Origin of the sequence: Leucobacter chironomi DSM 19883 (assembly GCF_000421845.1) — a bacterium.
Classification (GTDB): Bacteria; Actinomycetota; Actinomycetes; order Actinomycetales; family Microbacteriaceae; genus Leucobacter; species Leucobacter chironomi.
Genome location: NZ_ATXU01000002.1, coordinates 1 through 57,671 on the forward strand (window position 1 = coordinate 1; position 57,671 = coordinate 57,671).

At 69.3% G+C, this 57,671-nt stretch carries 46 protein-coding genes and 3 rRNA genes (1 of these 49 running past the window's edge); 43 read left to right on the forward strand and 6 right to left on the reverse strand.

The window, feature by feature from the left end:
- The 9 genes from H629_RS0101870 to mnhG all read left to right on the forward strand — a co-directional run.
- Positions 1–65: ribosomal RNA gene (locus tag H629_RS0101870) — 16S ribosomal RNA — on the forward strand; the annotation flags it as partial.
- Positions 66–545: 480 nt separating this feature from the next.
- A 23S ribosomal RNA gene (locus H629_RS0101875) occupies positions 546–3,648 on the forward strand.
- A 144-nt stretch (positions 3,649–3,792) separates the two neighbouring features.
- Positions 3,793–3,909: ribosomal RNA gene (gene rrf, locus H629_RS0101880) — 5S ribosomal RNA — on the forward strand.
- Positions 3,910–4,108: 199 nt separating this feature from the next.
- Positions 4,109–7,003 carry a Na+/H+ antiporter subunit A gene (locus tag H629_RS0101885; RefSeq protein WP_029746459.1) on the forward strand — a complete coding sequence of 965 codons (2,895 nt, stop codon included), beginning with the start codon at positions 4,109–4,111 and terminating at the stop codon, positions 7,001–7,003.
- Positions 7,000–7,584 (forward strand): Na(+)/H(+) antiporter subunit C, encoded by a 585-nt coding sequence (locus tag H629_RS0101890; RefSeq protein ID WP_024355665.1) that lies wholly within the window; start codon positions 7,000–7,002, stop codon positions 7,582–7,584. Before H629_RS0101885 ends, H629_RS0101890 begins: the two co-directional genes overlap by 4 nt.
- Positions 7,581–9,239: a Na+/H+ antiporter subunit D gene (locus H629_RS0101895; protein WP_024355666.1), complete on the forward strand. Its 1,659-nt coding sequence runs from the start codon at positions 7,581–7,583 to the stop codon at positions 9,237–9,239. Before H629_RS0101890 ends, H629_RS0101895 begins: the two co-directional genes overlap by 4 nt.
- The gene (locus H629_RS0101900) at positions 9,236–9,802 is read left to right on the forward strand and encodes a Na+/H+ antiporter subunit E (protein WP_024355667.1); all 567 of its coding nucleotides are present in this window, start codon (positions 9,236–9,238) and stop codon (positions 9,800–9,802) included. Before H629_RS0101895 ends, H629_RS0101900 begins: the two co-directional genes overlap by 4 nt.
- Positions 9,799–10,113: an MrpF/PhaF family protein gene (locus H629_RS0101905; RefSeq protein WP_024355668.1), complete on the forward strand. Its 315-nt coding sequence runs from the start codon at positions 9,799–9,801 to the stop codon at positions 10,111–10,113. The genes H629_RS0101900 and H629_RS0101905 overlap by 4 nt, the downstream gene beginning before the upstream one ends.
- Entirely contained in the window at positions 10,106–10,492 is a 387-nt protein-coding gene (gene mnhG, locus H629_RS0101910; protein WP_024355669.1) for a monovalent cation/H(+) antiporter subunit G, read from the forward strand. The genes H629_RS0101905 and mnhG overlap by 8 nt, the downstream gene beginning before the upstream one ends.
- Before the next feature lie 155 nt (positions 10,493–10,647).
- On the opposite strand, the gene aceB is transcribed toward mnhG, so the two are convergent.
- Positions 10,648–12,297, reverse strand: a complete 1,650-nt coding sequence (gene aceB, locus H629_RS0101915) for a malate synthase A (protein ID WP_024355670.1) — start codon at positions 12,295–12,297, stop codon at positions 10,648–10,650.
- A 148-nt stretch (positions 12,298–12,445) separates the two neighbouring features.
- Between aceB and H629_RS0101920 the strand changes: the two genes are divergently transcribed.
- The 4 genes from H629_RS0101920 (at position 12,446) to H629_RS0101935 (ending at position 16,014) form a co-directional block, all read left to right on the forward strand.
- A complete protein-coding gene (locus tag H629_RS0101920) occupies positions 12,446–13,981 on the forward strand; it encodes a helix-turn-helix domain-containing protein (RefSeq protein ID WP_024355671.1) in 1,536 nt (511 codons plus the stop codon).
- Positions 13,982–14,078: 97 nt separating this feature from the next.
- Positions 14,079–14,543: an FHA domain-containing protein gene (locus H629_RS0101925; protein WP_024355672.1), complete on the forward strand. Its 465-nt coding sequence runs from the start codon at positions 14,079–14,081 to the stop codon at positions 14,541–14,543.
- 1 nt (position 14,544) lies between these two features.
- Complete coding sequence (ftsR, locus tag H629_RS0101930; RefSeq protein ID WP_024355673.1) at positions 14,545–15,225, forward strand: transcriptional regulator FtsR; 681 nt, start codon at positions 14,545–14,547, stop codon at positions 15,223–15,225.
- Positions 15,226–15,381: 156 nt separating this feature from the next.
- On the forward strand, positions 15,382–16,014 hold the full coding sequence (locus tag H629_RS0101935; RefSeq protein WP_024355674.1) for a MerR family transcriptional regulator: 633 nt from the start codon (positions 15,382–15,384) through the stop codon (positions 16,012–16,014).
- A gap of 82 nt (positions 16,015–16,096) precedes the next feature.
- Here H629_RS0101935 and H629_RS0101940 read toward each other — a convergent pair whose 3' ends face one another.
- On the reverse strand, positions 16,097–16,942 hold the full coding sequence (locus tag H629_RS0101940; RefSeq protein WP_024355675.1) for a ParA family protein: 846 nt from the start codon (positions 16,940–16,942) through the stop codon (positions 16,097–16,099).
- Between the two features lie 186 nt (positions 16,943–17,128).
- On the opposite strand from H629_RS0101940, the gene H629_RS0101945 reads away from it, so the two are divergent.
- Together H629_RS0101945 and def are read left to right on the forward strand one after the other, a co-directional pair.
- On the forward strand, positions 17,129–20,527 hold the full coding sequence (locus H629_RS0101945) for a pyruvate carboxylase (protein WP_024355676.1): 3,399 nt from the start codon (positions 17,129–17,131) through the stop codon (positions 20,525–20,527).
- Positions 20,528–20,619: 92 nt separating this feature from the next.
- Complete coding sequence (gene def, locus H629_RS0101950) at positions 20,620–21,111, forward strand: peptide deformylase (protein ID WP_024355677.1); 492 nt, start codon at positions 20,620–20,622, stop codon at positions 21,109–21,111.
- Between the two features lie 114 nt (positions 21,112–21,225).
- Here the strand turns inward: def and H629_RS0101955 are convergent, their stop codons facing one another.
- A complete protein-coding gene (locus H629_RS0101955; RefSeq protein WP_051137776.1) occupies positions 21,226–23,076 on the reverse strand; it encodes an AMP-dependent synthetase/ligase in 1,851 nt (616 codons plus the stop codon).
- A gap of 116 nt (positions 23,077–23,192) precedes the next feature.
- Here H629_RS0101955 and H629_RS0101960 point away from each other — a divergent pair, with 116 nt between their 5' ends.
- A complete protein-coding gene (locus tag H629_RS0101960) occupies positions 23,193–23,864 on the forward strand; it encodes a lysophospholipid acyltransferase family protein (protein WP_024355679.1) in 672 nt (223 codons plus the stop codon).
- A gap of 95 nt (positions 23,865–23,959) precedes the next feature.
- A complete protein-coding gene (locus H629_RS0101965; RefSeq protein ID WP_024355680.1) occupies positions 23,960–25,321 on the forward strand; it encodes a class II 3-deoxy-7-phosphoheptulonate synthase in 1,362 nt (453 codons plus the stop codon).
- A gap of 164 nt (positions 25,322–25,485) precedes the next feature.
- On the opposite strand, the gene pknB is transcribed toward H629_RS0101965, so the two are convergent.
- Entirely contained in the window at positions 25,486–27,435 is a 1,950-nt protein-coding gene (gene pknB / locus H629_RS0101970) for a Stk1 family PASTA domain-containing Ser/Thr kinase (protein WP_024355681.1), read from the reverse strand.
- Positions 27,436–27,529: 94 nt separating this feature from the next.
- On the opposite strand from pknB, the gene H629_RS0101975 reads away from it, so the two are divergent.
- A complete protein-coding gene (locus tag H629_RS0101975) occupies positions 27,530–27,877 on the forward strand; it encodes an Rv2175c family DNA-binding protein (protein WP_024355682.1) in 348 nt (115 codons plus the stop codon).
- 60 nt (positions 27,878–27,937) lie between these two features.
- On the opposite strand, the gene H629_RS0101980 is transcribed toward H629_RS0101975, so the two are convergent.
- A complete protein-coding gene (locus tag H629_RS0101980; protein WP_024355683.1) occupies positions 27,938–29,038 on the reverse strand; it encodes a polyprenyl synthetase family protein in 1,101 nt (366 codons plus the stop codon).
- A 73-nt stretch (positions 29,039–29,111) separates the two neighbouring features.
- Here H629_RS0101980 and H629_RS0101985 point away from each other — a divergent pair, with 73 nt between their 5' ends.
- From H629_RS0101985 to H629_RS0102095, 23 genes are all read left to right on the forward strand, one after another.
- On the forward strand, positions 29,112–29,501 hold the full coding sequence (locus H629_RS0101985) for a DUF3040 domain-containing protein (RefSeq protein ID WP_024355684.1): 390 nt from the start codon (positions 29,112–29,114) through the stop codon (positions 29,499–29,501).
- 578 nt (positions 29,502–30,079) lie between these two features.
- On the forward strand, positions 30,080–30,511 hold the full coding sequence (gene mraZ, locus H629_RS0101990) for a division/cell wall cluster transcriptional repressor MraZ (protein WP_024355685.1): 432 nt from the start codon (positions 30,080–30,082) through the stop codon (positions 30,509–30,511).
- A 12-nt stretch (positions 30,512–30,523) separates the two neighbouring features.
- Positions 30,524–31,510: a 16S rRNA (cytosine(1402)-N(4))-methyltransferase RsmH gene (gene rsmH, locus H629_RS0101995; protein ID WP_024355686.1), complete on the forward strand. Its 987-nt coding sequence runs from the start codon at positions 30,524–30,526 to the stop codon at positions 31,508–31,510.
- Complete coding sequence (ftsL, locus tag H629_RS0102000; RefSeq protein WP_024355687.1) at positions 31,507–32,097, forward strand: cell division protein FtsL; 591 nt, start codon at positions 31,507–31,509, stop codon at positions 32,095–32,097. Before rsmH ends, ftsL begins: the two co-directional genes overlap by 4 nt.
- Before the next feature lie 40 nt (positions 32,098–32,137).
- On the forward strand, positions 32,138–33,940 hold the full coding sequence (locus H629_RS0102005) for a peptidoglycan D,D-transpeptidase FtsI family protein (RefSeq protein WP_024355688.1): 1,803 nt from the start codon (positions 32,138–32,140) through the stop codon (positions 33,938–33,940).
- Positions 33,941–33,966: 26 nt separating this feature from the next.
- Positions 33,967–35,523 (forward strand): Mur ligase family protein, encoded by a 1,557-nt coding sequence (locus H629_RS0102010; RefSeq protein ID WP_024355689.1) that lies wholly within the window; start codon positions 33,967–33,969, stop codon positions 35,521–35,523.
- A complete protein-coding gene (locus H629_RS0102015) occupies positions 35,520–36,935 on the forward strand; it encodes a UDP-N-acetylmuramoyl-tripeptide--D-alanyl-D-alanine ligase (RefSeq protein WP_024355690.1) in 1,416 nt (471 codons plus the stop codon). Before H629_RS0102010 ends, H629_RS0102015 begins: the two co-directional genes overlap by 4 nt.
- Complete coding sequence (gene mraY / locus H629_RS0102020; protein WP_024355691.1) at positions 36,932–38,017, forward strand: phospho-N-acetylmuramoyl-pentapeptide-transferase; 1,086 nt, start codon at positions 36,932–36,934, stop codon at positions 38,015–38,017. The genes H629_RS0102015 and mraY overlap by 4 nt, the downstream gene beginning before the upstream one ends.
- Positions 38,018–38,028: 11 nt before the next feature.
- Positions 38,029–39,561 carry a UDP-N-acetylmuramoyl-L-alanine--D-glutamate ligase gene (murD, locus tag H629_RS0102025; RefSeq protein ID WP_024355692.1) on the forward strand — a complete coding sequence of 511 codons (1,533 nt, stop codon included), beginning with the start codon at positions 38,029–38,031 and terminating at the stop codon, positions 39,559–39,561.
- 71 nt (positions 39,562–39,632) lie between these two features.
- Positions 39,633–40,793, forward strand: coding sequence for a putative lipid II flippase FtsW (gene ftsW / locus H629_RS0102030; protein ID WP_240470995.1), 1,161 nt, complete (start codon positions 39,633–39,635; stop codon positions 40,791–40,793).
- Positions 40,790–41,866: a UDP-N-acetylglucosamine--N-acetylmuramyl-(pentapeptide) pyrophosphoryl-undecaprenol N-acetylglucosamine transferase gene (locus H629_RS0102035; protein WP_024355694.1), complete on the forward strand. Its 1,077-nt coding sequence runs from the start codon at positions 40,790–40,792 to the stop codon at positions 41,864–41,866. Before ftsW ends, H629_RS0102035 begins: the two co-directional genes overlap by 4 nt.
- Before the next feature lie 18 nt (positions 41,867–41,884).
- Complete coding sequence (locus H629_RS0102040) at positions 41,885–43,087, forward strand: MFS transporter (protein ID WP_024355695.1); 1,203 nt, start codon at positions 41,885–41,887, stop codon at positions 43,085–43,087.
- 216 nt (positions 43,088–43,303) lie between these two features.
- The gene (locus H629_RS15525) at positions 43,304–44,260 is read left to right on the forward strand and encodes an LPXTG cell wall anchor domain-containing protein (protein WP_024355696.1); all 957 of its coding nucleotides are present in this window, start codon (positions 43,304–43,306) and stop codon (positions 44,258–44,260) included.
- Between the two features lie 93 nt (positions 44,261–44,353).
- Positions 44,354–45,229: an LCP family protein gene (locus H629_RS0102050; protein ID WP_084705322.1), complete on the forward strand. Its 876-nt coding sequence runs from the start codon at positions 44,354–44,356 to the stop codon at positions 45,227–45,229.
- A gap of 54 nt (positions 45,230–45,283) precedes the next feature.
- Positions 45,284–46,723, forward strand: coding sequence for a UDP-N-acetylmuramate--L-alanine ligase (murC, locus tag H629_RS0102055; protein WP_024355698.1), 1,440 nt, complete (start codon positions 45,284–45,286; stop codon positions 46,721–46,723).
- Positions 46,724–46,753: 30 nt separating this feature from the next.
- Positions 46,754–47,995 (forward strand): cell division protein FtsQ/DivIB, encoded by a 1,242-nt coding sequence (locus H629_RS14380; RefSeq protein ID WP_024355699.1) that lies wholly within the window; start codon positions 46,754–46,756, stop codon positions 47,993–47,995.
- Between the two features lie 139 nt (positions 47,996–48,134).
- Complete coding sequence (ftsZ, locus tag H629_RS0102065; RefSeq protein ID WP_024355700.1) at positions 48,135–49,379, forward strand: cell division protein FtsZ; 1,245 nt, start codon at positions 48,135–48,137, stop codon at positions 49,377–49,379.
- A gap of 5 nt (positions 49,380–49,384) precedes the next feature.
- Entirely contained in the window at positions 49,385–50,092 is a 708-nt protein-coding gene (locus H629_RS0102070; RefSeq protein ID WP_024355701.1) for a YggS family pyridoxal phosphate-dependent enzyme, read from the forward strand.
- A gap of 32 nt (positions 50,093–50,124) precedes the next feature.
- A complete protein-coding gene (locus H629_RS0102075) occupies positions 50,125–50,628 on the forward strand; it encodes a cell division protein SepF (protein WP_024355702.1) in 504 nt (167 codons plus the stop codon).
- A gap of 3 nt (positions 50,629–50,631) precedes the next feature.
- The gene (locus tag H629_RS0102080; protein ID WP_024355703.1) at positions 50,632–50,925 is read left to right on the forward strand and encodes a YggT family protein; all 294 of its coding nucleotides are present in this window, start codon (positions 50,632–50,634) and stop codon (positions 50,923–50,925) included.
- A gap of 85 nt (positions 50,926–51,010) precedes the next feature.
- Positions 51,011–51,685, forward strand: a complete 675-nt coding sequence (locus H629_RS0102085) for a DivIVA domain-containing protein (RefSeq protein ID WP_024355704.1) — start codon at positions 51,011–51,013, stop codon at positions 51,683–51,685.
- A 71-nt stretch (positions 51,686–51,756) separates the two neighbouring features.
- Positions 51,757–52,392, forward strand: a complete 636-nt coding sequence (gene lspA / locus H629_RS13855) for a signal peptidase II (RefSeq protein WP_024355705.1) — start codon at positions 51,757–51,759, stop codon at positions 52,390–52,392.
- Positions 52,379–53,296 (forward strand): RluA family pseudouridine synthase, encoded by a 918-nt coding sequence (locus tag H629_RS0102095; RefSeq protein ID WP_024355706.1) that lies wholly within the window; start codon positions 52,379–52,381, stop codon positions 53,294–53,296. Before lspA ends, H629_RS0102095 begins: the two co-directional genes overlap by 14 nt.
- Before the next feature lie 28 nt (positions 53,297–53,324).
- Here H629_RS0102095 and H629_RS14385 read toward each other — a convergent pair whose 3' ends face one another.
- Positions 53,325–54,845, reverse strand: coding sequence for a glycosyltransferase family 2 protein (locus H629_RS14385; protein WP_024355707.1), 1,521 nt, complete (start codon positions 54,843–54,845; stop codon positions 53,325–53,327).
- Between the two features lie 160 nt (positions 54,846–55,005).
- Between H629_RS14385 and H629_RS0102105 the strand changes: the two genes are divergently transcribed.
- Positions 55,006–56,055: an acyltransferase gene (locus H629_RS0102105; RefSeq protein ID WP_024355708.1), complete on the forward strand. Its 1,050-nt coding sequence runs from the start codon at positions 55,006–55,008 to the stop codon at positions 56,053–56,055.
- Between the two features lie 112 nt (positions 56,056–56,167).
- A protein-coding gene (gene dnaE, locus H629_RS0102110) for a DNA polymerase III subunit alpha (protein WP_051137788.1) crosses the window boundary here: on the forward strand, positions 56,168–57,671 show its 5' end (the start). The gene runs 2,006 nt beyond the window's last position; only the first 1,504 of its 3,510 coding nucleotides appear in the window; it begins with the start codon at positions 56,168–56,170; its stop codon lies beyond the right edge, outside the window.

Here is a 57,671-nt window from a genome sequence, read left to right on the forward strand (position 1 = left end):
TGGTGATTAGGACTAAGTCGTAACAAGGTAGCCGTACCGGAAGGTGCGGCTGGATCACCTCCTTTCTAAGGAGCACTCGACAGCACTGCTGTCGCAGAATGACTCGACCAACGACAAACGTTCGTTGCGAGTCGCTCATGGGTGGAACATATAACAAGCAAGCTTGTTTGCTCGCCTGCGCTAGTACGCATGGTCTTCTTCGTGGAGATGATGTTGGAACGTGGGGGTGTGTGAGCGGGGTTGCGGCAGGTGCATACTATTGGGTCCTGGAAGACCAGCCGATTCGCCTCCTTTTGGGGGTGGGTGGACTGGGTTTCTTCTGGCCCGCGGTCATGGAACGTGTTGTCCATGATGGTGGGATCGGCCGTACGTTGAGAACTACACAGTGGACGCGAGCATCTAGCCAACGTCAAATCATGATTCTGTTTCCTTTGTGGGGCGGGTTGTGGGTTGGGGTTGGTTGATACTTTAATTTCATTGGTCGCACACCGGCCATGGGCTTTCGGGTTTGTGGTGGGTGTGTGTTTCGATAAATGCTTATGTGATTTCAAGTTTCTAAGAGCAAACGGTGGATGCCTTGGCATCTGGAGCCGAAGAAGGACGTAGTAATCTGCGATAAGCCTCGGGGAGCCGATAAACGGGCTGTGATTCGAGGATTTCCGAATGGGGAAACCCCGCCAGGGCGCGTGCGTACCTGGTGACTCCCGCCTGAATATATAGGGCGGGTAGAGGGAACGTGGGGAAGTGAAACATCTCAGTACCCACAGGAAGAGAAAACAACATGTGATTCCGGTAGTAGTGGCGAGCGAACCCGGATGAGGCTAAACCGGTCGTGTGTGATACCTGGCAGGGGTTGCACGATCGGGGTTGCGGGACATACCTCGAGACGCTGCTGAGTCTCGGACGTGAATGTGTAGCTATAGGAGAACCGCTTGGAACGGCGGGCCGGAGTGGGTGAGAGCCCCGTATCCGAAATGGTGGCACTGCGTGGTGTGTATCCCAAGTAGCACGGGGCCCGAGAAATCCCGTGTGAATCTGTCAGGACCACCTGATAAGCCTAAATACTCCCAGATGACCGATAGCGGACTAGTACCGTGAGGGAAAGGTGAAAAGTACCCCGGGAGGGGAGTGAAAAAGTACCTGAAACCGTTTGCTTACAATCCGTCGGAGCACCCTTGTAGGTGTGACGGCGTGCCTTTTGAAGAATGAGCCTGCGAGTTAGCGATATGTGGCGAGGTTAACCCGTGTGGGGTAGCCGTAGCGAAAGCGAGTCTGAATAGGGCGATTCAGTCGCGTGTCCTAGACCCGAAGCGAAGTGATCTATCCATGGCCAGGCTGAAGCGCGTGTAAGAGCGCGTGGAGGGCCGAACCCACTTAGGTTGAAAACTGAGGGGATGAGCTGTGGATAGGGGTGAAAGGCCAATCAAACTTCGTGATAGCTGGTTCTCTCCGAAATGCATTTAGGTGCAGCGTTGCGTGTTTCTTGCCGGAGGTAGAGCTACTGGATGGCCGATGGGCCCTACAAGGTTACTGACGTCAGCTAAACTCCGAATGCCGGTAAGTGAGAGCGCAGCAGTGAGACTGTGGGGGATAAGCTTCATAGTCGAGAGGGAAACAACCCAGATCGCCAACTAAGGTCCCAAAGCGTGTGCTAAGTGGAAAAGGATGTGGAGTTGCTGTGACAACCAGGAGGTTGGCTTAGAAGCAGCCACCCTTGAAAGAGTGCGTAATAGCTCACTGGTCAAGTGATTCCGCGCCGACAATGTAACGGGGCTCAAGCACACCACCGAAGTTGCGGCATTCAGCGTATAGACAAGCCTTCGTGGTTCAGTTCGTTGGATGGGTAGGAGAGCGTCGTGTGGCGAGTGAAGCGGCGGAGTGATCCAGTCGTGGATGCCACACGAGTGAGAATGCAGGCATGAGTAGCGAAAGACGGGTGAGAAACCCGTCCTCCGGAAGACCAAGGGTTCCAGGGTCAAGCTAATCTTCCCTGGGTAAGTCGGGACCTAAGGCGAGGCCGACAGGCGTAGTCGATGGACAACGGGTTGATATTCCCGTACCGGCGGTAAACCGTCAAAGACCTAACCAGTAGTGCTAAACAAACCAAAGCCTTGATGGATCCTTCGGGTGATGTCGGGGTGGCGGCTGTGAACCCGAACTGGGGTGGTGAGCGTGAGGTGTGACGCAGGAAGGTAGCCAGTGCCGGGCGATGGTTGTCCCGGTGTAAGCGTGTAGCCCGAATCGGTTTAAGAGATCGGTTCTTTGGGTGAGACGTGATGCGGACCCGTATGGGGAAGCTGGTGATCCTATGCTGCCAAGAAAAGCATCGACGCGAGGTTTGCTGTTGCCCGTACCCCAAACCGACTCAGGTGGTCAGGTAGAGAATACTCAGGAGATCGAGATAATCATGGTGAAGGAACTCGGCAAAATGCCCCCGTAACTTCGGGAGAAGGGGGGCCATCCACTTATACCAACTTGCTTGGGAAAGGGTGTGGTGGCCGCAGAGACCAGTGGGAAGCGACTGTTTACTAAAAACACAGGTCCGTGCCAACACGCAAGTGGACGTATACGGACTGACGCCTGCCCGGTGCTGGAAGGTTAAGAGGAGAGGTTAGGGTTCGCCCGAAGCTTTGAATTTAAGCCCCAGTAAACGGCGGTGGTAACTATAACCATCCTAAGGTAGCGAAATTCCTTGTCGGGTAAGTTCCGACCTGCACGAATGGCGTAACGACTTCCCAGCTGTCTCCACCGTGAACTCGGCGAAATTGCAGTACGAGTAAAGATGCTCGTTACGCGCAGAAGGACGGAAAGACCCCGTGACCTTTACTACAGCTTGGTATTGGTGTTCGGTGTGGCTTGTGTAGGATAGGTGGGAGACTGTGAAGCGGTGACGCTAGTTATCGTGGAGTCGTTGTTGAAATACCACTCTGGTCATATTGGATATCTAACTACGGACCCTGATCGGGTTCTGGGACAGTGCCTGGTGGGTAGTTTAACTGGGGCGGTTGCCTCCCAAAAAGTAACGGAGGCGCCCAAAGGTTCCCTCAACCTGGTTGGCAATCAGGTGGCGAGTGTAAGTGCACAAGGGAGCTTGACTGTGAGACTGACAGGTCGAGCAGGGACGAAAGTCGGGACTAGTGATCCGGCAGTGGCTTGTGGAAGCGCTGTCGCTCAACGGATAAAAGGTACCTCGGGGATAACAGGCTGATCTTGCCCAAGAGTCCATATCGACGGCATGGTTTGGCACCTCGATGTCGGCTCGTCGCATCCTGGGGCTGGAGTTGGTCCCAAGGGTTGGGCTGTTCGCCCATTAAAGCGGTACGCGAGCTGGGTTTAGAACGTCGTGAGACAGTTCGGTCCCTATCCTCTGCGCGCGTTGGAGATTTGAGAGGATCTGACCCTAGTACGAGAGGACCGGGTTGGACGGACCTCTGGTGTGCCAGTTGTTCTGCCAAGGGCATGGCTGGTTGGCTACGTTCGGGATGGATAACCGCTGAAAGCATCTAAGCGGGAAGCCGGCCTCAAGATGAGATCTCCATGAACTTCGGTTCGAGAGGCTCCCAGTAGATGACTGGGTTGATAGGCCAGATGTGGAAGCACGGCAACGTGTGGAGCTGACTGGTACTAATAAGCCGACGACTTGATAACACCCCACAACACCACCCCCTGGGTTGGTGTGGGTGGAAGTAAGCAATTAACGTAACGATGTATCGCGTCCACTTTGTGGTTCCCAACAGACGGCCCACAACCCACCCCCTTGCGGGATGGTTTGTGTCGACATGTTGATAGAGTTACGGCGGCCATAGCGTCAGGGAAACGCCCGGTCACATTCCGAACCCGGAAGCTAAGACTGACAGCGCCGATGGTACTGCGAGGGGGACCTCGTGGGAGAGTAGGACACCGCCGGACACCCTTTACAGGAGAGCCCTGATGAACTCGCCAGAGACGGCGAGATCATCAGGGCTTTTCTCATTTGTGCACCCGTACGGGCACTGCGGCAGAGGCATCGATCCGCCCCGCCCGGGATCCCTTCCTTCCAGGAGCGCACACCGCGCTTCCGATAGAATGGTGGAACGAGACGACCGAAAACGATGGAAGCGGGCCGCCTATGGGAGCGATGACGAGCACACTGCTCCTCCTCGCTCTCAGCGCCCTCATCGCACACCCGCTCGTCCGCCGCTTCGGGCGCCGCACCTTCATCGTCCTCTCCCTGCTGGTCGCCGGTGTCTTCGTCGCGCTGCTGTGGCTCGCCCAGCCCGTGTTCTCGGGCGGGGCCATCGTCGAGACGATCCAGTGGGTGCCGCAGCTCGACCTGAGCGTGACGCTGCGGCTCGACGCGGTCTCCGCGCTCTTCGCGCTGCTCGTCACCGGCGCGGGTGCGCTCGTACTGCTCTACTGCGCGAGCTACTTCGAGGACGGTGAACAGGGCCTCGCCCGCTTCGCCGCCGTGTTCATGGGCTTCGCGACCTCGATGCTCGGTCTCGTGCTGGCCGACGACATCTACCTCCTCTTCATCTTCTGGGAGGGCACCACGGTGTTCTCCTTCCTGCTCATCGGTCACGCGACCCGTCTCCGCACCGCGAATTCTGCGTCGTTGCAAGCGCTCATGGTCACTACGCTGGGCGGGCTCGCGATGCTCGTCGGCTTCGTGCTGCTCGCCCAGCAGGCGGGCACCTCCCTGCTCTCCGAGATCGTCGCCGATCCGCCCCAGGGGCCGGTTGCCACGACCGCTGTGTACCTGCTGCTCGCCGGAGCACTGTCGAAGTCGGCGATCTTCCCGTTCCACTTCTGGTTGCCCGGCGCCATGGCCGCGCCCACCCCGGTCAGCGCCTACCTGCACGCCGCGGCGATGGTGAAGGCCGGCATCTACCTCATCGCCCGGATCGGACCGGGCTTCAGTGATGTGCCCGGCTACCGGGAGACCCTCGTGATCCTCGGTGCGATCACCATGATCAACGGAGGCATCCGCGCGCTCAAGCAGTTCGACATCAAGCTGATCGTCGCGCACGGCACGGTCAGCCAGCTCGGCCTGCTGGTGATGGTGTTCGGCGTCGGCGATCCGCGCGCCTCCTACGCGGGCTTCGCCTTGCTGTTCGCCCACGCCGTCGCCAAGGCGCCCCTGTTCCTCGCGGTGGGCATCATCGACCACTCCACCGGCACCCGCGACCTGCGCAAGCTCTGCGGGCTGGGCCGCCGCATGCCCATCCTCACGGTGATCACCGTCGTCGCAGCGGCCTCGATGGCGGGCGCGCCGCCCTTCATCGGATTCGTCGCCAAAGAGTCCGCGTTCACCGAGCTGCTCAGCATCGGCGAGACGGAGCCGCTCGCGCTGTTCGCCTTCGGCGTCGCCGTCGTGGGCAGCGTGCTCACCGTCGCCTACATGGGTCGTTTCCTGTGGGGAGCCTTCGCCGACAAAGCGGGCACCAGCGAGTGCTCGATCGTGCACCGACCCGCCGGCGTGCTCTTCGTCGCCCCCGCGACGTTCGCGCTGCTGGCGCTCGCCGGTGGTCTGCTCGCGTCGCCCATCGATCCGCTGCTGCAGGCGATGGTGCCGCACACGGGTGAGGCGCCCGAGCACCTCGCCCTCTGGCACGGTTTCACCCTGCCGCTCGCGGTCTCCGCCGCGGTGCTGCTGCTCGGCGCCGGCCTCGCGGCGCTGCTCTCCCGCACCACGCCGGTCATCCCTGCGCTGCCCGAGCGCTTCTCCGCGTCGCACGCGTACTGGGTCGTGACGCACTGGCTCGACACGCTCGCCGTGCGGCTCACCGCCCTCACCCAGCGCGGCTCGCTGCCGTTCTACCTCGCAGTGATCCTCATCGTGCTCGTCGGAGCCCTCGGCGGCACGTTGCTCGTCACGGGGGAGTGGCCCGCCGAGTTCGAGCTGATGAGCTCGCCCGTGCAGCTGCCGATCGCCATCATCATGAGCGTCGCCGCGATCTTCTCGCTGCGAGCCCGCACCCGCTTCCAGTCGGTCGTGCTCGTCGGCGTCACTGGCTACGGCATGGCCGCGATCTTCGCCATGCACGGCGCCCCCGATCTCGCGCTCACGCAGGCGCTCGTCGAGACCGTCACCCTCATCGCCTTCGTGCTCGTGATCCGTCGCCTGCCGCAGCGCATGGGGTCGGCTGCGAGCCGACGGGTGCGCTGGGCGCGCGTCGCGATCGGTGTCTCCGTGGGCCTCGTGCTCGGCGCGGTCGCGGTCGTGGCGCTCGGATCGCGCATCGACGATCCGATCTCGCTGCAGATCCCCGAGCTCGCGGCCGCCGGTGGTCACGGCTACAACGCGGTGAACGTGATGCTCGTCGACATCCGCGGCTGGGACACGATGGGAGAGCTTTCCGTGATCCTCGCCGCCGCGACCGGCGTCGCCTCGCTCGTCTTCCTGCGCACCCGAGCCGACCTCCGTCCCAAGCTGACGCGCCGGGCGGCTCGCTCGGAGGCGCGCGCCCACCTCATGCACGTCGCGGATCCGGATCACCCGGCGCGGCGGGTCGCCTGGCTGCTCGCGGGTCGGCATCTCGACCCCGCGCACCGCTCGATCCTGCTCGAGGTGGTGGTGCGGCTCCTGTTCCACGGGCTCATCATCCTGTCGATCTACCTGCTGCTCACGGGGCACAACACCCCCGGCGGCGGCTTCGCAGGCGGGCTGGTGGCGGGCCTCGCGCTCGTCGCCCGCTACCTCGCCGGCGGCCGCTACGAGCTCGGCGCCACCGTGCCGCTCGACGCGGGCCGCATCCTCGGCACCGGCCTCGCACTCGCCGTGTCGATGGCGCTGCTGCCGATGTTCTTCGGCCAGTCCGCGCTAGCATCGGCGTGGATCGACGTCGACCTCGGCCCCTTCGGGGTGCTGCCGCTCGTGACGTCGACGCTCTTCGACATCGGGGTCTACCTGGTGGTATTCGGCCTGATCCTCGATGTGCTGCGCAGCCTGGGCGCTGAGATCGACGAGCACGAGGAAGCCGAGACCGCAGCATTCGAGGAAGAGGAGGTGAGCCACCGATGACCATGCCGCTCGTACTCGTCGCCGCGATGGTCGTGCTCTACGCCTGCGGCGTGTACCTCATGCTCGACCGCACCCTCACCCGGCTGCTGCTCGGCTTCCTGCTCGTCGGCAACGCGACGAACCTGCTCATCTTCCTGATGTCGGGCTCCTTCGGCGCCGCTCCCATCGGCGGCGGCCCGGCGGAGGAGATGAGCGATCCGCTGCCGCAGGCCTTCATCCTCACGGCGATCGTGATCACCTTCGGGGTGAGCGCCTTCCTGCTCGCCCTCATCTACCGCTCCTGGCGCCTCGCCCAGGACATGGACGACCGGGTGCAGGACGACGAGGCCGACCTCGAGCTCGCGACCACCGAAGCGCTCACGACGGACGAGGTCACCGACGAAGATCTCGCGGAGACCCCCGAGTTCTCGGATGATGATGACGACGACTCGCCGGATGAGGGTCCGGATCCCGATCCGGTTCTTGATCCGAGGGATCAGGCCCCCGGCGCCCGCGACGAACCGGGCGAACGGCACGCACACGACGCAACGGGGCCGCGCGGCCCCCGCGCCGCCGCACGAGACGGGGAGGAGCAGCGATGACAGTCCTCGTTCCCCTCGTCGTGCTCGTGCCCCTCGCCAGCGCGGCCTTCGCGCTCGCCGTGCCCGGTCATCGCAAGCTGCAGCAGGGCATCACCCTGCTCTCGCTGACGGCCGTGCTCGCGCTGAGCGGCACGCTGATGTGGCTCGTCGATGCGCACGGGACCCTCGTGATGGAGGTGGGCGGCTGGGCCGCGCCATTCGGCATCGCGCTCGTGGTCGACCGCGTCTCGGCACTCATGCTCGTCGTGTCGTCAGTGGTGCTGCTCGGTGTGTTCGTGTTCTCGATCGGCCAGGGCCTCGCCGACGGCGACGAGGAGACGCCGGTCTCGATCTACTACCCCACCTACCTCGTGCTGGGGGCGGGCGTGTTCAACGCGTTCATCGCCGGCGACCTCTTCAACCTCTACGTCGGCTTCGAGATCCTGCTCGTCTCGAGCTACGTGCTCATCACCCTCGGCGGCACGGCGCAGCGCATCCGAGCGGGCGTCACCTATGTGATCGTGTCGCTCGTGTCGTCGGTGCTGTTCCTCGCCACGATCGGACTGATCTACGGCGCGACGGGCACGGTCAACATGGCGCAGCTGACCGTGCGCATCGCCGAACTGCCGAGCGAGATGCAACTGCTGCTCAACCTCGCGCTGCTCATCGCATTCGGGATCAAGGCCGCCGTGTTCCCGCTCTCGTTCTGGCTGCCCGACTCCTACCCGACGGCCCCGGCGCCGGTGACCGCGGTGTTCGCCGGCCTGCTCACGAAGGTCGGCGTCTACGCGATCATCCGCAGCCAGACCCTGCTCTTCCCCCAATCGAGCGTCGACACGCTGCTCATGGTCGTGGCGGGACTCACCCTGATCGTCGGAATCCTCGGCGCCGTATCGCAGCTCGACATCAAGCGACTGCTGTCGTTCACGCTCATCAGCCACATCGGCTACATGATCTTCGGCATCGGCATGGCGAACGCCGCGGGCTTCGCGGCGACGATCTACTACATCGCCCACCACATCATCGTGCAGACCACGCTGTTCCTCGCCGTGGGGCTGATCGAGCGCCAGGGCGGCACGACCTCGCTCGCCGGGCTCGGCGGCCTGCTGCGCGCGGCCCCCGTGATCGCCGTGCTGTTCTTCATCCCGATGCTCAACCTCGGCGGTATCCCGCCCTTCTCCGGATTCATCGGCAAGCTCGGCCTCTTCACGGTCGCCGCCGAGCTCGCGACGCCCGAAGCGTACTGGCTGATGGGCATCGGCGCGCTCGTGTCGCTGCTCACCCTCTACGCGCTGGCCAGGGCCTGGGTGCTCGCCTTCTGGCGGCCGAAGAAGCGGGCCGAAGCGGAGGCCCGCAGCCTGAAGTCGCCGACCACCGAAGCGCTCGTGCTGCGCGAGCGCGAGGAGGCGCTGCTGGAGCGGCTGCAGGACGCGCCGGACGCGACCCCGAACCAGGAGCAGAAGGAGATCCCGCGCCTCATGTTCGCGGCGACCGCCGGCATGGTGGCCGTGAGCATCGCCCTCACCATCTTCGCGGGTCCGCTCTACGCCTACGCCGACCGGGCGGGACGCGACATGGCGGCGCCCAGCGAGATGGTGGAGCTCGTGCTCGGCGGCAACCCGGGCGGCCTCGGCGGCGGCAGCGGCGACACCAGGCCGGGGGAGGACGGGCGATGAGCGACACCGGGTTCTCGACTCCGCGCGCGGCACGGCGCGCGGAGTGGGGCGTGCGCCTGCACGAACTGCCCCTGCTGGTGGGGCTCGTGCTGTTGTGGACGATGCTGTGGCACGAGATCTCGCTGCTGTCGGTGGTGAGCGGCATCGTCGTCGCCGTCGTGGTGATGCGCGTCTTCTACCTGCCGCCCGTCGAGCTCGCGGGGCGTTTCAACCCCTGGTACGCGCTGCTCTACCTCGGCTACTTCCTCTGGCACCTCGCGCTCGCATCGTGGCAGGTGGCGTGGCTCGCGGTGCGGCCGGGGCCGCCGCCTCCGTGCTCGGTCATCGCGGTGCGCCTGCGCACCCGATCCGACTTCATCCTCACGATGGTGGGGCTCACGACCTCGCTGATCCCCGGCTCGCTCGTGGCTGAGGTGGATCGCTTCCGCTCGATCCTCTACCTGCACGTGCTGAACACGCCCACGCAGAAGGAGATCACCGCGATGCGCCGCGAAGCCCGACGCATCGAACGGCTGCTCGTGATGACCGTCGGATCGCGGGAAGAGATGAGGGAGCTGCGATGAGCGCCGCCATGCAGATGCTCACCCTCCTCGCGGGGGCCGGGCTCACATTCACCGCACTCGCCGCGATCGTGCGCATCGTGCGCGGTCCCACGATCCTCGACCGCATGGTTGCCTCCGACGTCCTGCTCACCACCCTGATGCTGGCAGTCGGCACCGATATGGTGGTGCGCGGGCACACCGACACGATCCCGCTGATGACCGTCATCGCCGCGACCGCGACATTTGCGACCATCGTGGTGGCGCGCTATGTGAAGCGCCGCGCCGAGTCGCCGCGGCCGCCCGAGTCGCGGAAGGGAGCCGGCCATGTTTGACCTCGAACTCGTCGAGCAGCTCATGGATCTCGCGGCGGTGGTGTGCGTGCTGCTCGCGGCGGTGCTCTCGGTCGCCGCCGGCATCGGCCTGCTGCGCTTCCCCGATGCGCTCAGTCGGCTGCACGCGGCGACGAAGCCGCAGATCTTCGGCCTGCTGCTCGTCATCGCGGCGATCGCACTCGACCAGCGCTCCTTCGCGACGCTGCTGGCGCTGATCCCGGTCTTCGTGTTCCAGTCGCTCACGGCGCCCGTCGCCGCCCACATGGTGGGTCGCGCCGCCTACCGCACGGGCCAGCTCGACGACGCCACCCTGGTGATCGACGAGCTCGGCCCCGCGATCGAGCAGGCCGCGCAGCGGGAGGAAGGCTCGGGCCGCTAGACGCACCGAGCGGGCCGTCCGGCGCACTGCTCGAGCGGCTTCGCCGATCGGCACTGCCCGAGAGTGTTCCGAGGAGCGGGCTTCCGCGCGGCGATGCCCGGATACACGAGGAGACCCGGGCCGTCTGGCCCGGGTCTCCTGCACCGCTATCCGAGTTACGCGTCCACGAGGTAGCGGCTGTAGGCCGGCACCGTCAGGAAGGTGGGGAAGTCGTCGCCGAGCGCCACGTCGGCGAACAGCTCGGCCGCGTCGTCGTAGCGGTCGCCCTCGAATCGGGTGAAACCGGCGACGGCCTCGCGCACGAGCTCGGCGACCCAGTCGCGGGTGATGCGGGTGCCCTCGGCGGTCGACTGATCCTGGTGGATCCACTGCCAGATCTGCGAGCGGCTGATCTCGGCGGTGGCGGCGTCCTCCATGAGGTTGTCGATGGCGACGGCCCCGAGCCCGCGCAGCCAGGCCTCGATGTAGCGGATGCCGATCGAGACGTTCTCGCGCACTCCCGCCTCGGTGATGTCGCGGCCGATGTGCACGTCGAGCAGCTGCGCGGCGGTCACCTCGACGTCGTCGCGCTGGCGGTCGACCTGGTTGGGCCGGTCGCCGAGCACCGCGTCGAACTCGGCCCGGGCGACGGGGATGAGGTCGGGGTGCGCGACCCAGGTGCCGTCGAAGCCGTCGGTGGCCTCGCGCTGCTTGTCGGCGCGCACCTTCTCCTCGGCGCGGCGGGTGACCTCGGGGTCGCGGCGGTTCGGGATGAACGCGCTCATGCCGCCGATGGCGTGAGCGCCGCGCTTGTGGCAGGTCTTCACGAGCAGTTCGGTGTAGGCCCGCATGAAGGGCACGGTCATGGTGACCTCGCTGCGGTCCGGGAGCACGAACCGGGCGCCGCGGCCGCGGTAGTTCTTGATGATCGAGAAGATGTAGTCCCAGCGGCCGGCGTTGAGGCCCGCGATGTGGTCCCGCATCACGTAGAGGATCTCCTCCATCTCGAAGGCGGCGGGCAGGGTCTCGATGAGCACGGTCGCGCGGATCGTGCCGTGGTCGAGGCCGAGCACCTGCTCGGTGTAGGCGAAGATGTCGTCCCAGAGCTTCGCCTCCTCGCTCGACTCGAGCTTGGCGATGTAGAAGTAGGGGCCGCGGCCGCGTGCGACGAGCTCGCGAGCGTTGTGGAAGGCGTAGAGGCCGAAGTCGACGAGGCTGCCGGAGGCGGCGCCCGACTGGCCTTGCGCGTCGACGAAGCGCATGTGCTTCTCGACGAGGTGCCAGCCGCGGGGGCGCATCACGATGGTGGGAGTGCGCTCGGCGGTGACGCGGTACTCCTTGCCCTCGGGGCTCGTGTACTCGAGCTGCTCGCGGATCGCGTCGAAGAGCGACAGCTGGCCGCCGATGACGTTCTTCCAGGTGGGGCTGGTGGCGTCCTCCTGGTCGGCGAGCCAGACGCGGGCGCCCGAGTTCATCGCATTGATGGTCATCTTCGGGTCGGTGGGGCCGGTGATCTCGACGCGGCGGTCCTCCAGGCCGGGGCCGGGGCCGGCGACGCGCCAGCTCGTGTCCTCGCGGATCGAGCGGGTGTCGTCGCGGAACTTCGGGTCGCGGCCGTTGCCGATCTCGTAGCGGCGGCGCTGCCGGTCTGCGAGGCGCTCGTGACGGGTGCTTGCGAAGCGGTGGTGCAGCTCGGTGAGGAACTGCAGGGCCTCGGCGGTGAGGATCTCGTCGCTGCGGTCGAACGGGCGGCCGGTGACCTCGATGCGCGGGCCGGCGGTGGAGGTGGCGGTCTGCTGCTGCGGGGCCGCCTGCGTGGTGATCATGATCGTGTCCTTAGGTGTGGTCCGTGAAACGGATTGCGGTGTAGTTCCATCCTGAGGGGCGGATCGCGGGCCGATCCGCCCCTCAGGGGGGTGAATATTCGCGATTCTTCTGCTTGTTGAAAAAATGCTGGTCTGGCACCATGGGGACATGACGCTTCTCGACCGTGCTGATTCACAGCGTGCTGATTCGCACCGCAGCTCCCGCCTGCTCCGCAGTCCCGAGGACACCCGCGGCTCCGCCGCCCCGGCGGAGGCCGAGGAGGGCGGCGACGCCCTCACCCTCGGGCGCCGCATCCGCGAGCGCCGCACGCGCCTGGGGCTCACCCTCGAACAGCTCGCGGCTGCCGTCGACCGTGCGCCGTCGCAGCTCTCCGCGATCGAGAACGGCAAGCGCGAGCCGCGCCTGCCGCTGCTGCGCGCGATCGCCGCCGAGCTCGGGTCGACGGTCGATGAGCTGCTGGTCGACGAGGCCCCGAGCGAGCGGGCCGCCCTCGAGATCTCGGTGGAGCGCGCGCAACGGGGCTCGGTCTTCCAGTCGCTCGGGCTGCAGCCGATCCGCGTCTCGAAGGCGACGAGCGATGAGACGCTGCGCGCGATCCTCGGCCTGCACCAGGAGGTCGAACGGCTCAACCGCGAGCGCGCCGCGACGCCCGAGGAGGCGCGCCGCGCGAACACCGAGCTGCGCGCCGAGATGCGCGTGGCCGGCAACTACTTCCCGGATCTCGAACGGGCCGCCTCGCAGCTGCTCGACAGCGTCGGCTACGGGGGAGGCCCCGTCTCGCAGCAGGCCATCTCGACGGTGGCGGAGCGGCTGGGGTTCAGCCTGCACTACGTCTCGGACATGCCGCACTCGACGCGCTCGGTGATCGATCGCCGCAACGGGCGCATCTACCTGAGCAGCAACCTGCCCTCGCGCGACGCCCGCGCCCCCATCCTGCGCGCGCTCGCGAGCCTGGTGTGCGGCCACGAGGAGCCGCGCAGCTACGGCGACTTCCTGCGCCAGCGGGTCGAGGCGAACTATCTCGCGGGCGCGGTGCTGCTGCCCGAGGAGTCCGCGGTCGAGCTGCTCGCGGAGGCGAAGCGGCAACGGCAGATCTCGATGGAGGATCTGCGCGACGCCTTCGGCGTCTCCTACGAGATGGCGGCGCACCGCTTCACGAACCTCGCGACCGAGCGGCTCGGGCTGCAGGTGCACTTCATGAAGGCGCACGAGTCCGGCACGCTCATCAAGGCCTACGAGAACGACGGGGTGAGATTCCCCTCCGACGCGCTCGGCAACCTGGAGGGGGCGACGGTGTGCCGCAACTGGACGGCGCGCACCATCTTCGGGCAGCCCGACCGCTTCAACCCCTGGTACCAGTACACCGACATGGCGGCGGGCGGCACCTACTGGTGCACCTCGCGGGTGGAGAAGGCGAAAGAAGGTCTCTACTCGGTGAGCGTGGGCGTGCGCTTCGAGGATGTGAAGTGGTTCCGGGGGCGCGAGACACCGCACCGTTCGCAGTCCTTCTGCCCGGACGACCGCTGCTGCCGCCGGGCGTCGAGCGAGCTGACCCGCAAGTGGGAGGCCGCCGCCTGGCCGGAGGCCGCGACCCCGACGAGCCTGCTCGCCGCGCTCCCGGTCGGCACCTTCCCGGGCGTCGACACCAATGAGGTCTACGAGTTTCTCGACTCGCACGAGTGAATGGCGCCGGCGGGATGCGCGGGTGCCCGGGGCTGCGATAGCGTAGAGGGATAGAGCTGAACGACCGCTTGCGGCAACGAGATGAAATGGGTGAGACATGACCACTGAGAATCATGCCCGTCGCGCCGACCACACCGAGGCGCGCTCCACCCAGCAGTTCCGCGAAGACCTGGGGGCGATGATCCACGCCCGCGCGACCGATCTCACGATCGACGAGCGCGAGGCCGTGGAGGCGCTGCCCTCGGGGGCGGCGCTGCTCGTCGTCCGCCGGGGCCCGGATCTCGGCGCGCGCTTCCTGCTCGATCAGGACGTCACCGTCGCGGGCCGTCACCCCGCCGTCGACATCTTCCTCGACGATGTGACCGTTTCGCGCCGGCACGCGGAGTTCCGCCGACAGGGCACGAGCTTCTCGGTGGTCGACCTCGGTTCGCTCAACGGCACCTTCTGCGACGGCTCCCGCATCGACGGCGAGGTGCCGCTCGAAGACGGCGCCGAGGTGCAGGTGGGCAAGTTCCGCTTCACCTTCTTCGCCTCGCGCTTCGACCTCGGCGAGGTCGCCTGACATGGCGGCCGCTGCGTCCGCCCCATCGCAGGCAGCAAGCCTTCTCAGCATCGGGCAGGTGCTCGCGCGCCTGCAGGACGACTTCTCCGATCTCACTCCGTCGAAGCTGCGCTTCCTGGAGGAGCAGGGGCTCATCACCCCCGAGCGCACGAAGTCGGGGTACCGCAAGTTCTCGCAGCGCCACATCGAGCGGCTGCGGCTGATCCTCACGCTGCAGCGCGATCACTACCTTCCGCTGAAGGTGATCGCCGAGGTGCTCGATGAGATCGATGCAGGCCGTGACCCGATCATCCCCGGGGCCTCGCAGCGCAGCGCCTCGATGATCCTCGCGCCGCAGCGGGTGCTCAGCAGCGAGGAGCTGCGCCGCGCCACGGGTGCGAGCGCCCGCTTCCTCGGCGAGGCGATCGCGGCTGGCCTGCTGCCAGCGGCCGAGGTGTTCCCGCACGATGCCGTGGCGCAGCTGGCGGCGCTGCTGAAGCTGGCGGAGCGCGGCATCACGCCGCGGCATCTGCGTTCGCTGCGGGTCTCGGCGGAGCGCGAAGCGGAGCTCATCGCGCGCGCGGTCTCGACGCGGGGGGTGAAGAGCGGCACTCCGCTCGGTACCGAGGATTCGCTCGAACTGGCCGGCCACCTCGACACGGTGCGCTCCGGCGTGTTGCGTCGGCGTTTCGGCGGCGTCTGATCCACCGCAGATCGGCGTGATTTCAACCTTCAACTTCTACTCGAGGTCGACACTCCGAAATTGACCATCGACGGTCGTTGCACGGTGCCGGGCATCTGGGTACCGTTAGGGGAGTTCGGCGCCCCGCGCCGTGCGATCCGTGAAGAAAGGAAGACGATGGAGAACACTCAGCAGCCGTCTGGCGAGACGGCTTCTCCGTCGCCGGCCGACGCCCCCGAGAGTGCCGAGAACGCGCCCATCAGCGGAGCAGAGCCCCTCACGATCGACCCCGAGCTGCTCTTCGACGACGGGCTGCCGAAGCCCAACCAGGAGGGCGGGTTCAAGGGCGCCACCGCCGCACGCGCCGCGGGCATCACCTACCGTCAGCTCGACTACTGGGCGCGCACCGGCCTCGTCGAGCCCACCGTCCGCAGCGCGCAGGGCTCCGGCTCGCAGCGCCTCTACGGATTCCGCGACATCCTCGTGCTCAAGCTCGTGAAGCGCTTGCTCGACACCGGCATCTCGCTGCAGCAGATCCGCACCGCCGTCGCCCAGCTCCACGAGGCCGGCGTGCACGACCTCTCCCGCACCACGCTCATGAGCGACGGCGCCAGCGTCTATCTCTGCACCTCGAACGACGAGGTCATCGACCTCGTCAGCCGCGGCCAGGGCGTCTTCGGTATCGCCGTCGGCAAGGTGCTGCGCGAAGTCGAGACCTCGCTCGTCGACATGGACGAGCACCGCGAACAGGCCGAGGCCGCCGTCGACGAGCTCGCCGCGCGCCGCCAGGAGCGCAAGAAGATCTCCTGAACCGCGCGGGGCGGCCCCCGGATACGGAAGAAGCCCGGCTCCTGCGAGCCGGGCTTCTTCCGTGTGTGATCAGGAGCGGGGTTCAGTCCTCCACGACGGTGGCGGTGCGACTCGGCCGCGACTTCGCCTCGCGCGTCGCATCCATCCCCGCCGAGCGGAGCACCCGGTCGAGCACCAGATCGAAGTTGCCGGCCATCTCCTGCGACGCCTCGCCCGGCCACATGTGCACCGGCTTCGCCGCGCCCTGCGCCTGCTGCAGCGAGGGGCGCTCCGGCAGCTGGGGGTTGAGCACGAGCGGGCCGAACATCTCGCGCAGCTCGCGGATGCGGAACTGATGCTCCATCGACTGCGGCTGCGTGCGGTTGATGAGGATGCCGAGCGGCTGCAGACGCGGGCTCACGCCGCGGCGGATCTCCTCGATCGCGCGGAGCGCGCGATCGGTCGCGGCGACGGCGAAGAGGCTCGGCTCGGCCACCACAAGCACCCGATCGCTCGCCGCCCACGCGGTGCGCGTGAGCGCGTTGAGCGACGGAGCGCAGTCGATGAGCACGAGATCGTACTCAGACTCGACGACGGCCAGCGCCTCCTCGAGCTTCCAGATGTCGCGGGTGGATGGGTGCGGGCCGTCGAAGTTGATCGCCGAAGGGCTGCCCACGAGCAGGTCGATCGAACCCCCCTCGTGATACTCGTTCCAACCGCTGCTGGCGATGGCCGAGCGCACGGTCTTCTCTTTGGGGCTCTCGAGGATGTCGGCGACCGTCGCATAACCGTCGGGGTTGACCGCGAGGCCCGTCGAGACATCGGACTGCGGATCGAAGTCGACGACGAGCGTGCGCAGGCCCCGCGAGAAGGCGGCCGAGGCCAGGCCGAGCGTCACGGTCGTCTTGCCGACGCCGCCCTTGAGGGAACTCACACTCAAAACATGCACGTGGCAAGTTTAGTCGATACCGCACTGTGATCCTCCAGAGTATGCGGGAGGCGAACGCGCAAGACTTGGTTTTCACCCCCGAATGCACCCTCGGCCGGGCCTCGCGGAGCGGAGCGTGTATCTTGATATCGAACGACTTTTCGGCCTGGGCAGCCGGCGACGCTTGATACAGAGGAGTACTTCCGCATGTTCACAAAAGTTCTGGTTGCCAACCGAGGCGAGATCGCGATCCGCGCCTTCCGCGCCGCGCACGAGCTCGGCGCCTCCACCGTCGCCGTCTTCCCCTACGAGGACCGCAACTCGCTGCACCGGCTCAAAGCCGACGAGGCGTACCTGATCGGCGAGGTCGGGCACCCGGTGCGCGCGTACCTCGACGTCGCCGAGATCGTGCGCGTCGCGGTGGAATCCGGCGCCGACGCGATCTACCCCGGCTACGGCTTCCTCTCCGAGAACCCTGAGCTCGCCGCGGCGGCCGAGGCCGCCGGGATCCGCTTCATCGGCCCGGGGCGCCAGGCGCTGGAGATGGCGGGCAACAAAGTCGCCGCGAAGGAGCACGCGATCGCGGCCGGCGTGCCCGTGCTCGAGTCGACCCCGCCCTCGACCGACGTCGACGCCCTGATCGCCGGAGCGCGCGAGATCGGCTTCCCGGTCTTCGCGAAGGCCGTCGCCGGCGGCGGGGGCCGGGGCATGCGCCGGGTCGAGCGCGAGGAAGACCTGCGCGACGCCCTCGAAGCCGCCATGCGCGAAGCCGAGTCGGCCTTCGGCGATCCGACCATGTTCATCGAGCAGGCCGTGCTGCGCCCCCGCCACATCGAAGTGCAGGTGCTGGCCGACAAGACCGGTGCGACCGTGCACCTCTTCGAGCGCGACTGCTCCGTGCAGCGCCGCCACCAGAAGGTCGTCGAGATCGCCCCCGCGCCGAACCTCGATCCCGCCATCCGCGACCAGCTGACGCGCGACGCGATCGCCTTCGCGAAGTCGATCGGCTACGAGAACGCCGGCACTGTCGAGTTCCTGCTCGACACCGAGGGGGAGCGCGCGGGCAAACACGTGTTCATCGAGATGAACCCCCGCATCCAGGTCGAGCACACCGTGACCGAGGAGGTCACCGATGTCGATCTCGTGCGCGCGCAGATGCGCATCGCCGCGGGGGAGACGCTCGAACAGCTCGAACTGCGCCAGGAGGACATCCAGCTGCGCGGTGCCGCGCTGCAGTGCCGCATCACCACCGAGGATCCCGCCAACGGCTTCCGCCCCGACCTCGGCCGCATCACCGCCTACCGCTCGCCGGGCGGCGGCGGCGTGCGCCTCGACGGCGGCACGATCAACGCGGGCGCGCAGATCAGCCCCCACTTCGACTCCATGCTCGCGAAGCTCACCTGCCGCGGCCGCACCTTCGACGACGCCGTGGTGCGCGCCCGCCGCGCACTCGCCGAGTTCCGCATCCGCGGCGTCGCGACCAACATCCCCTTCCTCCAGGCCGTGCTGGCGGACCCCGCCTTCCAGGCCGGCGACATCGCGACCTCCTTCATCGAGGAGCGGCCCGAGCTGCTCGAGATGAACAAGCCGAAGGATCGTGCCACGCGTCTGCTGCAGCACGTCGCCAACGTCACGGTCAACCAGCCCCACGGGCCGCGCCCCGGGGCTTTCGACCCGGCCGCGAAGCTGCCCGCCGCAGACCTGGGACAGCCGGCGCCGGCGGGATACCGGCAGCGCCTCCTCGAACTCGGTCCCGAGGGCTACGCGAAGAGCCTGCGCGAGCAGACCGCGCTCGCGGTGACCGAGACCACCTTCCGCGACGCACATCAGTCGCTGCTCGCCACGCGCGTGCGCACGCGCGATCTCGTGCGGATCGCCCCCTACGTCGCGCGGCTCACGCCGGAGCTGTGGTCGGTCGAGGCGTGGGGCGGCGCCACCTACGACGTGGCGCTGCGCTTCCTGGGCGAGGACCCCTGGGAGCGGCTCGCGGCGCTGCGCGAGACGCTGCCGAACGTGCCCATCCAGATGCTGCTGCGCGGCCAGAACACCGTGGGCTACACGCCCTATCCGAAGCAGGTCGCCCAGGCGTTCGTGCGCGAGGCCGCCGCCACCGGCGTCGACGTGTTCCGCATCTTCGACGCCCTCAACGACGTGAACCAGATGCGGGTCGCGATCGACGCGGTGCGCGAGACCGGCACCGCCGTCGCCGAGGTCGCCATGGCCTACACCGGCAACCTGCTCGACCCCGCCGAGGACAAGTACACCCTCGACTACTACCTCCGCCTCGCCGACGAGATCGTCGGGGCGGGCGCGCACGTGCTCGCGATCAAGGACATGGCCGGCCTGCTGCGGCCCGCCGCCGCGGCGAAGCTCGTGCGGGCGCTGCGCGAGCGCTTCGAGCTGCCCGTGCACCTGCACACGCACGACACCCCCGGCGGGCAGCTCGCCACGCTGCTGGCGGCCTCCGACGCGGGCGTCGACGCGGTCGACGCGGCGTCGGCGCCGATGTCGGGCACCACCAGCCAGCCATCGCTCTCCGCGCTCGTCGCAGCGCTCGCGAACACCGAGCGCGACACCGGGCTCGACGCAGACGCCGTCTACGGGCTCGAACCCTACTGGGATGCGGTGCGCAGCCTCTACAAGCCCTTCGAATCGGGCCTGCCCTCGCCCACGGGACGCGTCTACACCCACGAGATCCCCGGCGGGCAGCTCTCCAACCTGCGGCAGCAGGCCATCGCCCTCGGCCTCGCCGAGAACTTCGAGAAGATCGAAGACATGTATGCGGCGGCCGATCGCATCCTCGGTCGCATCCCCAAGGTGACCCCCTCGTCGAAGGTCGTCGGCGACCTCGCCCTGCATCTCGCGGCGGTCGACGCCGATCCCGCCGACTTCGAGCAGAACCCCGCGAGCTACGATGTGCCCGATTCGGTGGTGGGCTTCCTCGCCGGCGAGCTGGGGGAGATCCCCGGCGGCTGGCCCGAACCCTTCCGATCGAAGGTGCTCGCGGGGCGCCGCATCGACATCGGGGTCGCTCCTATCAGCGGCGAGGACGAAGCCCTGCTCGCCGGCACCAGCACCGAGCGCCGGGCCGCCCTCAACCGGCTGCTCTTCCCCGCCCCGACGAGCCAGTACGAGGCCGCGCGCGAGCAGTTCGGCGACCTCTCGGTGCTCGACACCCCCGACTACCTCTACGGGCTCGAAGCCGGCGAGGAGCGCGCGATCGACCTCGCCAGGGGCGTGCGCCTCTACGTGGGGCTCGAAGCCATCGGCGAGGCCGACGACCGGGGCGTGCGCACGGTCATGGTGCGCGTCAACGGTCAGCTGCGGCAGGTCTTCGTCAAGGACGAGAGCGTCGCGGTCGACGCGCCGGTGGCGGAGAAGGCCGACCGCACCGCGCCCGGCCACGTCGCGGCGCCCTTCTCCGGCACCGTCACCGTCAAGGTCACACCGGGCGAGAGCGTCGAGGCCGGTCAGCCGGTGGCCACCATCGAAGCGATGAAGATGGAGGCGGCGATCACCGCCCCCGTCGCGGGCACGGTCGAGCGGGTCGTCTTCACGGGCACCCGCGCGCTCGAAGCCGGCGATCTCATCGCCGTCATCGGCTGAGCCGGACAGGCTTCGGCGCGGCTCGGCGCGGTTCGACCCCTGCTGGCCGCCGCTGGCCGCCGGGGCGGCGGCCTCGGCTAAGCTGGATCACTATGGCGATTCGAGAGATCCGACTGTTTGGCGACCCTGTGCTGCGCACCGTCTGCGATCCGATCACTGAGATCGACGACGGGGTGCGGCAGCTCGTCGCCGACCTCTGCGAGACCGTCGAGATGGACGGCCGGGCCGGCCTCGCGGCCACCCAGATCGGCCACACGCAGCGCGCCTTCAGTCTGCACATCGACGGCGAGGTCAGCTACGTGCTCAACCCCGAGATCGTGGCGCTCGAGGGTGAGCCGGTGCCCACGGGCGAGGGCTGCCTCTCGGTGCCCGATCTCTGGTTCGAGGTGATGCGCTACCCGCGCGCCACGGTGCGGGGGATCGACCTCGACGGTGCGGAGGTCGTGATCTCGGGCGAGGGTCTGCTCGCGCAGGCGCTGCAGCACGAGTGCGATCACCTCGACGGCAAGCTCTACATCAACAGGCTCGACCGCGAGGCGCGCGGCGAGGCGATGCGGCAGATCCGCACCTCGGCCTGGTTCTGAGGCGCCGCGCGCCGTCCCCGCAGCGGGAACGGCGCGGATCCGCCTGAAACGCGTTCGCCCCGCCCCCGCCCGTGAACTCGGGTGCGGGGGCGGGGCGAACGCGTTGCCGCCCGGTCAGCGCTGCGTGGTGAGCGCCTCGGTCTGCGGGTTGTCGCCGTAGAGCTTCGCGATCTCGCCGGCGAAGTCGCGCAGGATGTTGTCGCGCTTGATGCTCATCTTCGGGGTGAGATGCCCATTGGCCTCGATGAACTCGGTGGGCAGGATCACGAACTTGCGGATCGACTCGGCCCGCGAGACGTGCTGGTTGCCGCGGTCGATGGCGCTCTGCACCTCGGCGAGCACCTTCGGGTGCCGGGCCGCCTCTTCCAGCGTCATGTTCGGATCCTCGCCGTTGTTGTTCAGCCAGGCCGGCAGCATCTCGGGGTCGAGCGTGATGAGCGCCGAGATGAACGGCTTCTGATCGCCGACCACGACGACCTGGCCGATGATGGTGTTCGAGCGGATCGGATCCTCGAGCACGGCCGGGGCGACGTTCTTGCCGCCGGCCGTCACGATGATCTCCTTCTTGCGGCCCGTGATCGACAGGTAGCCGTCGCTGTCGAGCGAGCCGAGATCGCCGGTGCGGAAGAATCCGTCGGCGGTGAAGACCTCGCGAGTCGCCTCGGGGTTGTTCCAGTACTCCTTGAACACGTCGATGCCCTTGACCTCGACCTCGCCGTCCTCGGCGATGCGTACGGTGTGGCCGGGGAGCGCCGGGCCGACGGTGCCGATCTTGAACTTGTCGGGAAGGTTCACGGTGACGGGCGCGGTCGTCTCGGTGAGGCCGTAGCCCTCGAGGATCTTCACGCCGAGGCTGCGGTAGAAGTGGCCGAGGTAGTGGCTGAGCGGCGCCGAGCCCGAGATGGCGTACTTGACGCGGCCGCCGAGGCGCTCGCGCAGCTTCCCGTAGACGAGCTTGTCGAACAGCTTGAACTTGAGCCCGAGCATGAAGGGCACCTTGCCGGCGTCGAGCGCCTCCGAGTGCTCGACGGCCACCTTCGCGGCCGCGCGGAAGATCTTGCCCTTGCCCTCGGCCTCGGTCTTCTGCTCTGCGGAGTTGTAGACCTTCTCGAAGACGCGGGGCACTGCGAGCAGGAAGGTGGGCTGGAACGAGCCGAGCGCCGGAAGCAGCTGCGTGGTGTCGGCCTGGTGGCCGACGCGGACGCCGGCGTGCACCGCGAGCACCGAGATGAAGCGGGCGAAGACGTGCGCGAGGGTCACGAAGAGCAGCGTCGACGCGCCCGGCTGCTGCACGACCTCGGAGAGGGCCGCCGCGGAGTTGCGCGAGAGGTCGACGAAGTTCGCGTGCGTGAGCACGCAGCCCTTCGGCCGTCCCGTCGAACCGGAGGTGTAGATGAGGGTGGCCATGTCGGAGCCCACCGCGAGGTTGCGGCGGCGCTCGATCTCGGCGTCTTCCACGGAGGCGCCGCTGCGCGGCAGCGTCTCGAGCGCGCCCTCGTCGAAGCGCCAGTGCAGGTCGACGCCCGGTGCCTCGGAGCTGATCTCCTCGAAGCGCTCGGCGAGTTCGGTCGTCGCGGTGATCATCGCGCGCGCGCCCGAATCCTCGAGGATCCAGTGGATCTGCAGCGGCGAGGAGGTCTCGTAGATCGGCACCATGACGGCACCGGCGTAGTGGATCGCGAAGTCGACGAGCGACCACTCGTAGCTCGTCTTGCACATGAACGCGATGCGGTCGCCGGGCTCGATGCCGGCCGCGACGAACCCCTTCGCGAGGGCGATCACCTCGGCGCGGAACTCGGCGGCGGTGATGTCGCGCCAGCCCTCCCCCTGGGGGACGGCGAAGATGGGCCGGTCGGGCGTGGCCTGCACCCGCTGCTCTAGCAGGTCGGTGATGTTGTCATCCTGAACGGGCGGGATGAGGATGGGGGTCTCGGACAGATTCACGGCAGCTCCCTTGATACTCATGCATCGGTCTCTGCGATGCGGGCGTTCCGCATCTGCTCGTGTTTCACCCTATATGCATACCCCCGCGCGGCTCCGGCTCGGCTATTGTGTTCAACGTCGAGAGAAAGCTGCGGGTTGTGCTGTATTGGATCTTTAAAAACCTGATCATCGGGCCGTTCCTGAAAACGGTGTACCGCCCGTGGGTAGAGGGAGCCGAGAATATTCCGGCTTCGGGGCCGGTAATTATTGTGGGAAACCACCTCTCGGTCATCGACTCGTTCTTCATGCCGCTCATGATCGAGCGGCGGGTCTACTTCCTCGCCAAGAGCGACTACTTCACGGGCAAGGGCCTGAAGGGCTGGCTGGTGAAGAACTTCATGCTCGGCGTGGGGCAGCTCCCCATCGACCGCTCGGGCGGGAAGGCCTCGGAGGCGTCGCTCAACACGGGTCTCGCGGTGCTGGATCGCGGTGACGTGCTCGGCATCTACCCCGAGGGCACGCGCAGCCCCGACGCCCGCCTGTACCGCGGCCGCACCGGCGTGGCGCGCCTCGTGCTCGAATCGGGCGCCCTCGTCGTGCCAGCCGTGATGATCGACACCGAGAAGGCCATGCCGATCGGCGCGAAGTTCCCGAAGATCCGCCGCATCGGCACCGTGATCGGCAAGCCTCTCGACTTCAGCCGCTTCTCCGGGATGAGCGCCGACCGCTTCGTGCTGCGCAGCGTCACCGACGAGATCATGCTCGAGATCCAGCGTCTCAGCGGTCAGCAGTACGTCGACGTCTACGCCTCCAGCGTACGCAAGCCCTGAACGGCCCGATCCGGCCGCCAGCGCTAGTAGGCTGAGAGGGTTGCAGCCTCCGGCTGCGGCGTCAGCATACCCGTTTGCCGACCGAGGGATCGAAGATGACGAGCCACACCACCGATACTGCTGCCCGCGCGTTCGCGGAGCTCGACGCGTATCGCGCGCTGGAGGCGAAGCAGCAGCCGAGCTGGCCGGATCCTGCAGCCGTGCAGGCGGCCTCCGACGAGCTCGCCGCCCAGCCGCCGCTCGTCTTCGCGGGCGAGGCCGACCAGCTGCGCGCCCGCCTCGCGGCCGCCGCACGGGGCGAGGCGTTCCTGCTGCAGGGGGGCGACTGCGCCGAGACCTTCGCTGCGGCCACGGCCGATAAGATCCGCGACCGCGTCAAGACGCTGCTGCAGATGGCCGTCGTGCTCACCTACGGCGCCTCGATGCCCGTCATCAAGGTGGGGCGTATGGCGGGCCAGTTCGCGAAGCCCCGATCGAGCGACTCCGAGACCCGCGGCGACGTGACGCTGCCGGCCTTCCGCGGCGACCTCGTCAACGGCTACGACTTCACCCCCGAGTCGCGCACCGCAGACCCGTCGCGGCTCGTACAGGGCTACCACGTGTCGGCGTCGACGCTGAACCTGATCCGCGCCTTCACGCAGGGCGGCTTCGCCGACCTGCGCCAGGTGCACGCCTGGAACCAGGGCTTCGTGTCGAACCCCGCCAACCAGCGCTACGAATCGCTGGCCGCCGAGATCGACCGCGCCGTGCGTTTCATGGACGCCTGCGGCGTCGACCACAGCGAGCTCAAGCAGACCGAGTTCTACGTCAGCCACGAGGCGCTGCTGCTCGACTACGAGCGCCCCCTCACCCGCGTCGACTCGCGCACCGGCGAACTCTACGACACCTCCGGGCACATGCTCTGGGTCGGAGAGCGCACCCGCGACCTCGACGGCGCCCACGTCGAGTTCCTGTCGCACGTGCGCAACCCGATCGGTGTGAAGCTCGGCCCGACGGCCACCGTCGACGACGCGCTGCGCCTCATCGACAAGCTCGACCCCGAGCGCGAGCCCGGCCGCCTCACCTTCATCACCCGCATGGGCGCGGGCAAGATCCGCGACGTGCTGCCGGGCCTGCTCGCGGGCGTGCGCGACGCGGGCGCGACGCCGCTGTGGATCACCGACCCGATGCACGGCAACGGCATCACCTCGTCGACCGGCTACAAGACCCGTCGCTTCGACGACGTCATGGACGAGCTGCGCGGCTTCTTCGAAGCGCACCGCGAGGTCGGCACCTTCCCCGGCGGCATCCACGTCGAGCTCACCGGCGACGACGTGACCGAGTGCCTGGGCGGATCCGAGAACATCGACGAGGAGGCGCTGGCCACCCGCTACGAGTCGGTCTGCGACCCGCGCCTCAACCACCGTCAGTCGCTCGAACTCGCCTTCCAGGTCGCCGAGGAGCTGAAGCAGCCGTAGGGCGGCGCAGCCGCTTCGCCGAGCGCGTCGAGAACCCGGGGGCCGTGCGGCTCCCGGGTTCTTCGCGTTCGGGGTGCGTGATCCTCGGCACGGCGCCGTCTCGGGACCGCAGGACCGCGGAGTCTCAGAACCTCAGAACCCGAGAACCCTGCCGACCCCGAGGCTCAGAGCGAGATCGTGCTCTTGACCCGGATCTCCGTGCCGGCCGGCACTCGCTCGCCCGCCGCCGGATCAGTGCCGGTGGCCTTCGCGAAGCCGCGCAGGGCGTCCGGCACGAGCGTGGTGGGGGAGAACCCGGCCCCCGCGAGCGCGTCCATCGCCTCCTGCAAGCCCATGCCGGACACGTCCGGGATCTCGAACAGTTCCGGGCCGAGCGAGATGGTCAACCCCACCGAGTCACCGGGACGCACCGGATCGGTGGTGGGGATCATCGCGATGACGCGGCCCTTCTCGATCTCGGCGTGGTGCTCCTCGGCGGCCAGCGACGCGTCGACCGTGAGGCCGCTCGCCTGCAGCGCCCGCGTGGCCTGCTCGACGGAGAGGCCCGCGACCTCGGGAATGGCGCCGGCCGAGACGACGAGGTCGACCCTGCCGCGCTCGGGGTAGGTCTCCGCGAGGGGTTCACCGTCCTCGCCGAGCGCCGCGAGCACGGTGTCCGCGGTCGAGGCGTCGAAGCGCTCCTCGAGCACCTCGCCGAAGGTGAAGCCCGCCTCTCGGATGGTTCGCTGGGCCTGTTCGAGGGGGAGGCCGGAGATCGTCGGCACCGGCAGCTGCTTCGGCCCGCTCGACTGGCACAGGCGCACCGTGCTGCCCCGGTCGAGGCGCGACCCCGACTCTGGATCGGTGCTGGCGGCCAACCCCGCGGGCACGTCGAGGCTCGAGCACTCGACGACCTCCACCAGCAGCGAGCGATCCTCGAGCGCCCCCTGGGCCTCGGCCATCTGCTGTCCGGCGACGTCGGGCACGGTCACCCGCGATCCGGGACCCTGGCCGAACCACCAGCCCGCGCCGCCCGCGAGCGCGATGAGCAGCACGAGCAGGGCCGCTGTGAGCCGGCCCTTGCGGGTGCGTCGCGCCGCCGAGGCGGCCGCTCGGTCGATCGGCGAGGGCGGCGCCGATGCCGGCTGCGGCGCGGTGCCGCCCGTCTCGGCGGGATCGTCGCCCAGGCCGGCCGCGAGCGCCTGCCGCTGCGCCCCGTCGAGCGCCGTGGTCGAGGGGGTCGGCGTGCCGCCGGCCAGATCGTATGGCAGGACCCGGGTGGCCCCGGCCGGAGCGTGCCCCGAAGAAAGCCCCGACATGAATGCGAGCGCCTCTGCGGCGTCGCGCGGTCGATCCTCCGGGTCGCGCTGCGTGGTCCACCGCACCAGCTCGTCGATCTCGGGCGTCGCCTCGCTCGCCTTCGCAGAGGGGAGCGGTACCTCCGAGTGCGCGTGCTGGTACGCGATCTGCATCGGCTGCTCGCCGGTGAACGGCTGCGATCCGGTGAGCATCTCGTAGAGCATGATGCCGAAGGCGTAGAGATCACTGCGGGCGTCCGCGATGCCGCGGGTGACGAGCTCGGGCGAGAGATACGCGATCGTGCCGAGCAGCGCCTGGCCCGTCGTCGTGTTCGCGCTGACGGCCCGGGCAAGGCCGAAATCGCCGAGCTTGATGCGGCCGTCGTCGGCGAGCAGCACGTTCTCGGGCTTGAGATCTCGGTGCACGATGCCGGCCTGGTGCGCCGCGGCGAGACCCGAGAGCACGGCCCCGCCGATCTCGAGCGCCTGCTCCGCTGTGAGCCGCTTCTGCTGCTTCAGCAGCTCGCGCAGCGTGATGCTCGGCAGGTACTCCATCACGAGGTAGGTGCGGCCGAGATCGTGCCCCTGGTCGAAGACGTTCACCAGATTGGGGTGGGAGAGACCGGCGGCGCTGCGCGCCTCCTGCTCGAAGCGCCGCGTGAAGTTCTCGTCCTCGGCAAGGTGCTCGTGCATGACCTTCACCGCCACCCGGCGCTCCAGGCGCAGGTCGTTCGCGAGGTACACCATCGCCATTCCGCCGCGGGCGATGCGCGAACGGATCACGTATCGTCCGTCGAGCGTTTGCCCGATCAGCGGGTCGGCAGGCACAGAGGTCACGTCGAGATTCTACGGAAGAACCATGCCCGCTCGCGGGATGCGCGCCGCGCGGCCGCGGATTGCGATCCGCGGAGGACGCTGGCAGAGTTGAAGCGTGCCCCAGAACATTGCACCCGATACGCCGTTCCTCACGATGCCCGATCTCGTCGAGATCTTCGACCTTGCGCCCGGCAAGATCCATCGTCTCATCGAAGACCACCACCTCGCCGCCGTGCGCATCGACGGCGTGCTGAGCGTGCCCGCCGAGTTCGTGCAGGACGGGCACCCGCTGCCCCCGCTGCGCGGCACGATCCTGGTGCTGCGCGACGCCGGGTTCTCGAACGAGGAGACCGTGGCGTGGCTGCTCTCGCCCAACGAGGAGTTGGGGGAGCGGCCGATCGACTCGCTGCTCGCGGGCCGCAAGAGCGCGGTGCGCCGGGCGACCCAGGCCCTCGCCTTCTGACCCCATACCGGGGCTGCCGGGCGCGCTGAGACCGGCGTCCTGGAGTGCGCGAGACGCGCCCTAGAAGGCGCGACGGGCCGCGCGCTCCGACAGGCCGAGGAGCAGCTGCGCCGCATCCGGCCGGATCTGCGCGCGCTGCAGCGACGAGGTGGCGCGGTCGAGGTTGCGCGTGATCATCTCCTCGACGCGCTCGACAGCCCCGCTCTCGCGGATCGTGCGCTGCAGCATGGCGACCTGCTCGCGGTCGAGCTCGCTGCCGAGCATGTCGTCGAAGATGCGCCGCTGCGTCGTCGGCAGGTTCTCGCGGGCGAGCGTGACGAGCACGGTGCGCTTGCCTTCGCTGAGGTCGTCGCCGATGGGCTTGCCCGTCAGCTCCTCGTCGCCGAACACGCCGAGCAGGTCGTCGCGCAGCTGGAACGCCACGCCGACCGGCAGCCCGAAGTCTGCGAGCGCCCGCTCGTGCTGCTCGCCGGCGCCGGCGAGGGCGGCCCCGATCAGCAGCGGGGCCTCGACGCTGTACTTCGCCGACTTGTAGACGAGCACCCGGGTGGAGCGTTCGAGCTGCTCCTCGTGCGCGGCGAATTGAGCGTGCTGCTCTTCGAGCACGTCGAGGTACTGCCCTGTGGCGACCTCGCTGCGCATGCGGTTGAAGTGCCGGCGGGCCTGCTGCGCGGCGGCACGGTCGGGCAGGGCGTCTCCCGCGGCCTGCATGAGCTCGTCGGCCCACGACTGCAGCAGGTCGCCGAGCAGGATCGCGCCGGCGAGGCCGAAGTGGTCGGCCGAGCCGCGCCACCCGTGCTGCTGGTGCATCGCCGCGAACAGGCGGTGGGTGGCCGGACGGCCGCGGCGGGTGTCCGAGCGGTCGATGACGTCGTCGTGGATCAGCGCCGCCGCGTGGAAGAGCTCGAGCGCGCACGCCGCGTCGAGCACCGCGCCGAACTCGGCGTCGACGTCGGAGGCGAGGTCGAGGGGGCGGATCGCGCGGTAGCCGAGCACCGCGAACTGGGCGCGGAATCGCTTGCCGCCCGAGAGGAAGCCGAAGGCCTCGTCGAGCAGGGGTTCGGCGTCGGCCCCGAGGGGTTCGAGAGCGGCGCGATGTCGGGCCAGCGTGTCGTTGATCCGCTCCTGAATAAGCCCTGCGAGTCGTGTCGTTTCTTGCACGCGACTAGCCTAGCCGCGCGCCGGAGACAGTAGACTGTGGGGAACGGATCATTCAAGTGCGGGAGGGATCGTCATGGCGCTGTCAGAACATGAACAGCGGCTGCTCGACGAGATGGAGCGCAGCTTCTATCAGAGCGAAGCCGACGTGCTGCAGACCGCCCCCGGCGCGCGTCGCCGGATGAACTACCGGTCCCTCGTGCTCGGCATCGTCGTGGTGCTCGTCGGCCTGGGCGTGCTGATCGGCGGCGTCGCCTCGCAGCAGCTCTGGCTCGGTCTCATCGGCTTCGCCGCGATGCTCGGCGGCGTCATGCTGATGTTCGCCCGCGGTTCCTCCGCCGAGACGAGCGGCGAGGCGTCCCTCGGCAAGCCCGCTGACGATGCGGGCGCGCGGGCGTCATCGCGCGAGTCGTTCAGCGAGCGCATGGAGCGCCGCTGGGACGAGCGCATGGAGGGCGAGCGCTAACCGGCGCACATCGCAGAGATCTCAGAGGCCGCGGTTACGACCGCGGCCTTTTTCGTGCCCGCATTCGGCATGCCGTGCTGAGCCGTCGCGCAGTTGCGCCCCGAGCCGTCGCGTAGTTGCGCCCCGAGCCGTCGCGCAGTGCGCCCCGAGCTCGCTGCCTCTCACCGTTCCTCTCCGCGCCTCGGCGGTCTGCAAATCGGGGTCACTTCTAGCCGTGTCGAAGTGCGACACGCGGCCACAAGTGACCCCGAATGAGGTGGGGCTCTGCTGGTGCGGCGGATCGCGCGCTGGCGGAGGCAGGCCGTGCCGTGCGCGCTCGGCTCCACTTTCCTCCACTTCCGGCTGACGCGACCCCGCATACCGGCCTCTGGGGCACCGTTCTGCCGGATTCGGGCGGTCGCGAGGTGCACGCGCGCCTGTCTCCGATCGCTCGGGAGTGTCGCTGAGATTCGCGAAATCTCAACGGAGTCGCGGGATGGCGTGGGCGAGCCGCGACTGGGTGGAGAGAAAAACCCGTGAAGTGGAGGAAAGTGGAGTAGTGTGGGATTCCACAGTCGAGTCGGTGAAAGGGGGCGTCCGTGTTCCTCGGTACCTTCACGCCCCGCCTCGACGAGAAGGGCCGACTGATCCTCCCGGCCAAGTTCCGCGACGAGCTCGCCGAAGGCCTCGTCATCACCCGCGGGCAGGAGCGCTGCCTCTACGTCTTCAGCGAGAGCGAGTTCGCCGAGATGCACGACCGCATCCGGCAAGCCCCCGTCACCTCCAAGCAGGCGCGCGACTACCTGCGCGTGTTCCTCTCCGGAGCGCACCCGGAGACCCCCGACAAGCAGAGCCGCATCACGATCCCGCAGGCGCTGCGCGAGTATGCGGGTCTCGACCGCGAACTCGCGGTGATCGGGGCCGGCAGCCGCGCCGAGATCTGGGATGCCGAGGCCTGGCAGAGCTACCTGGCCGAGCAGGAGTCGGCCTTCTCCGACATCGAGGAGGAGGTGATCCCGGGCATGTTCTAGCCCGGACGCATCATGATCCAGCACGACACCCCCGAACGAGACGACCGAGACGCGAGCGAACTGCACGTTCCCGTGCTGCTCGACCGCTGCCTCGAACTGCTCGCGCCCGCCCTCGACCGGCCCGGCGCCGTGGCGGTCGACGCGACCCTCGGCATGGGCGGTCACACCGAAGCCATGCTCGAAGCCCACCCCGACCTCACCGTGATCGGGCTCGACCGCGACACCGAGGCCCTCGGACTCGCCGGTCGCCGGCTCGAACGCTTCGGCGACCGCATCGTGCGCGTGCACGCCGTCTACGACGAGATCGGCCAGGCCGTGCGCGACGCGGGCTACGATCGCATCGACGGTGCGCTCTTCGACCTCGGCGTCTCCTCGCTGCAGCTCGACGAAGCCGATCGCGGCTTCGCCTACGCGCAGGACGCGCCGCTCGACATGCGCATGGACCAGAGCCGCGGCGAGACCGCGGCCGAGGTGCTCGCCTCCGCCCCCGAGGGCCGCCTCCGGGCGATCTTCGAGCGCTACGGAGAAGAACCGCTCGCCGCCCGTTACGCCCGTGCGATCATCGCCGCGCGATCCGAGGCTCCGATCGAGCGCAGCGGCCAGCTGGTCGAGGTGCTGCAGCAGGCCACGCCAGCGGCGGTGCGGGATCAGCGCCACCCGGCCAAGCGCGTCTTCCAGGCGCTGCGCATCGAGGTGAACGGCGAACTCGCGGTGCTCGAACGCGCGATCCCCGCAGCCCTCGACTTGATCGGCCTGGGCGGCCGCGCCGTGATCATGTCCTACCAGTCGCTCGAAGACCGACTCGTGAAGCGCGAGCTCGCGAAGCGCAGCAAGTCGACGGCCCCGCCCGGGCTGCCCGTCGAACTGCCCGAGCACCGGCCCGAGTTCCGCCTGCTCACCCGCGGTGCGGAGCTCGCCGACGATGCAGAACGCGCCCGCAACCCGCGGGCCATCCCAGTGCGGCTGCGAGCCGCCGAGCGCACGAGGGAGGTGCGATGAACAGCACGGTTCCGATCCGATTCGACGCCGCCCCCGCGGGCGGGGCCCCGGCGAACGCTCCGGCGCAGCCCGGCGAACGGCACCTGCGCATCGCCGAGACGCCGCAGACCCTCAAGCAGCGCGCCGCGAGCCCGCTCCTGGGCGGCCTCATCGCGGTCGGCGTGATCCTCGTCATCCTCGCGACGCAGCTGGGACTGAGCATCGCGATCTCCCAGGGCGCCTACGAGGCCCGCGCGCTCGAGATCGAGCAGCGCGATCTCTCCCGCGTCGAGCGGGTGCTCTCCCAGCACGTCGACAAGCTCTCGTCGCCGCAGAACCTCGCCGAGAACGCGGCGGCCCTCGGCATGGTGCAGAACGCCAGGCCCGCCACGCTGCGCCTCAGCGACGGCGCCGTGCTGGGCGCGCTCGACTCGCCCACTTCCGAGGTGCGCGGCAACCTCGTGCCGAACTCCACACTCGAATCGATGCCGGTGGTCGACGCCGAAGGCCTGCTGGTTCCGCGCGGCGCGGTCGGCGGTGCACAGGAACAGTCCATCGACCCGCCGGTACGTTGGAAGGGCAAGCTGCCCGCTCCGGAGACCCGCTGAGCGGGCTCCCGGAGCACCGCGCACGAGAGGGGGAGGGAACATGCGATCACTCCGCACCGCCGCGCTGCGGCGCACCATCGCACTCGCGATCGTCGTCATCGCCGCGCTCGTCTTCCTCGTGCGCCTCGTCGACGTGCAGATGGTGTCGGCCGCCGCGCTGAACGAGGACGCCCGCGACAAGCGCGCCGTGCCCGTCAAGATCGCGAGCGTGCGCGGCGACATCGTCGACCGCAACGGCGAGGTGCTCGCCACGACCGACGAGCGCTACGACGTGCAGCTCTCCCCGAAGAACACCACCCTCAACGGCGGCAAGTTCCCGCGCCCCGACCTCGAGCGCGGCATCGGCACCGTCACGGTGACCGCGAAGGAGGCCTTCGGCGAGATCGGAGCGCTCACCGGGCAGTCGGCCGAGGAGATCCAGAAGATCGTCGACGATGCGCTGGCCGAGAACCCCAAATCCGACTTCGCCTACGTGAAGCGCGGCATCGACCTGCCCACGCTGAACGAGCTCAAGAAGCTGCAGATCCCGTGGCTCACCTTCGACCAGCACCACACCCGCGACTACCCGAACGGCGCCGTCGCGGGCAATCTGATCGGCTTCAACGGCTTCGAGGGCGTGCCGCTCTCCGGCGTCGAACTCTCCCAGAACGAGTGCCTCACCGGCGTCGACGGCCAGGAGACCTACGAGCGCGGCGCCGACGGCGTCGCCCTGCCCGGCAGCGTCGTCGTCACCGAGAAGGCCGTCGACGGCGGTACCGTCGAGCTCTCCATAGACCTCGACCTGCAGTGGGAGGCCCAGCAGGCCATCAACGCCCAGGTGCAGCGCACCGCATCCGAGTGGGGGATGCTCGTGGTGATGGACGTGAAGACCGGCGAACTCGTCGCCGTCGCCGAGGACGGCTCCGTCGACCCGAACGACGTGGACGCCTCGGACCCCGCGAAGCGCGAGGCCCGATCCTTCACCTCGCCCTACGAGCCCGGCTCGACCTTCAAGACCATCACCGCATCGGCGCTCATCGACCAGGGCGTCGCGACGCCGTACACGCGCAACCTCACCCCCGACTACCTGGAGCCCGAGCCGGGCGTGCGCTTCGGCGACTCCTTCCGGCACGAACCGATGCAGTGGACGCTCACGGGCATCCTCACGCAGTCGTCGAACGTGGGCACCGCGACCCTCGGCAACCTGCTCCCCGCGGAGACCCGCTACGACTACTTGCAGCGCTTCGGCATCGGGGTCGGCACCCAGGCAGGGCTGCCGGTCGAGGACGCGGGCCTGCTCTACCCGCCCGAGCAGTGGGACCGCCAGACCTCCTACAACACCGCCTTCGGGCAGGCGCTCTCGGCCACCATCGTGCAGACGGCCGGCGTCTACCAGACGATCGCGAACGACGGCGTGCGCATCCCGCCCACCCTCGTGCGCAGCTGCACCGACGACGCCGGCGAGCGCACCGAACTCGACCACGGCGAGCCGCAGCGCGCCGTCTCGGAGCAGACCTCGGACCAGGTCATGCAGATGCTCGAGACCGTCGTGACGCAGGGCTGGTACAAGAACATCATCGACATCCCCGGCTACCGGATTGCGGGCAAGACCGGCACCGCCGAGCAGGTGGATCCGGAGACCGGCCGCTACCGCAGCGACTACGTGCACTCCTTCGCCGGAATCTTCCCCGCCGATGACCCCCGCTACGTCGCGGTAGCATCGATAGCGTTCCCGGGCACGGGCTCGAACGAGGGCGGCACCGCCGCCATCACCGCCTTCCGAGAGGTGGCTGAGGCGACGATCCGCACCTTCCGCATCCCGCCCTCCACCGGAACCTTCGAACCGCTCCCCACGGAGTACTGATCAGACGCCCGCAGGAGGCCTACGCAGTGAGTACCGGAGATGCCCTGAGCATCCGACCGCAGCACCCCGCACCCGTCCGGCTCGACGAGCTGGCGGTGCGCTTCGCCCTCGAGCCGCGGGGCGAGACCGCTGGCGTCGCCGCCACCGGCGTCACCCTCGACTCGCGCGACGTGCGGCCGGGCGACCTCTACGCGGCCCTGCCCGGGGCCCGCCGCCACGGCGCCTCCTTCGCGACGCAGGCCGAGGCCGCCGGCGCGGTGGCCCTGCTCACCGACGCCGAGGGCGCCGGGATCGCACGGGAAGCCGGATCCGCCCTGCCGATCCTCGTCTCCGAGCAGAACCCGCGCGAGATCCTCGGCGAGGTGGCCGCGACCGTCTACGCCACGAGCGACTTCGGGGCCAAGGTGTTCGGCATCACCGGCACCAACGGCAAGACGAGCGTGGTCTACCTGCTCGCCGAGCTGCTGCGCGCGGCCGGCTTCACCCCGGGCCTCAGCTCGACCGCCGAGCGGCGCATCGGCGACGAGGTGATCGTCTCCGACCTCACGAGCCCCGAGGCGCCCGAGCTGCACGCGCTGCTGGCCCGCATGGGCGAGCGCGGCGTCGACGGCGTCGCGCTCGAGGTCTCGGCGCACGCTGTGGAGCGCCACCGCATCGACGGCGTGCGCTTCGACGTCGTCGCCTTCAACAACTTCTCGCAGGACCACCTCGACGACTTCGGCGACATGGAGACCTACTTCGCCGCGAAGCTCGCGCTCTTCGCGCCCGAGCACGCCGAGCGCGGCGTCGTGGTCGTCGACTCGCCCCACGGACAGCGGATCGCGCGCGAGTCGCGCATCCCCGTCACCCGGCTCGCCACCGAGTACGGGCAGGAAGCCGACTGGCACCTCGCGATCACCCGCCAGACCATCGACGGCGTCTCCTTCGTGCTGCAGGGCCCGGAGGGCGCGCACTTCCGCGGCAGCGTGCCGCTGTTCGGACGCTTCATGGCCGAGAACGCCGCGCTGGCGCTCATCATGCTGCACGAGGCCGGCGTGCCGCTCGCACGGGTCGAGGCCGGCCTCGACCGGGGCCGGATCCCCGTCTACATCCCGGGCCGGCTCGAACTGATGTCGGCGGCGGACGCCGGAGGGCCTCGCTTCTACGTCGACTACGGGCACACCCCGGGGGCGTTCGAAGCGATGCTCGATGCGCTCGGCGAGGTCGCCCCCGGCAAGATCATCTTCCTGTTCGGCGCCGACGGCGACCGCGACACCACGAAGCGCGAGGAGATGGGGCGGATCGCGGGGGCCGGATCCGACACCGTGATCGTCTGCGACTACCACCCCCGCTCCGAGCCGCCGGAGGCGATCCGCGCCCAGCTCATCGCCGGAGCGCGCTCGGCCGACCAGGCCGAGGTCATCGAGGAGGGTGACCCCCGCACCGCGATCCGCCTCGCCATTTCGCTCGCCGGAGCCGGTGACGTTATCCTGTATGCCGGTCCCGGACACGAGGACTACCAGGAAGTCGCCGGTCAGCATCTGCCGTACTCGGCGCGTGATGAGGTACGCGGTGCGCTCCGCGAGGCAGGATTGCTTCCGTGATTGAACTGACGCTGGACGAGGTCGCGCGCGCGACCGGAGGGCGACTCGTCGCGGAGGCCGACCCCCTGACCACAATCTCCGGAGAGTCGCAGACGGACTCGCGCGAGGTGCGTCCCGGTCAGATCTTCTTCGCCCGACGCGGAGAGGAGACCGACGGCCACCTGTTCGCGGGCAAGGCCGTCGAGGCCGGAGCCGCGCTGCTCGTCGTGGAGCGGGAGCTCGACGAACCGGTGCCGCAGATCGTGGTGGCCGACGCGACGGACGCGCTCGGAGCGCTCGCCACGGAGGTGGTGCGGCGCGTGCGCGACCGCGGCGAACTCACCATCGTGGGCATCACCGGGTCCAACGGCAAGACGACCACCAAGAATTTCGTCGCGGTCATGGCGGAGCGGCTGGGGCCGACGGTCGCGTCGGCGAAGTCGTTCAACAACGAGGTCGGCGGACCGCTCACCATGCTGCGCGTCGACGGTGCCACCCGCACGCTCGTCGCCGAGATGGGCGCCAGCGCCGAGGGCGAGATCGCCCGGCTGACGGCCATGGCCCCGCCGCACATCGGCGTGGTGCTCTCGGTCGGTCTCGCGCACGCCGGCGAGTTCGGCGGCATCGAGACCACCTTCCGCACGAAGAGCGAGATGGTGCGCGAGCTGCCCGAGGGCGCGGTTGCGGTGCTCAACCGCGACGACCCCCGCGTCGCGCAGATGGCGGATCTCACCCGCGCCCGCGTGCGCTGGTTCGGGCTGCACCCCGAGGCCGATGTGCGCGCGAGCGACGTCGATTCCTCAGCGGAGGGCACCCGGTTCACGCTGCACACGACGCTCGCGAGCGGCGAGGCCGCGTCGCAGCCGGTGCACTTCCGCGTGCTCGGCGAGCACCACGTCATGAACGCCCTGGCGGCAGCCGCGGTCGGCCTCGAACTCGGGCTGCCGCTCGCCGATGTCGTCGAGACGCTCGAAGCCGCGACCCTCGCCGCGCCCGGCCGCATGCAGGTGCTCGGCGGCCGCGACGGCATCACCATCGTCAACGACGCCTACAACGCCAGCCCCGACTCCATGAGCGCCGCGCTGCGCACCCTCGCCCAGATCCGCAAGCCCGACGGCCGCTCGGTCGCGGTGCTCGGCGCGATGAGCGAGCTCGGCGAGTACTCGATCGAGGAGCACATCCGCATCGGCCTGCAGGCCGTACGGCTGCGCATCTCCGAACTGGTCGTGGTGGGCAAGGAGGCGCGCCACCTGCACATCAGCGCCATCAACGAGGGATCGTGGGACGGCGAGAGCGTGTTCTTCGAGACCCAGGACGAGGCCTACGACTACCTGGAGCGCACGCTGCGGCCGGGCGACACGGTGCTCGTGAAATCGTCGAACTCGGCGGGGCTGCAGCGCCTCGGCGACCGCCTGGGGGAGGCCCACGCATGATCGCGCTGCTCATCGCCGGCGGTTTCTCGCTGCTCTACTCGCTGCTGCTCACACCGCTGTTCGTGCGCGGCTTCAACCGTCTGCGCTGGGGTCAGCCGATCCGCGTCGACGGTCCGAAGGAGCACGAGGTGAAGCGGGGCACGCCCACGATGGGCGGGCTCATCTTCCTGTCGGGCTCGGTGATCGCGTACTTCGTGGGCAAGCTCATCATGGGGGAGACCCCGTCGCCGTCCGCGCTGCTCGTGATCCTCATGGCGGTCGGCGCGGGCCTCGTGGGCTTCATCGACGACTTCATGAAGGCCCGTCTGCAGAACTCCGCGGGGTTGAACGGCTGGGCGAAGATCGCGGGCCAGATCGCCATCGCGATCGCCTTCGCGCTGCTCGGGCTGCAGTTCGCGAACGAGGCGGGTGTGACGCCGATCTCGACGCACATCTCGCTGTTCCGCGACACCTCCTTCGACTTCCTGATGTTCGGCGCCGTCGCGGGCACCGCGCTCTTCATCATCTGGATCATGGTCATCGTCACGGCCACGACCAACGCCGTCAACGTCACCGACGGCCTCGACGGGCTTGCGGCCGGAGCCGCGATCTTCGCGTTCGGCGCCTACCTGGTGATCGGCTTCTGGCAGGGTGCGCAGAGCTGCGCGGCGACCGCCGGCGAGCTCGGCTGCTACGGCACCCGCGACCCGATGGACCTGGCCGTCGTGTCGGCGGCGTTCCTCGGCGGGCTCGCCGGGTTCCTGTGGTGGAACACGAACCCCGCCAAGGTGTTCATGGGCGACACGGGATCGATGGCCATCGGCGGCGCGATCGCGGCGCTCGCGATCCTCACCCGCACCGAGCTGCTGCTCGTGCTCGTGGGCGGGCTCTTCATCATCGAGACCGGATCCGTGATCCTGCAGCGCCTCTACTTCAAGGTGACGAAGGGACGGCGCATCTTCCTGATGAGCCCCATCCACCACCACTTCGAGCTCAAGGGCTGGGCCGAGGTGACGGTGGTGGTGCGGTTCTGGATCGTCGCCGGCCTGTTCGCGATCGCGGGCGTCGGCGCGTTCTACGGCGAATGGCTGCTGCAGCAGTGACGGAGCACGGCATGGCGGAGAAGGCGGGGGAGCACGTGAACCAGACCGAGTGGACCACTGAGCGGGTGCTCGCGCTCTCGAGCTGGCACGACGACTGGGCCGGGTTGCGGGTCGCAGTGCTCGGTCTCGGGGTCACCGGCTTCTCGGTCGCCGACACGCTCGTCGAGCTCGGCTCGCGAGTGCGGGTGATCTACGGTGCGCCTGATCCGGATCGCGAGCGCCTGCTCGACGTGATCGGCTCGGAGCGCTTCCGCGCCGACACCAACCCCGAGCAGCTGGGCGACCTGGCCGCGTTCGGGCCGGATCTCGTGATCGTCTCTCCCGGGTATCTGCCGGACCACCCGCTCACCTCGTGGGCGGCCCAGCGGGGCATCCCCGTCTGGGGCGACATCGAGCTCGGCTGGCGGCTGCGCGACAAGACTGCGCGGATCGCCGACTGGATCTGCATCACGGGGACCAACGGCAAGACCACGACCACGCAGCTCACGGCCCACATGCTCGTGGCCGGGGGTCTGCGGGCCACCCCGGCGGGCAACATCGGCACACCGATCCTCGACGCGCTGCGCGATCCGCAGGGGTACGACGCGATCGTGGTCGAGCTCTCCAGCTTCCAGCTCGCCCGCCTGGGCGAGATCTCGCCCTACGCGAGCGCCTGCCTCAACTTCGCCGACGACCATCTGGACTGGCACGGCGGCGTCGAGGGGTACTGGACGGCGAAGGCTAAGGTGTACGCGCACACCCAGGTCGCCTGCGTCTACAACCGCGCCGACGCCGAGACCGAGCGCATGGTCGAGGAGGCCGACGTGGTCGAGGGCGCGCGCGCCGTCAGCTTCGGTCTCGACTCGCCCCCGCCGAGCGGCTTCGGCGTGGTCGAGGGGATCCTCATCGATCGCGGCTTCCACGCGGAGCGGCACAGCGAAGCCTATGAGCTCGTGACGGTCGACGAACTCGCCGAACGCGGCATCGCAGCGCCCCACATGGTGCAGAACGTGCTCGCCGCGAGCGCCCTCGCGCGGGCGCGCGGCGTGGAGCCGGCCCAGATCGCCCGCGCGATCCTCGATTTCGTCCCCGATGCCCACCGTGCGCAGCAGCTCGGCGAGCAGGGCGGCGTCCACTGGGTCGACGACTCGAAGGCGACCAATGCGCACGCCGCCGACGCGTCGCTGCGGGCGCTGCAGCGGGTGGTGTGGATCGTGGGCGGCCTGCTGAAGGGCGTCGACATCGGCGAGCTCGTTGAGGCCCACGCGCATCGTCTGCGCGGCGTGGTGGTCATCGGCGCTGAGCGCGCCGGAGTGCTCGCCGCGCTCGAAGCGCACGCGCCGCAGGTGCCGCGCGTCGAGATCGTGCCGGAGACCGCGCAGCGCGAGTCGGTGCCTGCGGGAGCTGCGGGTGAGGTGATGACGCGCGCCGTGCAGGCCGCCGCGTCGCTCGCGAGCGAGGGCGACACGGTGCTGCTCGCGCCCGCTGCCGCGTCGATGGATCAGTTCACGGACTACCCCGATCGGGGCCGCCAGTTCCAGGCGGCCGTGCGCGAACTGGAGTGATCGGCGTGGCGTCCGAATCGGCGGAGCCCGGGGGGAGCGCACCGGGCCAGGCCCGCATCAGCCTCGGGGCGATGCTGCGCACCGGCTCCGACTCGACGGTCGCCGCGCTCTACGCCATCACGCTGCTGCTCGTCGGCTTCGGCCTCATCATGGTGCTCTCGTCTTCGTCGATCACCTCGTACCTCGACGATCAGGGGTTCTTCGGAGGGTTCTGGCGTCAGGCCTCGTTCGCGCTGATCGGCATCCCGCTGATGCTCATCGCCGCGGCGATGCCGGTGACGTTCTGGAAGCGCTGGGCGTGGGTGCTGCTCGGTCTGGGCATCGCGCTGCAGCTGCTCGTGTTCACGCCGCTCGGCATCGAGGTCTACGGCAACCGCAACTGGATCCAGATCGGCGGGTTCGGCGCGCAGCCGTCCGAGGCGCTGAAGCTGGCGCTCGTCGTCTGGGTGGGCGCAGTGCTGCAGCGCAAGGAGCCGCTGCTGGGTCAGATGCGGCACGAGATCGTGCCGATCATCCTGCCGGGCGCCGTGATCGCGCTGGGCGTCGTGCTGCTCGGCCGTGATCTCGGAACGGTGCTGATCATGGCGGCGATGGTGTTCGGCGCGATGTACTTCGGTGGGATCAGCTGGAAGACGCTCGGCGTCACGGCCGGCGGAGGTCTGCTCGCGGTGGTGTTCTTCGTGGTGACCAGCCAGAACCGCATGGCGCGCCTGCTCAGTCACGCAGGCGAGACCGACGACTACAGCGGGCTCGACTGGCAGTCGACGCACGGCATGTGGGCGCTCGCCAGCGGCGGGCTCTTCGGCGTGGGGCTCGGCAACTCGAAGGCGAAGTGGTCGTGGCTGCCCGCGGCCGACAACGACTACATCTTCGCGATCATCGGTGAGGAGCTGGGGCTGATCGGCGCGCTGCTCGTCATCGTGCTGTTCATCGTGCTCATGGTCGTGATGCTGCGCGTCATCTCCCGCGCCCGCGACCGCTTCGGGCGCGCGGTGGTCGGCGGCATCATGGTGTGGATCGTGGGCCAGGCCTTCGTGAACATCGGCGTCGTGATCGGTGTGTTCCCCGTGCTGGGCGTGCCGTTGCCGCTCATCAGCGCCGGCGGCACCGCACTCATCGCCTGTCTCGCCGCCATCGGCGTCGTCATCTCGATCGCGCGCGACGGCGCGCAATACCGGGCGGAGCTCGAAGCTGCCGCCCCCACAGGAAGAAGGGGCCGAGGCATCCGATGACCAGCTACCTGCTCGCCGGCGGCGGCACCGCCGGCCACGTCAACCCGCTGCTCGCGCTCGCCGATCTTATCCGGGCCGAGGAGCCCGAGGCCGAGATCGTGGTGCTCGGCACCCGCGAGGGGCTCGAGGCGAGGCTCGTGCCCGAGCGCGGATACGAGCTCGTACACATCGAGCGGCTGCCGTTCCCGCGGCGGCCCAATCTCGCCGCGCTGCGCTTCCCCGCCCGCTTCGCTCGCGCCGTGCGCGAGACCCGCGCACTCATCCGCGAGCGTTCGATCGACGTGGTCGTCGGCTTCGGCGGCTACGCCTCGGCCCCGGCCTACCGCGCCGGCGCGAAGGAGGGCGTGCCCGTCGTGATCCATGAGGCCAACGCGAAGCCGGGCATGGCGAACAAGCTCGGCGCTCGCAGCACGCCCTATGTGGGGGTGACCTTCGAGGGCACGCCCATCCCGGGGGCTCGTGTGACCGGTATGCCGCTGCGGCCCGAGATCACGGGTCTCGATCGCGAGGGGCTGCGCGCGGCGGCGCGCGAGCACTTCGGGCTCGATCCGGTCAAGCGCACGCTGCTCGTGACCGGAGGCTCGCTCGGTGCCCGCGCGATCAACCGGGGCATCTCGGCATCGGCGGCTGAGCTCGCCGCCGCCGATATCCAGGTGCTGCACATCTGGGGCGGTCTCACCGAGGTCGAGGATCCAGCGGTGCCGGGGTACACCGTGATCCCGTACTGCGACCGCATGGACCTCGCGCTCGCCGCCTGCGATCTCGCGGTGTCCCGGGCCGGATCCACCACGGTGAGCGAGCTCTCGGGGCTCGGGATCCCGGCGGTCTTCGTGCCCTACAGCCACGGCAACGGCGAACAGCGCTTCAACGCGGCCGGCGTCGTCGCGGCCGGCGGCGCGCTCCTCGTCGAGGACGACGAGCTGACGCCCGACTGGGTGCGGGCAGTGCTCATCCCGCTCGTGGGAGACGAGGCGCGTCTCGCCGACATGGCCGATCGCGCCCGGGGGGCCGGCGCACTCGACGGCACGGAGCGCCTGCTCGCACTGGTGCGCGAGGCTCTCGCCGCCCGCTAGCGCGCGGCCCGATCCCGCATGCAGACGCCCGCTGCCCGACCGTCCATCCCGTTCGCCCTGTGGTGGATGCTCGCCGCCATGGTCGTGGCGCAGGCCGCCACCACCGTCGTGGCGGCCGCTCCCGCGTTCCTGATCCCGCACATGCTCGACCGCGAGGGGATGAGCCTCGCCGCCGCGGGGCTCCTCGCCGGCGCCCCGAATCTCGGCCTGGTGCTGTCGCTCGTGGCGTGGGGCGCGGCGACCGACCGCTTCGGGGAACGGCGCGTGATCCTCGTCGGTCTCTCGCTGACGGTCGTGGTGGTGGTCGCATCGACCGCCGTGCACGGCTTCGCGGCGCTCGGCATCGCGTTCGTCGCGAGCGGTGCTGTCTCCGCCTGCACGAACAGCGCCAGCGGGCGGCTCATCACCGGCTGGTTCCCGCCCGAGCGGCGCGGGCTTGCGATGGGCATCCGGCAGACCTGCCAGCCGCTCGGCATGGCGGTCGCCGCGCTCGGCGTGCCCCCGCTCGCCGAAGCGTGGGGCATCGGAGCCGCCCTCGCGCTCGGCGGTGCGCTGAGCGCGCTCAGCCTCCTGCTGTGCGCTTTCGCCGTGCGCGACCCGCAGCGCTCCGCACGGGCCGGCGCCGTCGCGCCGGGCAACCCGTACCGGGCCTCGTCCACGCTCGTGCGCATCCACGCGGTCTCGATGCTGCTCGTGGTGCCGCAGTTCGCGCTGTCGACCTTCGGCCTGGTCTGGTTCACGGTCGGCTTCGGCTGGAGCGCGCTCGCGGCCGGTGCGCTCGTCGCCGCCTCGCAGTTCGCCGGCGCCGCGTGCCGGATCGTGGTGGGGGCCTGGAGCGACCGGGCGATGTCGCGCCTCGGCCCGCTGCGGCTCGTCGCGATCGCCGGGATCGCCGCACTGCTCGCCGCCGCGGCGTTCGGCTGGGCCGAGTGGGCCGTCGCCGCCGCGGTCGCGTACCTCGTCGCGAGCTGCGTGAGCGTGGCCGACAACGGCCTCGCCTTCACCGCCGTCGCCGAGATCGCGGGGCCCGCGTGGGCGGGCCGGGCGCTCGGCATCCAGAACACCGGGCAGTTCCTCGCCGCCGCCGCTGTCGGGCCGGTGGTGGGCGCCCTCATCGGCGTGCTCGGAGTGCCCGCGGCGCTCGCGCTCGCCGCCGTGACGCCGGCGCTCGCCGTGCCGCTCGTGCCGAAACCCGAGGCGGAACGCTCGCTGCGCAAGTGATCCGTATCCGACTCCGCACGGCCGCACTGCCGCACGGCCCGCGGGATCCGGCAACTCGGGGCTGCGTGCCAGTGTGATTGAAAGTTCTGGGTGCCGCGTTGAGATACATCCGTGGCTTGACTTGCATCCAGGGAATGCATAAGTTGTCCCTGGGTAAGTTTTTGCCCGACTGCGTGTTTCCCTACTGTGACGTGGGAAAAGGATGGGGAGAAGTTTATGCGACACTCAAGCAAGCTCGGGGCGGCAGCCGCCGTCGCTGCGCTCGCGCTCAGCGGATTCGGTGCGGCCGCGGCGCAGGCCACGCCGGGTCTCGTGGTCTCGAGCCCGGTGATCGAGGGAGAGCAGTACACCGTCGAGGGTCGGGACTGTCCCGCCACCTGGAGTGACGGCGCGGGCGGGCCGATCCTCGACTTCGTCGCCATGGATGTGCACTTCCGTGAGGGTGGCGAGGCGAGCTGGCCCGGAGAGCCCGGTGTCATCACCTCCACGGACAGCGGCTGGATCTACACGGGCACCGCCACTCGCCCGGACACGTACTCGGTCATTCAGATCTGCGACTTCGCCGCCTATGACGGGGAGCTCACGGAACAGGTGTTCCTGGCCTTCGGTTCGCTCGTCGTCGAAGCCGACCCCTACTCCGGCGGTGGTGACAACGGCGGTGGTGACAACGGCGGTGGCGATAACGGTAACGGCGGGAACAACGGCGGCAACACCGGTTGGCCCGCGCTGCCGGCCGAGCCGGCCCCGGGTGCGCCTAACGGCGGTGTTTCCGCGGTGTCCATCGATACGCGGAACCCCAGCAACCCGCTCGCTACGGTGATCCTTCCGCGCGGCTACAGCGGCCAGACCGTGTTCGGCACGCTGTTCTCGACGCCACACTCGCTCGGCTCTGCTGTGGTGACCGCCTCGAACACTGCCCAGTTCGCGCTGCCGGCGAAGATCGAGGCTGGCGTGCACAAGCTCGTCGTGCAGCGTGCCGACGGCACGGTGATCGGCTACGCGGAGTTCCTGTTCGGGCCGAACGGTTGGGAGCTCATCAAGCAGTCCGCCGGGGCAAAGCTGGCCCAGACCGGCGGCGAGGCGCTCACCGGTGCGGGGATCGCGGGCGCCGCGGCCCTCGTACTCGGCGCCGGGCTCGTGCTCGCGAACCGTCGTCGGGGTGCGGTGCAGTAAGTCTTCGTGACGAAGTTCGTTCGGGCGCGTGGCCGCGGCGGGAATCCCTTCCCGCCGCGGCCACGCGCCCGCGTGCTTCGCGGTGCGCTGGCAATGTGCGGAGCGTTCCTCCTCGTTGTGGGCGCCGGAGCAGGAGCGTTCGCGGCACGTGTCGACCGGGCGGACTTCGTGCCTTTCGGGGAAGCACCACGCAACGATCACGTGTATCTCTTCGTCGGTGCGGACTCGGGAATCGAACGATCGCCCGACGACATTCAATATGCAGCGGACGGACGTGCGCGTGCTGATGTGGTGCTGCTCGTGCGACTCGGCGATGGTGGTGAGGTGTCGGCGGTGTCCGTTCCGCGCGACATCCTCGTGACGCACGCCGGCCGCTTGCAGCGTCTCGCGGTCACCCTGCTCGATGGGCCTGGCGGTGTGATCGAGGGGATCTGCACCGGCCTCGGGGTCTCGGTGGATCGCTATGTGCAGATTGACGCCAGCGGATTCGCCGACGTCGTCGATGCGCTCGGCGGTATCGACGTCGAGCTGCCGACTCCGCTGCGCGATCCGGCCGCTGACCTCGAGCTCACTGCCGGGGCTCAACGGCTCGACGGCGCCCAGGCGCTCGCACTGGTGCGCGCGCGTCACGCCGAGTCATACGTCGATGGTGGATGGGTGCCGGTCTCCGAAGCCGAGGGAGCGCAGAGCCGCGCACGTTCGGCAGCGGTCGTCCTCGACGCGGTACGCGAACGATTCGCCGCAACTGATCCGGCCACGCTGCTGCGCACGGCCTGGGCGGGGAGCGACGCGCTCACCGTCGGCGGCGGGTGGCATCCTGGGGAGTGGCGCCGTCTCGCCGCGGCGGACCTCCACCCGGTGACGCTTCCCGTGGAGTCCTCCGGTGCGAAGTGGGCGGTGCGCCTCGGGGACGCCGGAGCAGCTGCGCTGCACGATGCCGGCTTCGATACCTCCTGCGCCGGGAACTGAGTTCCCATCTCCTCCCAAAGCGGTACGCTGGAGTGTCAATCCTTGGGAGGCCAGATGATCTACCCCGATCTCGAGATGGAGATCCCCGACGAGCTCGGGCGCGTGCACTTCGTCGGCATCGGCGGCTCGGGTATGAGCGGCATCGCCCGCATGATGCACCAGGCCGGCGTGCGGGTGACGGGATCCGATCGCAGCGCCAACTACTCGACGGAGGCACTCGAGCAGCTCGGCATCCCGGTGAGCATCGGCCACGACGCCGCGAACGTCGGCGACGCCGACACGCTCGTCGTGACGGGCGCGCTCTGGCAGGACAACCCCGAGTACCAGCTCGCACTGTCGAAGGGGCTGCCGGTGCTGCACCGCTCGCAGGCCCTCGCGTGGCTCGCCCGCGGCAAGCGCGTGGTGTCGGTGGCCGGTGCTCACGGCAAGACCACATCGACGGGCATGATCGTCACGGGGCTGCTCGGCCTCGACGCCGATCCCTCCTTCGTGAACGGCGGTGTCATCGAGTCGCTCGGCGTGAGCTCGGCGCCCGGCGGCGACGATCTCTTCGTGATCGAGGCCGACGAGAGCGACAAGTCCTTCCTGCTCTACGACACCGCGGTCGCGCTCATCACGAACGTCGACCCCGAGCACCTCGACTTCTACGGCTCACGAGAGGCCTTCATGCAGGCCTTCGTCGACTTCGCGCTCGGAGCCCGCGAGCAGGTGGTGATCTCGGCCGACGATCCGGGCGCCGTCGAGGTGCTCGACGCCGTGCGCGCGGCGGGCGGGGCCGCCCCGATCCGCACCTTCGGCGAGCACGCCGACGCCGATGTGCGCATCGTCTCGATCGACGCCTCGGGCCCGGTGCGGTTCGCGGTCGAGCTCGCCGGAGCCGACGGCGCCGTCGAGCGGCACGAGGCGCAGCTCTCGGTGTACGGCCGCCACAACGCGGTCAACGCGGTGGGCGCCCTCGCGGTGCTCACGGGGCTCGGCTTCGAGGCTGGGGCGGCGCTCGCCGCGATCGCCGAGTTCGGGGGCACCAAGCGCCGCTTCGAGTTCCACGCCGAGGTCGGCGGGGTGCGCGTCTACGACGACTACGCCCACCACCACACCGAGGTCGCCGCGCTGCTCGACTCGGCCCGCGCCGTGGTGGGCGAGGAGGGTCGGCTCATCGCGATCCACCAGCCGCACCTGTACAGCCGCACGCAGCTGTTCCACCGCGAGTTCGCGGAGGTGCTCGAGGCCGGCGCCGACCACACGGTGGTGATCGCGGTCGACGGCGCACGCGAGGATCCGGTCGAGGGCGTCACCGGCGCGCTCGTCGCCGACGACTTCGCCGACCAGAGCCGGGTCGCCTACCGCCCCGACTGGCAGGACGCCGCCGACTACCTGGCCGAGATCGCGCGCCCGGGCGACGTGATGGTGACGATGAGCTGCGGTTCGGTCTACCGGATCATCCCGCAGGTGGTCGCCGCGCTGCGCGACCGCTTCGAGCCCGCCGGCGCATAGGACCGGCACGGTGACGAGGCGGTCTGGCCGATGAAGCGGCCGAGCGGATTCGACCGCACCCCGGAACGGGGGCGGTCGGACGCCGACGCGGCACCCGCCGAGACGGGCCGCTCCGCTCCGGAGGAGGACGGCCCGGATGAGGCTCCGCGCTCCTCGCTGCTGCGTCGTCGGCTCGCGATGCGGGCAGATACGGATCGGGCGGATCAGGGCGCGCCCGCACCCGCGGCTGCCAACGGTGGACCCGCCGATCCGGGCCTCGCCCCCACCGTCGATCTCAGCGATGTGCGCGAGGCGCGGGAGGCCGCGGAGCAAAGCCGAGACGAAACGGGCCCGAGGCCCGCGCCGGACGCGGGCTCCGTTGTCGTGGACGCGGATCCGGGCGCTGCGGATGCCGCTCCCGGTGCCCGCGCCGATGACGGTCGGGATCGCCGCGATCTCGTGCCCGCCGTACCGGCGTCGCGGTTCTCACTCGCCCGGCTGCGCTCCTCTCGCGAGAGCGACCCCGTGCGCGCGGCTGAGCGCCGTCTCCGGGATGCCGAGCGGCAGCGCCGCGCCCAGCTGCGCTCCGAGAGTCGCCGCTTCTCCGCGGAGAGCCGTCGCCGCCGCCGTACCTGGCTGATCGCACTCGCCGCCGTCGGGGCGCTCGCGCTCTTCGTGGTGGCGGGGGCGTTCACGCCGATCATGGCGGTGCGCGAGGTGCAGGTGGTGGGCGCGGCGAACGTGAACCCCGCCGATGTGCAGCAGGCGCTCGCCCGCTTCGACGGCCGCCCGTTGGCGCTCGTCGACGACGCGGAGGTGCATCGCGCCCTCGAACCGTTCCCGATGATCCAGCACTACGCCGTCGAGCGGGTGCCGCCGCACACTCTGCTCGTGCGCATCGAGGAGCGAGTGCCGGTGATCTCGGTGCAGGGCGACGCCGGATTCTCGGTCTACGACTCGGCGGGTGTGCTGCTGGCGTCGGCGGAGACGCCGCCTGCGGGGGCGCCGGTGGCCGTGGGCGCGGTCACCGATTTCTCGTCGGAGGCGTTCCGCTCGGCGGGCCGCGCACTGCGCGACATGCCTGACGAGCTGCGCGCGCAGCTCGTGTCGGTGACGGCTTCGAGCGGGCAGGACGTCACCTTCACCCTTGCGAGCGGTGTCGAGGTGCTGTGGGGCGACGCCGAGCGCACCCGCTACAAGGCCGAGGTGCTCGCGCGCATGCTGGTCGCCCTCGCGGATCGCGGGGTGACGCACATCGATGTGTCGTCGGCGGACGCGCCGGTGTTCCGCTGATCCGAGCGATTTGCTCGGTGCCGCGCGGCGTGTCTGCGGCGCACAGGGCGCTGCGCCCCATACCGTTATGCGCAGTAAATGTATACGCCAATACTAACTTTTAACTTCAGCTAGAGGTTGAAGGTTGGAGGGGATCCACGTGTCAGGCAACCAGAACTACCTCGCCGTGATCAAGGTCGTCGGTGTCGGCGGCGGCGGCGTCAACGCCGTCAACCGCATGATCGAGCTCGGCCTGCGCGGCGTCGAGTTCATCGCCGTCAACACCGACGCTCAGGCGCTGCTGCTCAGCGACGCCGACGTCAAGCTCGACGTCGGACGCGAGCTCACCCGCGGCCTCGGCGCGGGCGCCGACCCCGAGGTCGGCCGACGCGCCGCCGAGGATCACGCGGAGGAGATCGAGGAGGCGCTCGCCGGCGCCGACATGGTCTTCGTCACCGCCGGCGAGGGCGGCGGCACCGGCACGGGCGCAGCCCCGGTCGTGGCGCGGATCGCGAAGTCGATCGGCGCCCTCACCATCGGCGTGGTCACCCGCCCCTTCAGCTTCGAGGGCAAGCGCCGCGCCGCGCAGGCCGACGCCGGCGTGCACACCCTGCGCGAAGCCGTCGACACCCTGATCGTGGTGCCCAACGACCGCCTGCTCGACATCAGCGAGCCCGGCATCAGCATGATCGAGGCCTTCGCCGCCGCCGACCAGGTGCTGCTCGCCGGCGTCTCCGGCATCACCGACCTCATCACCACGCCCGGCCTCATCAACCTCGACTTCGCCGACGTCAAATCGGTGATGCAGGGGGCCGGCGCAGCGCTCATGGGCATCGGATCCGCCCGCGGCGCCGACCGCGCCATCAAGGCCGCCGAGCTCGCCGTCGCATCGCCGCTGCTCGAAGCCTCCGTCGAAGGCGCCCACGGCGTGCTGCTCTCGATCCAGGGCTCCTCCAACCTCGCCCTCAGCGAGATCTACGAGGCCTCCACGCTCGTGCAGGACGTCGTGCACCCCGAGGCCAACATCATCTTCGGCACCGTCATCGACGACACCCTCGGCGACGAAGTGCGCGTCACCGTGATCGCGGCCGGCTTCGACACCGAGCCCTCGCCCCAGGTGCAGTCCTCCGAGCAGCGCGGCCGCCGCGGCAGCCACGTCGAGAGCATCGACGACGTGCCCGCGCCCGTCACCGGAACCGCCGCCGCCGTCGCGAGCGGCGAGGCCACCGGCCTGGGATTCAAGGGCTTCAACGCGACGGGCGAGCGCGCCTCCGAGTCACAGAACCCGCCCACGGGCCAGTTCGGCGAGGTGCTCTCGAACCCGCCCGTCGAGGCGCAGCTGCCCGACCCCGCCTTCGACGGCGATGACGACGACGATCTCGACATCCCCGAGTTCCTGAGGTAATCGGCGTGGTCGACGTCGACTTCGCGGAGTTCCCGGGGCTCGGCGAGCGGCTGGCCTCGGTGCGGGAGGGGATCGCAGACGCCTGCCGATCCGCCTCCCGCGAGCCCGACGACGTCACGCTCATCGTCGTGACGAAGTTCCACCCGGCCTCGCTCGTCGCCGCGCTCGCGGAGCTCGGCGTGCGCGACGTGGGGGAGAACCGCCACCAGGAGGCGCAGTCGAAGGCCGAGGCGCTCGCAGAGCTCGGACTCCGCTGGCACTTCATCGGCCAGCTGCAGACGAAGAAGGCCAGGCAGGCCGCTCGCTACGCGAGCGCGATCCACTCCATCGACCGCGAGCGGCTCGTCGAAGCGCTCGCCACCGCCGAGGCGCCGCAGCCGATCGAGGCCTTCGTGCAGGTGAACCTCACCGACGACCCGGGCCGCGGGGGCGCCGCACCGGAGGAGATCGAGCGGATCGCGGAGCGCGTGCTCGACACCCCCTCGCTGCGGCTGCGCGGCGTGATGGCCGTCGCGCCACTGCCCGAAGAGGAGGAAGCCGCCTCCGCCTTCGCCCGACTGCGCGACTACTCGGAACGACTGCGCGCGCTCGCGCCCGATGCGACCGCCATCTCGGCCGGCATGACGCACGACTACCGCGAGGCGATCGACGCCGGGGCGACACACCTGCGAATCGGCAGCGCAATCACCGGAAAACGCCCGGACCCCAGGTAGCCTCGAAGCACCGCACCGCGTTGGGAGAAATGATGAGCAACCCGCTGAAGAAGACCATGGTGTTCCTGGGCCTCGCCGAGGAGGACCTCGAGGAGCAGCACGCCGCGTCGCAGCAGGCCGCGGCTCCCCGCCCGTCCGCGAAGGAGTCGCCCGCGGCGGCGAAGCCCGAACCGGCCCGCCCCGCGCCTCAGCGCGCCTCCGTTACACCGCTGCGACGGGTCACCCCGACCAAGCAGCCGGCGCAGCAGCCGATGAACGAGATCCTCACGGTGCACCCCACCGAGTACAAGGACGCGAAGGTCATCGCCGAGAACTTCCGCGAAGGGCTGCCGGTCATCATCAACCTCTCGCGCATGAACGAGGCCGACGCCAAGCGCCTCATCGACTTCACGAGCGGACTCACCATGGGCCTGCACGGTCGCATCGAGCGCGTCACCAGCAAGGTGTTCCTGCTCTCGCCCGAGCACATCGAGGTGGGCAGCGACGACTCGCGTCAGAATGACAGCGGTTCGTTCTTCGTGGCCCCCTCGGCGTAAGCGGTGGAGGTCGTCTTCGCGATCGGGACCGTTCTCAAGGTAGCGCTCCGCATCTACATCTTCGTGCTCTGGGCTCGTTTCGTGCTCGACTGGATCGTGGTGCTCAACCGCAACTTCCGCCCGCGCGGCGTGTTCGCGGTGCTGGTCGAGCTCGTCTACACGGTCACCGATCCGCCCATCAGGATGTTCCGCAGACTGCTCCCGCCGATCCGTCTCGGGCAGATCGCCCTCGACCTGGGCTGGATGCTCGCACTGCTGTCGTGCTGGATTCTCCTCGCCATCATCCCGGGATGGTAGCCCGCTTCGTGCGCGAACCGGGCATTCTTTGCTAGCGTTGTTCCATGACCACGCGAGTGGTCCCGAACCGAAAGAGACGTAGACGATGGCCCTGACTCCTGAAGATGTCGTGAACCAGAAGTTCACGATCACCAAGTTCCGCGACGGATACGATCTCGATCAGGTCGATGACTTCCTCGACACCATCGTCGAGGAGCTGCGCCAGCACGAGCAGGAGAAGGCCGAGCTGAACGCCCGGATCGAAGAGCTCACCGCGAAGCTCGCCGAGTGCGAAGCGCGCGAGGGCAACGCCTCCGACGACTCGGTCGACGCCTCCGAGCAGACGATCGTGGTCGACGCGCCCAAGCCCGCCGCGGCACCGGTGCCCGCCGTCGAGACCCCCGCGCCCGCGGTGAACGCGCAGCCTGACGCCGTCAAGTCGAGCGCGATGCTGCAGCTCGCACTCGAACTGCACGACAAGCATGTGCAGGAGGGCGAGAGCACCCGCGACCGCCTCATCAGCGAGGCCGAGCAGAAGCGCGATCAGATGATCGAGGACGCCGAGCGCACCGCAAAGCACCTCGTCGAAGAGGCGCAGAAGCAGCGTGCTGAGGAGCTGCGCGTGCTGGGCGAAGAGCGCGGCGACCTGCAGTTCAAGATCAAGGAGCTGCGCCAGTTCGAGTCGGAGTACCGCTCCACGCTGCGCTCGTACATCCAGTCGCAGCTGCGCGGCCTCGACGGCTCGCCCGAGCCCGCGGGCGCGCCCGACGGTCTGCAGTAGCCGGGAGCGTGAACGACGCCTCCGACGTGACGGCGAGTTCCGTCACTCCTTCGTCATCGCGACGCCGACTGGTGCCCGTGCTCCTGCTCGGCGTCGCGATCGTCGTGTTCGCCGTCGACCAGCTCTCGAAGAACTGGGTCGTCGACAACCTGCCCGAGGGGCGCACCGTGCCCGTGCTCGGCGAGTTCCTGCAGTGGCACTTCGTGCGCAACCCGGGCGCGGCCTTCTCGATGGCGAGCGGGGCGACCTGGATCTTCACGATCCTCGCCGCCGTGGTGGTCGTGGTCATCCTGTGGCAGCTGCGACGCCTGCGCTCCCTTCCCTGGGGGATCTTCCTGGGCCTGCTGCTCGGCGGTGTGCTCGGCAACCTGACGGACCGCCTCACCCGTGAGCCGGGCTTCCCCGAGGGCCACGTCATCGACTTCATCCTCACACCGTGGATGTGGCTCGGCTTCAACCCCGCCATCTACAACGTCGCCGACATCGCGATCGTCAGCAGCATGCTGCTGTTCGTGCTGATCAGCCTGCTCGGGCTGCCGATCGATGGCTCGCCCCGGGTGCGGCGCGTCTCGGAGGGCGATTCCGAAGCCGGAGCGGACGGCCAGAGCGGCGACGATGCAGCCGGCGGTGCCGACGCGGCCGCGCAGCGCAGCGAGGATTCCGGATCGGCCGAGCCGAGAGAGGGCCGCGACGATGGAGCAGCGTAGCCTGCCCGTGCCCGACGGCCTCGCCGGTGAGCGCGTCGACGCTGCGCTCGCAAAGCTGCTTGGCTTCTCGCGAAGCTTCGCAGCCGAGGTCGCGCAGAACGGCGGGGTCACCCTCGACGGGCGCCAGCTCGGCAAATCGGATCGCCTCGCCGGAGGCGGCTGGCTCGAAGTCTCCTGGCAGGAGAAGCGGGGCCCCGAGGTGGTGCCCGTGCACCTGCCCGAACTCGGCATCGTTCACGACGATGACGACATCGTGGTCGTCGACAAGCCCGCCGGTGTCGCCGCGCACCCCTCGCTCGGGTGGGACGGGCCGACCGTGCTCGGCGCGCTCGCGGGCGCCGGCTACCGCATCGCCACCTCCGGCCCCGCCGAGCGCCAGGGCATCGTGCACCGCCTCGACGCGGGCACGAGCGGGCTCATGGTGGTGGCGAAGAGCGAGCGCGCGTACAGCGAGCTCAAGCGCGCCTTCAAGGACCGCGAGGTCGACAAGATCTACCACGCCGTCGTGCAGGGGCACCCCGACCCCTTCTCCGGCACCATCGAGGGACCCATCGGCCGGCACCCGGGACACGAGTGGAAGTTCGCGGTCACCCGAGACGGCAAGCCCTCGGTGACCCACTACGAAACCCTGGAAGCGTTCCCCTACGCGACGCTGCTCGAGATCGAGCTGGAGACCGGCCGCACACACCAGATCCGCGTGCACATGGCCGCGCAGCGGCACCCCTGCGTGGGCGACGGCATGTACGGCGCCGACCCGACCCTGTCGGAGCGGCTCGGCCTCACGCGCCAGTGGCTGCACGCGATGCGGCTCGGCTTCCGGCACCCCGGCAGCGGCGAAGCCGTGCAGTTCGAGAGCCGCTACCCGGCGGACCTGCAGCACGCCCTCGACGTGCTCGCCGCCTAGCTAGCGCTCGCGGAACCCCTGCGCCGCTCTACGGGGCGGCGACCCTGAGCGTGGCGTTGCCCTGGTCGGTGGCGTAGAGCTCGGCGCCCGGGGCGATCTCGGTTCCGGATCGCGGCATCGCGCCGGCCGCCACGCGCGCGGATCCGCCGCTCAGCCCGCCCACCTCGGTGACCGTCCAGAGATCCACCCGGTCCTTCGCGAAGCGCTGCAGCAGCTCCTCGGGCAGCACGAAGCGGTAGCGCAGGGCCCCGGCGGCGTCACGGCCGGCGATGCGGCCCGGCACCGCCACCCGCCGCGCCGCCCGGCGGCCCGACAGCAGCAGCTGCGCCTGCGGCGCGCCTGACGCAATGACGTCGCCGAGGCGTCGGCTGAGACCGCGCCCGAAGTGCGAGCCCATCACCGGCCGCAGCATCCGATGCAGGCGGTCGGCGGCGCGCAGTCGCCAGCCGGCGATCCCGGCGCCCGCGAGCAGCGACCCCTCTTCGGGCGCCGGCTCCGGCGGCGCGACCGTGACGGTCAGCTCGACGCCGTGGGGGAGCGGCACGACGGCGCCCACCCGCGAGTCGTGGTCCAGCGCGGCCGCCGCGGAGATCAGCCGATCGAGGCCGGCGACGTCGCCGGTGCGGATGAGCCGCATCTTGCAGAGGTCGGTGGGGTGGGTGGTGTGCTCCTCCATCTCGATCGACACGAACTCGTCCAGGAAGCGCCGGTGCAGCTCCACCCACTCGCGCTTCCGGGCGTCGTCCATGCGCAGCCAGCGCTTCGGAGCGTAGAAGCGCAGCCCCTTGCGGCCGAAGAACTGGTGCACGAGCTGATCCGCCCGCTTCCGGTCCGGCACGCCTTCGAGCAGGATCCGGGCGATGCGGCGGCAAGAGGCGACGTAGTTCTCGGGGTCGATGCCGCGCGAGGAGATGTTGCCCCCGTCGTCGCGCAGCGCGATGAAGTAGAGCGGCTCGCGCCCGCAGAACACGATGCGGCGGGCCAGCACGTAGGCCCGGGTGACGAAGATGCCGTCTTCGAGGCGCACCCGCTCCTCGGGGAAGCGCAGTCCGTCGCGCTCGATGAGCTCGCGCCGGAACAGCTTCTGCGGCGACAGCGTCTCCATCGCGCGCGCGAGGCCGATCACGCCCTGCGGGTGCTGCCGGAACAGCTGTTGTACGCCGCGGCCGGCCACGCCCCGCATGCGCGGGATCACCACGTCGGCCTCCCGCGCCTCCGCGAGTTCGACCATCGCGCTCAAAGCGTGCGGGGCGAGCGTGTCGTCGGAGTCCATGAAGAAGACGAACTCGCCGCGGGCGCGCTCCAGGCCGCGGTTGCGGGGCGCCCCGGGCCAGCCGCTGTTCGGCTGGTGGATCACGGCGACGCGGTCGTCGAGCGCCGCGAAGCGATCCAGCTCCTCGCCCGAGCCGTCGGTCGAGCCGTCGTCGACGGCGATCACCTCGAGCCCCGCGACATCCTGCGCGAGCACCGACTCCAGCGTCTCGGTGAGATACGGCATGGAATCGTACACCGGCATCACGACGGTCACCAGCGGGGTGGAATCGGACACAGCAGCTCTCCTTGCTCGGCAACAGCGGCCACCGCGAGGCGCGCCGACCGTCACTGTATCGCCCACGGCTCGCAGGGCCCTGGGTGCCGACGCCCCGGACCGCGCCTCAGGCGCCGGGTCGGCAGCCGGGGGCGGATCCGCGCCCGCTAGCATGGGGCGGATGACAGGCGCGAACGACGGATCCGGGCGCATCCGCTATCTCGAGATGCTGCGGGCCATCGCGATCGTGGCGGTGGTGGTGCTGCACGCCGCGATCACCGAGTGGCACCAGCTGCCGCCGCAGGGCGCGCGCTGGGAGACGCTGGCCTGGATCAACAGCGCGCTGCGCTTCTGCGTGCCCGTGTTCTTCATGATCTCGGGAGCCCTGCTGCTGGATCCTGCGCGCCCCCTCAGCCTGCGCGGTCTGTGGCGGCGGCGCATCCCGCGGCTGCTCGTGGCCTTCGCCAGCTGGTCGCTGCTCTACGCCATCGTCGAGGTCTACGCGCCCGGCGGCAGCGGCGACCCCGCAGAACTGGCACGGCGATTCTTCACCGGGCACTTCCACCTGTGGTTCCTGCTCGCGCTCGCGGGGCTCTACATGGTGCTGCCGCTGCTGCGGGCGATCGTGAGGGATCCCGCGACGGGCTGGTACTTCGTGGCGCTGGCCGGGCCGTTCGCGTTCGCGTTTCCGCTGCTCGAACGGCTGCCGGTCGTGGGGGAGGTGCTGAGCGAGGTGCTCGGCACGATGCGCGTGGAGCTCGTGCTCGGATACTCGGTGTACTTCGTGCTGGGGCACCTGCTGAACCGGATGGAGCTGCGACGCGCCCAGCTCGTCTGGATCGCATCGGCGGGCGCGCTCGGGCTGCTCGGCACGGGGATCGGCACCTCGCTCGTCTCGCGGGCGGAGGGCGGCTCGGACGAACTGTTCTTCGGCTTCCTCACCCCCGGCGTCGGGCTCGCGTCGGTGGCGGTCTTCTGCCTGGCGCGGGCGCGATGGGGCGAGGCGCCGGGGCGCCTGCCGTGGCTCGCGGCTGCGCTCGCCGCGAACTCGCTCGGGATCTACCTCGTGCACCCGCTCTTCCAGCGGCTCTACCGCGAGTTCGGCCTCACCACTGAGATCGCGCCGCCGCTGCTGTCGGTGCCGCTGCTCGCCGTGCTCGTGCTGATCCCCAGTCTTGCCGTGGCGGCGCTGCTGCGGCGGATCCCGCGGGCGGGGCGCTACCTGGCGTAGCGGCGCTCGCGGGCCGGCGGTCCGCGGTACCCTGGAGGGGTCGGCGAAAGGGGCTCCATCGGTGTCTGAGAAAGACGGTTTCGTACACCTGCACGTGCACAGCGAGTACTCGATGCTCGACGGCGCGGCTCGCGTCGGGCCGCTCATGGACGCCGCCGTCGCGCAGGGCATGCCGGCCATCGCGGTCACCGACCACGGCAACACCTTCGGCGCCTTCGACTTCTGGAAGCAGGCGAAGGATCGCGGGATCAACCCGATCATCGGCATCGAGGCCTACCTCACGCCCGGCACCCACCGCTCCGACCGCACCCGCGTGCGCTGGGGCGACGGCGCGGGCGATGACGTGTCGGGCGCCGGCGCGTACACCCATATGACGATGCTCTCCGAGACGACGGAGGGCATGCACAACCTCTTCCGGTTGTCGTCGCTCGCGTCGATGCAGGGCTACTACTTCAAGCCCCGTATGGACCGCGAACTGCTGCAGACCTACGGCAAGGGGCTCATCACCACGACGGGCTGCCCCTCGGGCGAGGTGCAGACCCGCCTCCGCCTCGGCCAGTACGACGAGGCCGTGAAGGCGGCAGCGGAGTTCCAGGACATCTTCGGCAAGGAGAACTTCTTCTGCGAGCTGATGGACCACGGGCTCGACATCGAGCGGCAGGTGCAGTCCGACCTCATCAAGATCGCCCGCGACCTGAAGATCCCGCTCGTCGCCACGAACGATCTGCACTACGTGCACGAGGCCGACGCCGAGGCCCACTCGGCGCTGCTGTGCGTGCAGTCGGGATCCCGTCTCGACGACCCCAACCGCTTCCAGTTCAACGGCTCGGGCTACTACCTGAAGAGCGCCGCCGAGATGCGCCACATCTTCCGCGACTACCCCGAAGCCTGCGACAACACACTGCTCATCGCCGAGCGCTGCAGCGTCGAGTTCAACACCTCGGCGAACTACATGCCCCGCTACCCGGTCCCCGATGGCGAGACCGAGGACAGCTGGTTCGTGAAGGAGGTCGAGCGCGGCCTGCACTACCGCTACCCGAACGGCATCCCCGATGAGGTGCGCAAGCAGGCCGAGTACGAGATCGGCGTCATCACCCAGATGGGCTTCCCCGGCTACTTCCTCGTGGTCGCCGACTTCATCAACTGGTCGAAGGACAACGGCATCCGGGTGGGACCGGGCCGAGGCTCCGGCGCCGGTTCGATGGTGGCGTACGCGATGAGGATCACCGACCTCGACCCGCTGCAGCACGGCCTCATCTTCGAGCGCTTCCTCAACCCCGACCGCGTCTCGATGCCCGACTTCGACGTCGACTTCGATGATCGCCGTCGCGGCGAGGTCATCAAGTACGTCACCGAGAAGTACGGCGACGAGCGCGTTGCGCAGATCGTCACCTACGGCACCATCAAGTCGAAGCAGGCCCTGAAAGACGCCTCGCGCGTGCTCGGCTTCCCCTTCGGCATGGGTGAGAAGCTCACGAAGGCGATGCCGCCCGCCGTCATGGCGAAGGACATCCCGCTGTCGGGCATCACCGACTCGGGGCACCCCCGCTACAAGGAGGCCGCGGAGTTCCGCGCCGTGCTGCAGGAGGACCCCGACGCGAAGAAGGTCTATGAGA

Coding starts and splice junctions, on each gene's coding strand:
- H629_RS0101885 (WP_029746459.1), top strand. CDS start 4,109: ATGGGAGCGATGACGAGCACACTGCTCCTCCTCGCTCTCAGCGCCCTC.
- H629_RS0101890 (WP_024355665.1), top strand. CDS start 7,000: ATGACCATGCCGCTCGTACTCGTCGCCGCGATGGTCGTGCTCTACGCC.
- H629_RS0101895 (WP_024355666.1), top strand. CDS start 7,581: ATGACAGTCCTCGTTCCCCTCGTCGTGCTCGTGCCCCTCGCCAGCGCG.
- H629_RS0101900 (WP_024355667.1), top strand. CDS start 9,236: ATGAGCGACACCGGGTTCTCGACTCCGCGCGCGGCACGGCGCGCGGAG.
- H629_RS0101905 (WP_024355668.1), top strand. CDS start 9,799: ATGAGCGCCGCCATGCAGATGCTCACCCTCCTCGCGGGGGCCGGGCTC.
- mnhG (WP_024355669.1), top strand. CDS start 10,106: ATGTTTGACCTCGAACTCGTCGAGCAGCTCATGGATCTCGCGGCGGTG.
- aceB (WP_024355670.1), bottom strand. CDS start 12,297: ATGATCACCACGCAGGCGGCCCCGCAGCAGCAGACCGCCACCTCCACC.
- H629_RS0101920 (WP_024355671.1), top strand. CDS start 12,446: ATGACGCTTCTCGACCGTGCTGATTCACAGCGTGCTGATTCGCACCGC.
- H629_RS0101925 (WP_024355672.1), top strand. CDS start 14,079: ATGACCACTGAGAATCATGCCCGTCGCGCCGACCACACCGAGGCGCGC.
- ftsR (WP_024355673.1), top strand. CDS start 14,545: ATGGCGGCCGCTGCGTCCGCCCCATCGCAGGCAGCAAGCCTTCTCAGC.
- H629_RS0101935 (WP_024355674.1), top strand. CDS start 15,382: ATGGAGAACACTCAGCAGCCGTCTGGCGAGACGGCTTCTCCGTCGCCG.
- H629_RS0101945 (WP_024355676.1), top strand. CDS start 17,129: ATGTTCACAAAAGTTCTGGTTGCCAACCGAGGCGAGATCGCGATCCGC.
- def (WP_024355677.1), top strand. CDS start 20,620: ATGGCGATTCGAGAGATCCGACTGTTTGGCGACCCTGTGCTGCGCACC.
- H629_RS0101955 (WP_051137776.1), bottom strand. CDS start 23,076: ATGAGTATCAAGGGAGCTGCCGTGAATCTGTCCGAGACCCCCATCCTC.
- H629_RS0101965 (WP_024355680.1), top strand. CDS start 23,960: ATGACGAGCCACACCACCGATACTGCTGCCCGCGCGTTCGCGGAGCTC.
- H629_RS0101985 (WP_024355684.1), top strand. CDS start 29,112: ATGGCGCTGTCAGAACATGAACAGCGGCTGCTCGACGAGATGGAGCGC.
- rsmH (WP_024355686.1), top strand. CDS start 30,524: ATGATCCAGCACGACACCCCCGAACGAGACGACCGAGACGCGAGCGAA.
- ftsL (WP_024355687.1), top strand. CDS start 31,507: ATGAACAGCACGGTTCCGATCCGATTCGACGCCGCCCCCGCGGGCGGG.
- H629_RS0102005 (WP_024355688.1), top strand. CDS start 32,138: ATGCGATCACTCCGCACCGCCGCGCTGCGGCGCACCATCGCACTCGCG.
- mraY (WP_024355691.1), top strand. CDS start 36,932: ATGATCGCGCTGCTCATCGCCGGCGGTTTCTCGCTGCTCTACTCGCTG.
- murD (WP_024355692.1), top strand. CDS start 38,029: ATGGCGGAGAAGGCGGGGGAGCACGTGAACCAGACCGAGTGGACCACT.
- ftsW (WP_240470995.1), top strand. CDS start 39,633: ATGCTGCGCACCGGCTCCGACTCGACGGTCGCCGCGCTCTACGCCATC.
- H629_RS0102035 (WP_024355694.1), top strand. CDS start 40,790: ATGACCAGCTACCTGCTCGCCGGCGGCGGCACCGCCGGCCACGTCAAC.
- H629_RS0102040 (WP_024355695.1), top strand. CDS start 41,885: ATGCAGACGCCCGCTGCCCGACCGTCCATCCCGTTCGCCCTGTGGTGG.
- H629_RS15525 (WP_024355696.1), top strand. CDS start 43,304: ATGCGACACTCAAGCAAGCTCGGGGCGGCAGCCGCCGTCGCTGCGCTC.
- H629_RS0102050 (WP_084705322.1), top strand. CDS start 44,354: ATGTGCGGAGCGTTCCTCCTCGTTGTGGGCGCCGGAGCAGGAGCGTTC.
- murC (WP_024355698.1), top strand. CDS start 45,284: ATGATCTACCCCGATCTCGAGATGGAGATCCCCGACGAGCTCGGGCGC.
- H629_RS14380 (WP_024355699.1), top strand. CDS start 46,754: ATGAAGCGGCCGAGCGGATTCGACCGCACCCCGGAACGGGGGCGGTCG.
- H629_RS0102075 (WP_024355702.1), top strand. CDS start 50,125: ATGAGCAACCCGCTGAAGAAGACCATGGTGTTCCTGGGCCTCGCCGAG.
- H629_RS0102085 (WP_024355704.1), top strand. CDS start 51,011: ATGGCCCTGACTCCTGAAGATGTCGTGAACCAGAAGTTCACGATCACC.
- H629_RS0102095 (WP_024355706.1), top strand. CDS start 52,379: ATGGAGCAGCGTAGCCTGCCCGTGCCCGACGGCCTCGCCGGTGAGCGC.
- H629_RS0102105 (WP_024355708.1), top strand. CDS start 55,006: ATGACAGGCGCGAACGACGGATCCGGGCGCATCCGCTATCTCGAGATG.